The organism is Bradyrhizobium sp. CCBAU 45394, from assembly GCF_028128655.1.
Lineage (GTDB): Bacteria > Pseudomonadota > Alphaproteobacteria > Rhizobiales > Xanthobacteraceae > Bradyrhizobium > Bradyrhizobium diazoefficiens.
In genome coordinates, this window is the sequence record NZ_LBIX01000152.1 from 1 (window position 1) to 56429 (window position 56429).

Below are 56429 nucleotides of genomic sequence, written 5' to 3' on the forward strand. Positions count from 1 at the left end.
ATCCGAATGCCGGCAAACCACGCCGCCTGATCGCCTCGTCACCCAAAATCCCGCATAGCTCTCGAGGCGGTCGTGGCGGATGAGGCGACGAGATGTCGGATTAAGGCAAGACCACGTTTGGCTTCATCGACTTGATGAGTGCACGTAGAGCGTTGTCGTCTTAGGCGGCGACACACAAAAGGCCCGGTTGCGTTTCGGCTCCGCTTTGGTTCACATCTTTGTCGAAAACGAAGGCCCGGATCTCATCCGATAGGCCGGCTTTGCGGCTTCGCTCCCTACCGCAGAATGCCGACGGCAAGGCCCCTCATCCCTACTTTGATCAAAACCCATCCAAGTTGGGCCTTTGTCACGGAAGATTTCCTCGTATTTTTCACCCTCGATGGTTTCCTGCGCGGAGTGGTCATCTGGCGGCGAAATTCGTCTCAGGCTGGAGGTGGGCTATGCAGTACGACCGGATAGATGCCCGCATTCTTGAGATCGTGCAAAAGAATAACCGTCTGACTTCAGATGTGATTGGCGAGATGACCGGGCTTTCTCCTACCGCATGCCAACGACGGTTAAAGAGGCTCCGCTCGGAGGGCATCATCCAGGCCGACGTGTCGGTTGTATCGCCGAGGGCGGTCGGACGACCTATTCAAGTGCTTGCACTGGTGACCTTGGAGCGGGAAAGCGCCGATATCATCGATAGGTTTAAAAAAGCCATCAAATCATCAATCGACGTCGTCAACGGCTTTTACGTCACGGGCGATGCCGACTTCGTCCTGTACATTACCGCGCGGTCCATGGAGGAGTACGAGGAGTTCACGCGGCGCTTCTTCTACGAAACTCGCGACATCAAAGGCTTCAAGAGCATGGTCATATTGGATCGCGTAAAGGTTGGATTTGCTGTTCCGGTTGAGCTTCCCCCAGACGATTGATTGCACCGATGCGGGCGATCGTCTCGCGCCCGCAATCGAGGTGTTGACCTGACCGTTCCACTCTCCGGTGGCTTCTTGGGATCGCAATCAGCATAGCAAGAAAAGACGCACATAGAGCCCGGTCATACGGCAATGTCGTGGACGCCATCATCGTATCGCTAGCGACAAGGTGCAAAAGCAAGAATGGGGCGCGTTGAGTCAGCCGGCGCGAGCGCCTCCATTCGCTTGGTCGAAATTCGTCGAAGACAGGCCCATCAACGCGGGATTTGGGCTCCACTGAGTTACTCGTTGCATCAATCAAGATGAAGAGGCTGCTATAGTCGCAATCACGTTCTCGTTACGGTCAGGCGCAGGCTAGCAAAAGCCTCCTGCCAGGGGAGGGACCATGACCGACCGCGTGCCCGCCGTCCTCGAAGTGTTTGACTGCTCTCAAGATAGTGCTCTCAAGCAGCTGCCCGGCACACGACCGGAGCATCAGCGTTCTTTTCCGGTGCGTCCCGCGAAGCGGCCCTTTGTGAAGAACGTAATCTTGGCGCGTCTTCCTATCCAACAGCTTGTGGCAATAGGGGAGTGCCTCGAGCCGGTCGCCTTGAAAGAACGGATGGTTTTGCAAGAGCCAAAAAGGCCGGCCGAGCACGTCTATTTTGTAGAGAGCGGCCTCGTCTCGCTCAGAGTTGTTGCCGCGGGCAGTATGCTCGAAACGGCAGTCATAGGCTATCGGGGCGTGGTCGGCACTTCCTTCTTGTGGGGAGGACATCTTTCAATCCATCAATCTGTCGTCGTCTTCCCTGGAAGCGCCCACAGAATTCGCGTCGAAGATCTTCGTCGGATCATGAAGGTGCATCCCGAGATCAGAGACCATCTGTTTGAGTACGTGCAAGCGCTGACATTTCAGTGCGTCCAGACAGGATTGTGCGGGGTTCGGCACCATCGCGAACAGCGCCTCGCGAGCTGGATTTGCCTTGCTAGTGAAGCTGTTGACGCCCGCGTGCTGCCAGTCACCCACGATTACCTTTCCTCGGTGCTGGGACTGCGCCGCGCCGGGGTGACCGAAGCCTTGATCCGCTTCGAGGAGCAAGGGCTGATTCGCAAGATGCGGGGCGTCTTGCACATCGATGAACACAAATTGCTCGAAGAGAAAGCATGCTGTTGCTACAAGCTCGTCTCAGCTGCCTATGCCTCATCAGTCGGCACTCTCGGCGAAGAACAGGCGAGCTAGCGACTGGCGTTCCGCGTCCTCTCGGTTCCTGTGACGCGAAGTTGAGGCAACCCGGGGAAAGGCCACACCGTCACGAATCAATCGCTCCCCTTGCGCTTAGCTGGCGGTGGGTAACCGATCGTCGGCGATACCTGGGTTGGTCAGCTTGCGATTGTCGCAAAGCGGACGGGTCATCGGTCAGCCGCGCGATGCGGTCCGGCGATTAGGGAGCACGCTGGACAACCGATCCCGCCTTCTGCTCGAGCAGGATCGCTGGATGGGCGCAACGAAGCCGGAAAGCTACTGGGCGCGACATCCACACTTCGTCAACTCGGTATGCTGGAAAGCCGGGGAACCGCCGGCGGATTAACCAACGACTTGTACTCGTAGCGGGCCTAGAGGCTGTCGGCGAGCGCGGCCGGAGCATTTTCTCAGATTCTCATCGAGGTACCGAGTCATCGGGTCGAAGGTGCTGTCATCGTCGGGGGGATGATGAAGCAAATGGGGCACTTGGCGCCATGTTGACTCGAAGCGATATGCCGAGGACTTTGAGCAGCCTAAGTACCAATTTGGCTGGTCTTTTCAAGCTCTCAATATTTACTATGAAACGCACGCCCACGTTGGGGACCAATGCAAGATCCTGCTGCCTTAGCCCCAACGAGTTCGGCCGCTGGCGACCACCCGAGGGCTGTCGTATCTTGAACATTGATCATCACATTTTCCACGGCGCACCGCGCGGCGGCCATTCTCCATCTCGCGACCGCGTTGCGCGTCTGTATCAACTACGCGCCGTAAGGTGAACATCTTCCCTTCCGAAATCAATGAAGACCTGCAAACAGCCGGAATGGTGAGAAAGTAAAAGCCTTTGAGCATCGACCGCATCGTCTGCCCAAATCAAGAGTGATACCCCGCAAGCAAACACACGGTACTTTTCGCCGTCGGCGCGCTCGGACAGCGCATCCTCGCGGAACCCCTCTTCTCTTCCCAGAACTGATAGGAGAACTCTGTTCCTGTTTGAGCTATTCCTTCCAGGTTGATGAATACTTGCAACCCAGGAAGCCACAGCCGATTGGCGGCCAATAGCCGAGCTTTGAAGTCGCTGATGCTGGTTTCGAATGCTGCGATGTGAGTAGCACGACAAGTCGACAGTCGCTTTACGATCGAGCCGGAGCACCTCCGCTATGGATTGTTCCACTGAGTGTGAGCTGTCATCTCACCTAAAGGGCATAGTGATTCAGGTCCTCGGTTCCCATTCAGATGACTGCGCTCCGCCAATTGTCTTTGTTGGCAGAAATCGGGCCGGCAACTGGGTTGCCCGCGAAAAACGGGGCTCGTTTGGTGGGCTTTTTATCAACCGCGCTGAAGCTCTGAAATACGCTCTCCTCAAGAACGGACGCCATCCAGAGAGCGTCATCGAAGTGACGCGTGAGATCGAGCTCGATATTCCGATCCCGTGAACAGCAGAACATTACGGATGTGACCGTTCTTCTGCACCTGTGCTGCCCTGTCGAAGCCGAGGCACTCGTTAATCATCGCAGGACCAACCGCGGCCAGCCGATGTTCTTGAGCGTACGCATTTCAAGTATTCAATTAGGCAGCCCAGCGGCTTTCCGTCGCAGATTCTGTCGGACGACAATCATCGGCCAATCATTGCGTCCGCTCGACGAGCGTTACATGGTTATACACCTGAACATGAGCCGTCCTGACTCGTGCGGTGCGACGACATAAGATGAGAGCCAAGGACGCGCCATCGACTGCTCCATCTGGAACAGTTTCACCAGGTAAGGATAGCGCGCAGCTCAAAGGACTCGTTGGTCTCATCTGCATCTGGTTGTCTTGAGGTGGAATGCGTACGCGGGCTTAACGCCATCTCATCCGCTGCGATACGTTCCATTGATGTCACCTACCAGTTCTCGCAATTGATTGAGATGTCAGAAACCTGTCACGCTCCAAGCCGAATAACGTCGGCCTCGAGGCAACGGATCTGGCATGCAGGATCATTCACCATCTCTCCTCGCCCATCGCAATGATCAATCCCTCGATCTAACTCGAGCTGATATTCTGCGTGCTGAGGTCTGCTCCAGCAGCGCACTCTCCTTTCTCATGGAAGCGCATGACGGCCTGTCCGCCGCAATCGCCGAGCGAGCAGGTTTCAAGGGCCTATGGGCGTCCGGTCTGTCGATTGCCTGTTCTCTAGGTTACCGCGACGCGAACGAAGCATCGTGGAGCCAGCTTGTCGACGCCATTGAGCGGATCGTGGATTCAAGCCAACTTCCGGTCCTTGTCGACGGAGATGGCGGCTTCGGGAACTTCAACAATGCCCGCCTGCTGGCTCGCAAGCTCCGTGAGCGCGGCGCGGCGGGTGTTGCGCTGGAAGACAGCTGCTTTCCGAAGCTAAACTCGTTTGTTGGCAACCGTCATCCCCTCGCCGACGTTGACGAATTCTGTGGACGCTTGCGCGCCGTGAAGGACACGGTTGCGAACGATCTCGTCCTTGTGGCTCGAATCGAAGCGCTCATCGCCGGCCACGGTATGCACGAGGCACTTTCACGCGCTCACGTCTACAAGGAAGCCGGAGCCGACGCGATCCTGATTCACTCACGAAGCAGCTCGGCAGACGAAATCGTTTCGTTCGCAAATGCTTGGCAGAATAGGTTGCCGGTCGTGATCGTTCCAACCAAATACTATCGGACACCGACCAGCGAGTATCGTCGCGCCGACATCTCGACGGTCATTTGGGCCAATCACTCCATGCGAGCGGCAGTGGCCGCAATGCGTCGGGTCTGCGGCCGCATCTTCGCTGAAGAGAACGTTGCGACCATCGAGCCCGATATCGCCCCCCTCGAAGATATTTTTGAACTGCTCAGCTACGATGAACTCGCCGACGCCGAAGCGCGGTACCTCCATCCTAACAAGCTGTAGCATTAGGGTCATTCACCGTCCAGGTCAGGCGGCTTAGGCCAACAATGGCTACGCTTGCTGCTCCAACTGCTGCAAGATGTGCGTCGAAGATACTAACGCTTTGGACGAACCAGATATACCTCTGAGGCTGCCGCGATCAAATGACGATCAAAAGAGCAATCATTCTCGCCGCTGGCGTCGGCTCTCGCCTTCGACCGCTGACGGACCTCCGGCCGAAGCCCTTGGTCGAAGTCAACGGCACGCCGATTCTCTACAACGCCCTCCGAAATCTGGAAGCCATCGGCGTCGAAGAGGTGACGCTCGTGGTCGGTTATCGCAAGGACGCTATTCAATACGCGTGCGGGCATCGCTTTGGCGCGCTTGCGATCAACTATGTGGAATCATCGGCTTTTGACCGTACCGGAAGTGCCTATTCGCTGTGGCTCGCGCGTGACGCGCTGCTTTCCGGAGATTGCTTTCTCCTGGAGGGCGATGTGTTCTTCGAGGAGGACGCGCTGCGACATCTGCTGCACAGAGGGGTGACCGACGTGGCAGCAATCGTTCCCTTCGACGATTCGATGGAAGGCTCGGCAGTCCTGTTGACGGATAGCGGCCTCATCTCGGAGTTCCGTATGAGACAAACCGGAGCAAACCTAGCCGCGAATGGACCACGGCTTTTCAAAACGATGAACCTATTGCGACTTTCAGCGCAAACCCTCAAGGCGACGATTGTTCCAGCGCTAGACCAGATCATAGGGTCCGGAGTGACCCGGGCTTACATTGAGGAGCTTCTTTCGCACCTTGTTGAACTGCGCGGCCTGAAGCTCGCCACGACGCGGTGCGACCATGTCAGATGGTATGAAATCGACACCGCTGAAGATCTGCAAGTCGCAGAGCGACTTTTCAGGGGAGCGCAAGGTCAAGGCATGCCTCGCAAAAGGTGACACTTCGATGCTCAAATATCTCTGGGATCCGGCGAACGCCATAACAACTAGCGGCCTTCTTTTTTCGTCGGTCAGCCTGTTTCTTGCCCTGTCCAATCGTCTTGAACTGTCGATAGCGACAGCACTTTGGGCAGTCCTGAGCGATCACCTCGACGGAATAGTGGCAACTCACACGAAACGTCGCCACCCAGATGTTGCCAAGATGGGAAAGAGCCTCGACGGTTTTGCTGACATCATCTACGGAGCCGTCTTGCCCGGGGTAATCCTAATCCAACTCAGCGGAGCCTCGATTTTTGCCCTCGTCACCGCGACCACCCTGCTCGTAGCGGGAGCAATTAGGCTCAGCTACTTTGACAACTTCGGCCGCTCACGCGATGGCCGTTTTCTAGGGCTCCCACTATCATACGACATTCCTGTGATGGCGATCATTTTCCTTGCTCGCCCGTTGGTTTCAGATGAGTTTTTCGTACACTTCACGCTCAGCACTTTCACCCTACTCGCAGGACTACACGTCGCGCCGATTCGCGTCGCAGCGCCAAATACGACCATGTACGTCGCAATCTCAATATTCGTCGTCATCGCTTCATCGGCTCTGGGATTGCGAGGTCTAAGCTAGACCAGCCTGGCGCAGGTGGTATCGGTACGGGCCTCTCGATCTTCGCAGGCAGACTTAGCTGCCCCAGAGACGTCAGACGCCGGTTTGGGGCGCTTAAGCAGCCGAAAGGAGAGCTGGATGTTAGCAAGCAGCATTTTTGAAGGAGCAGCGTTTTACTATGCTCGCTATCAACCTGAGTATCCGGACGAACTCTTCAGGTCCCTTAGCGAACATCTTTTTCTAACACCTGAAAGTCGGGTACTTGATCTTGGATGTGGTACCGGACAGATCGGACTTGGACTTGCTCCCCGCGTTGGGTATGTGGACTGCGTCGATCCAAATCGGGCCATGCTGGGCGAAGCCGACCGACTTTCCTCCGAACGCGGCCAGCATAACATTTCGCTGATCGAAAGCACCGCCGAGGAGATGAATTCGGGCTTGACCGGCTACCAAGGGGCCACGATCGCGAGTGCCTTTCACTGGATGGACCGCTCGCTCGTTATGGAAACGCTTGATCGACGCCTGCTATCGTCCGGCAAGGTAGCGATTATCACAAGAGTTCGCGACGAAGCGGCACCGAGTGATTGGTGGAACAGGATCTGGGACTTCGTGCACACCTGGTGGGGAGGCCATTTTCCCGCCGGACGTGGCGATAAGCGCCGCGAATTGCGAGTGGACCACGAAGCTGTTCTGCGCCGATCGACGTTTTCGAACATAACAAGGAGCCACATCCCTTACATGGTATCGTGGACATCCGAGGAACTCGTCCAATATATGTATTCCACGTCAAAGGCCTGTCCAGGTGTACTAACGCAGAGAAGAGATGAATTCGACGAACAGTTGCGCTCTCTACTTCACCAATTGTCGCCGGCTGATTCGTTTATCGAACAATGTCACTTAGATATCTTGTACGCCGGCCGGTACTAAGAGCGGAATGCAGCGGAAATTGTTCTTCAGCAATCGGAAAAAATAATCCTGCGGAGCTTCGCATATGGAGATTGTGCTGAGTTTCAATCGCCCGAGGTGCACCCTTGATCGGAACTCTCGTTGTCTCGCGGCTCGCGATGATAGCCCATTCTGAGCGGCAGAAAGACCTCTATGCAGCGGCTCCTGGTGGCGAGCAGATTCCCCATGCTTTTGCTGATGACGTTGGTCGCTGCCCGCCGCTCTGGCCGGGGTCATCGAACCAATTCCAGTTACCTCGGCATGCTTTGATCAGTCTGACAGGCTTGCTGGCCCCAGAGCAACAGCAACTGACCAGGGAACGCTCCGTTTGGGGCAGAAGCGAAACCGTCGATTCTACCATCAGCCGCATAGTGAGAAGTCGCCTCCCCGACCTCGCTTCTATCCTTTGCCGGCGGAGATCCGGCCAACAGCCAAAGCTTTGATGTATGCGGTATCGGTCGGCCGAGGAGAGTTCACATGTCTGGTGGTGAAGCGACGGCACCGATTGATATGACGCGCACATGGGCTCCTCAAGTGCCAGCTTTCCGCGAACATGTCGAAAGAAGCCTCACTGCAGCGGCGCGCGCACCGGACCTTGCCAGCACAATACAACGCCATCGCTTCCACGGGAGTGCCCGTGACAAGCAGGCCGCAGCGGATTGGTTGAGGAACCGGCTCGGCGCGCCCCCGAATCCTAACCGCTTGCTGATGACAGGCGGCACTCAGAACGCGCTAATGGTCCTGTTCTCGCGCCTCGCTCCCAAAGGAGCTGCGATTGCCGCGGAAAAACTGACTTATGCAGCGATCGGCCAACTCGCAATGCTGGGACGGATTAGCGTTTTGCCCGTTGACATAGATGAAGACGGCATGCGTGACGATTCCCTTGAGTCCTTGTGCAAAGCTCACAATCTGGCGGCCGTTTACATTAACCCGACAGGTCACAATCCGACGACTTCAATGATGTCGCTTGAGCGCAGAAAGAGGGTCGCTCGAGTGGCCCGCAAGTATGCTCTTCCCATTATCGAAGATGACGTACATGGCCTTATAACCAAGAATGCGCCCCCTCCGCTCGCTTCGATCGCCCCCGATCTCACTTGGTACCTGATGAGCGTCTCAAAGTGCTTGGGTATCGGATTGCGGACTGCGTATCTTATTGCGCCATCGGACGACAGCCTTGCCGATCTTCTTCGACCAATACCAAGCGTCTCGAGTTGGTTTGTACCAGGGTTATCCGCGGCCATTATCACTCACCTGATCGAAAGTGGTGCCGCAAGTCACATTGTCGGACAGATATCAAACGAGATCGCGGCCCGGCAAGGCATTGCGCAGGAGATGCTTGGGCATTTAGGGGTCATGCACACGAACAAATCGTCCTTGCACGTCTGGATCGACTTGCCATCTCCCTGGACAGCAGAACCATTCATCCAAGCTGCTCGCGCGAAGGGCGTAAGCCTGAGACATCCGCAAGTGTTTGCGACACCTGGCATCAACGTCGAGCACAACATCAGAGCATCGCTGATCGCTCCGTCAACCCACGAGGACCTCCGACGTGGACTGAGTGTTCTAGCGGCCTTACTCCTCAGTCGGACTTAACTCACGGATCATGACAACTCAGAATAGGGTGTAAGCATAGATGTTGGCGCCAGAATTTGCCTATCTCAACGGCCGAATTGTCAGATGGGATGACGCCAGGGTGCATGTATTCTCGCCCCTGGCGAAGTACGGCATTGGTGTTTTCGAAGGAATACGCGGCTATTGGAACGAAAACGTCCAGCAATTGTATCTCTTTCGTCTTGCGGAGCACCTCGAGCGATATGCCTTCTCGCAAAAGGCAATGAGGTTCGATCAGCCGATCTCCAGCGATAAGCTGATCGAGGCACTCATTCATCTCTGCCGTGCAAATGCATTTCGCACGACGGTGCATATTCGGATGATGGCTTTCATTGATGGGCTTGGCGAGTTGGTAGCAAAAGGACCTGTAGGAACTGCGATTACGGCCTTGCCCCGCGGGGCCACTAGACAATCCGTCGAAGGCGCTTCTGCTCAGATCAGTTCCTGGATGCGCATGCCGGACAACGTCATGCCCGCACGCATCAAATGCAATGCAAACTATCACAACGCACGATTGGCCATGATGCAGGCCCAACTCGATGGATACGATATCGCTTTTCTCCTTAATTCGAGAGGAAAACTGGCGGAGGCGCCAGCAATGTGTATTTTCATGGTTCGCGATGGTCAGTTGATAACGCCAAGCGGAACCAGCGATATACTGGAATCGATCACCCGCCAGACTGTTATTCATTTAGCACGAGAGTATCTCGGGGTAGATACCGTCGAGCGCGATGTCGACCGGACGGAACTTATCCTTGCCCAAGAGGTGTTTTACTGCGGTACCGGCGCCGAAATCACTCCGGTGACGTCGATCGACCGCATGGCCGTAGGGAGTGGTCAACCAGGAGCGATCACACAGCAACTCATCGAAATCTACCTTGCAATCGCCACCGGAACGAATACCGCACACGGGGCATGGCGAACTCCTGTATTTTGAAGACATTGATGCGAACGGGAGGACCTCAACTTAGCCCCTAGCCGTAGTCATTGATGTCATCATCGGCGGATTATTGCGGTTGTCCAACCCAGAACTGCCGAAGTGCCGAATCTAATTGCTTAACGCGCGGCGGACGCTGCTGGCGGTCGCTAACCTCGGTAAAGGACCGCGCCATCAACCGCGGGCGGCGCTATTGGTACCACAGCGGCACCCGGAATGTGTGCGCCCCTCCCCTCTCGCTCTTATGCTGGTCACCTACTGGTATTTGTAGTCTGCGTCTTGAGCGCTACTTGATAGGATAGACGGCGTGATTGATCGCAGATTTGATGAATTCGTCCGCATTCGGGGTACCTTTACTGTCTTTGTCGCCCTGAACGTGCGGGAACGATCCCGCCATCAGTTGGATTCGAAGCTACTCGCTCGGCTTCTATCGGCGTGACGGATGCCGCTCTCGTTTGTTTAACTTCTCCGCTCGAGGACCGTTATGAATGAACGGGTGACTTGGCAACTCTATAACGGCGCCGCTCTGGACTACGACGAGTATAGGCCGAGATATCCTCACGCGGTCTTTGAAATCCTCACGGACTATCATTCGCCACTTGCGCCACTGCGGTCAGCCGCAGACATCGGCGCGGGAACGGGGATTTTCAGCAGACAGCTAATGGCGTCAGTTCCGAGCATTGAGCGCCTAACCTGCATTGAGCCAAACAGCGATATGGCCGCCGTTGCGAAGGAGCGGTCCGCGACGTTTCGTGGCCTCGACGTCCTCGCCGGATTTGCTGAGATGCTACCGCTCTCAGATCATTCATGTGAACTTGTGACGGCAGCAACCGCGGCTAACTGGTTCGATCGGCCCGTATTCTACCACGAGGCTGCACGGGCGCTGAAGCCTTCCGGAACATTGCTGCTGCTACAGAATAAGCATCGGCACGAGGAAAGCGCATTTCTCGATGATTTCGCCAGCCTGCAAGAGCGCCACATCCCCGGATTTCGCCGAGACCACTACTCTGATTTCTGGGGCGGTTATGGGAAGGCTGATTTCGAAGCGGAACTCCGTTCGAGGCACGACTGGGTCGCTGTGGAGCGCTACAAGCTCGAATGGCGCCAGACGATGACCGCACAGCAGTTTCGCGGCTACTGTCAATCAGGACATATAAAGACGGCGATCGCTAGGTCTGGCGCCGTAACGATCGCCAAGGAGCTCGATGGCCTTCTCGACCGGCACCAGGACGCGTCAGGTTATGTCACTGTTGACTGGCTGACTGATCTCGTTTTGAGCCGAGCCCCACCTGAGGAGCAACCGCTGGGGAAGCGCTAACTTGCTTATCCGAACTGCCAAAAGCCGCCGGGTGATCGACGTTTGGCTCCCATCCAGGCTCGATGCCGGTCGTGCCGGACTGTTGAGTGGGCCGCAGCAGCTGCGCGCGATCGGTGCAGATGCTCGTCGACCGATCCTTGCAAAGGCTGGGTCTGGCTCGCGCGACTGGCGCTGGAATGGGCCTGGGCTGTCTGCGACACCGTCTAGATCGCGCCCAGAGACGGAGGCGTCTCACGATTGTGTTCGTCGCCCTGTCAGGACCAGCTGGCAGCCGACCAAGCCGGCTATGAGCTTGCCTGGCATTGATCTCTTTTTCGCGGGATGCCAACATGCGGACAACGGTTGCTCCTAGAGCGTGGCCCCGATGATGACCGGCCGATTCAACGCAACCGAGTCTCCTTCTTCGCGCAGAAAATGGAAGGGTACGCTCTCGGCTCGAGGCAGACGTGGATCCGACACCGGACCAAGTCGGAACTTGTCCGATTGCTTGGGAGCCGTCTCGATTGTCGCCACAACCGGCTGGCACTGAGCAGAAGTCCGAATACGCGCCTGATCAAATCTGGATCATTCCGGCCGAGGTCATAACGCACCACGCTTCAACTGCACCGTCGGATAATCCAAAAGGCGATGACCGCCCCGGACAGCCTTCCAATCCGGGCGTCTTCCACTTGACCACACTCAGATCCCGATAACTTGGACGGTCCGCCTGCCCGTAGAGTGATCTTGCTGCGCAGTCGCCTCGCAATCGTATCCCAAACAGTTAGCGTCATCGCATCTTACAGGTGATCACATCGAATTATCCGATGCTTGTCATCCTCCAGTTGCGGTCACGATGCCAAACACAGCGCGCAACGGCTTTAACCGCGTCTGGGGGATTCTATGCGCGTTAAGATGAACAGTAACGATGTACAAAATGATCAGACAAGACCGTCATACTCGGCATCAGGACATGCGTTCCGCTTTCGATCCATTAGAAAAGCGGAGCTAGCGGTTGCATGTATCCTGGCAGCAAGTCTAATTCCCGGAAGGGCGCTGGCACAAACGACCAATATGTCCAATCAGAAAAGCGACACTCTGAGCGCGGCCGCTAAGAGAAAAGTTCAAAAGAAGATGGTCCAACTTGGGAGTGATACTGGTGAAAAACGAACAGCGCGTGCTGACGCTCGCCCAGCCAAAGCTATCAACCCCCAGCCCGGCCCATTCGCAAAGTTCGAAAACCTCCGCATAAAGGGATTGGAGGTCAACTTACCTGGCCCAGCCGATACCTTGGTTCAGGACAAAGGAGGCATAAGATCCGCGCTCGCAGAGATTGGGATCGGATACATTGCTTGGACGCAAAATACCTACGTTAACAACCTTCTGCCGAATGCAGCCAAGAGCACCATCGCCAACCAACTATATAGCGGACAGAATCCGACTTTCTATACCCTAAATTACATGATGGTGACTTATGATCTCAGCCGGTATGGAATCCCCGACGGTCAGATCATTGTAGGAACCGAGCAGCAAGCTTGGACATGGCAGCCCGGCGGCCCAGATAGATGGGGGATCAATACCATCGCCTACTACCAAACCTTTTTTGATCGGAAGCTCGAGCTCAAAGTCGGCTACCTCATGAACTCGTATGAGTTAGCCGGCACGGTGGTCGGAGGAAATCCAGGAGCAAACGTCTTCGGACCCTCATCGAATGTGCTGTATCAAGGAGGGATGAACTTCGCGCCCGCGCCGACACCGACTCTCAACCTGACCTACCATTTCGATGACCGACTGTACAACAAAGTGTCGTTCCAACGCTCTACCAGTCCAGACGGGGTGTTTGCGCATATAACTGCAAATTCAACGGGCTTAAACTGGAGTACAGCGAACGCGGGCCTGCTGTTGCTTGACGAGAGCGGTTATCGCAACAGCGCGGCTCCCGGTTTACCCGAGACGTGGTTGCGGGCGGGTGTTGGCTTCAACAACAGCCACTACACGAACTTGGCATCTCCAACCCAATCGAGAGCTGACGAGAATAGCCTTTATTACGTCGCTGCCGACAGGCAACTCTGGCAGAGCCATGTCCATGACGCCGCATCTCGTGGCATCTATGGTGGATTCTCGGTTATGGGAGCTCCGCCTGACCTCAACAAGGTTAGCCAGTATTATGAGGTCCGGCTTTACGCGAAGGGAATCTTTGATAGTCGGCCCAGTGATCAAATCTCGCTTGTTGCTACCGACACGGTGTGGAGCAGATTTGCAGTCGATGCTGCGGCGGCCAAAGGAAATCTCGTTCATCGGGACGCGAAAGCAATCTCCGGAACATATACTGCGCATCTTGGCCCGGGAATATACGCGAGCTTGGGGCTGACATATATCGATCACCCGACAAGCATCACATACACGCCCCAAATCGGCCATGCCCTAAATTTCTCAGCGTCTACATCGATATTCTTCTAGCGGAGTCGCTCGCGTCATACGTGAAGAAGCCGCTCAAGAGTGGATAAGCTGAAATCGTAGAGCCCCGGGAGAAACCGGGCGAGCCGACACGCAAATGATGCGTCCGAACTTATGCTCAGTGCACGCGTGGGCGACGCCAATGGCGTCCCCTCGCAGTTTGATTGGTTTGGTCCACACCCGATCCATGCTTACAGAGCCACAACGAGCGGCTCGCCGGTCAGTGGCTATTCGCGACTTATTGCTTCGGAGGAGCTGAACTCCTGTACTTCTAGCCGGACGCTCAACCTGCCTAGCCGCGGCTTGGGCCGGTCTCGCAATGCACACCTGATCTTGCTTAGCGCGGACGTATCCAGTGTTCGATTTTCCCGCCGCGTTCGGCCGCGGAGATCATTTGCCGTTGTTTCGGCCGACAATCGCAATTCGGTGATCATCAAGCCACCCAGAGCACGCGATGATTACATGTTGCGCGTTTCTCATATAATTTTTCGATGCTTGTCATTTGCATGTCGCTATCCACCTCTTGAAGTCCTTCGCGAGCGAGCGCGATCGAGATGTCGAGGAATTTATCGCTGTGACGAGATGTGGAGACAATGGCACAACGCGTCGTTGACGGCCGACCGATCGGAAAAGCTCCAGCCTGACGCCTGCTCCTTGGTTTCACTGGTGATCGGCGCAAATGCTGTAGAAACCATACCCGCGGCGAGCGGCCGATTGAGACGCTTGCTCGCTGTATTCTATTGATTGGAGACTAACAATGAGACGTCTGCTTGCGGTGGCTTTGTTCTTGGCGGTTCCGATTGTTATCGCCAGACCGAGCATGGTTTACGCGCTGGAACTGCGTGTGAGCTATTCGCCCGCCAATTTTTCTGCGATGTACAATGCAGTCGCGGCCGAATTCACGAAAGCGAACCCCGAGATCACAATCAAGTTCGAAACGGCGAAGAGCTACGACGAACTATTGCAAAGTACATTGCGCGCCCAATTGATTAACGACGCGCCTGACGTCTCGCACCAGGGCCTAAATTATATACGGCTGCTGGCCGATCGTGGCCTTGCCGTACCGCTCGACCGCTTTATCTCGGCCGAACCGGAGTGGACTCAGCAGGGTGTTGCTGACGCCATTCGAAACATCGGATCGACCGGTGACAAAGCTTATGCCGTCCCTTATTCGCTGACGACGCCAGTGCTGTTCTACAATAATGCCCTTCTCGCCCGCGCCGGCGCTGACCCTGCCAATCTCCCCACGACCTGGGACGACGTTTTCGATTTGGCAAAGAAGATCTCAAAGCTGGAGCCGAACATCAGCGGGTTCTACATGGAGTATAATGCCAATGGCGCGTGGGGCTTTGAAACACTGCTTTTTGCGCATGGCGGCAGGATGATGACCAAGGGCGAGGACGATATCGCCTTCGACCAGCGGCAAGGGCTTGCCGCTATGGCAACCGTAGCGCGCGCCGCAGATTCTGGTATGATCAACTTGTCGCGTGACAACGCCCGTCAGTCCTTTGTCGGCGGCAAGATTGGCATCTACTTGACGTCCAGCAGCCTTCTCACCGATTTCGAACAGAAGATCGGTCGGCATTTCATGCTTACGATGACGCCGATCCCTTTGGCTCACGACGGCAAGACGTTGGCCGCCGGCAACGGAATGATGATGCTAACCAAGGACACCGCTCGGCAGGAAGCAGCGTGGAAATACATCAAGTTCGCAGCAAGCCCGCGGGCACAGGCAATCATGGCGGCCATGACCGGCTATACACCAATCAACACGGCCGCCCTGTTGGATCCACAGCTACGGGAGCTTTATCGGGAAAGGCCGAACTACAACGTTCCGCTGCGGCAACTCAGCAATCTGGTGGCTTGGTATGCATTTCCGGGCGAGAACAGCACGAAGGCCGCGGCGATGATCGTGGACAAGATGCAACTGGTGTTAGGCAGTAAACTCTCGGCGCAGGCGGCGCTCGATGACGCCGCCAAGGAGGCGCGCAAGCTCATTCTAAAGAAGTGATGACGTGTTAAGGCGCCGCTCCTGTACCGCATCTCTGATCTTTTCTTCGTGGACGGCGTGTACCAGCAGCATCGTAGCGGTCGTTCGTTTGACGCCCAGCAACCTCGCCGACCGGCTGAGGGGCGAGCGCCTGCCGCCCCCAATACGATCGAGGGATCGTCAACCATGTTTGGATTGCGTCTGTATAACTAGCAGGCCGGAGTGTGATCGGACTGGTCGACCGACCAGCTTCGGAGGCCGACACGTGCTTTCGGACAAGCTTTAGCGACACCTTGTGAGGGGCGCGGGCATCATCAGAAATGCGTATGAATGCACTGAGTGCCTGCTTTGAAACGGCTGAAGGCTGTCATTATTTCCTTGCTGGTGCCGGTTGACTGCACAAGATGGCCGAGACTTCGGCCTGCAGGGATACGATTTCGCTGGCGAGATTTGTCAGATGATGTGCTGTTGCTTTGGCGCCGCGCTCACCTATGAAGAAGAAATGACCGCCTGATACAGTACGCGTGAGCCGGCGTGGCAAATCTAACATCAGCGACCGCAACTGCTCCCACAGCTGAGGACGGATAGTGGAAAGGTCGGGGCATCCGGTAACGTAGCGCTCGAAGACGTGCTGTGCGTTCAGGAAACCCCAGGTGAGTGAATCGGTCAGCGCGTGACGCGCATCAGAAGACCGCGTCGGCGCTATTACACCCGTCAGCGGATGGGAGCCAAAATCGAAAGTGCCGAGTTCGTCCGTCACTTCGGTAACCGAAACGACCGCGCTGCGCGATCGCAGAAATTGCGGCTCTCCGCGCAACAGAAGCGGCGTATTTACACGATAGTCCCGTTGATAGACCTCTTCGGGGATGATCACGCGCTCATTGTCGGCCGCTTGGGCAGCAAGTTCAGCACACCAATTTGAGTGACGCGTTGGTAGACCGGGCTCATTGGCCGAGAGAGCCCACAAGCCCGCCTCCGTCACGGGCTCGCCCCTCTCGAAGACGGGCACCAGGCCGGGAAACGGAGCGCTCGCAGCGAGCGAAATAAAGCCGATCGGCGGCAAACCGCCTCGGGCGAGGCCTCGACAGACTGAGCGCGCAACCCGGCCCGCCATGCTCCAGCCGGCCACGACGACTCGCCGTGGCGCAGGACAGGGGGCCAAAAGGCCGAGGGTGGTCGCGGTCACCGATGCCCCCCAGTCGCTCACGGTCATCTCGGGATAAAGCCGGGGAAAGATGGGATGATCACTGGGATAGGAGACGGCCAGAAGCCCCCATCCGACCTCACGCAGCCAGAAGTCGAGGAAGTCCCGTGGATCCGCGCCCGGGTGGCCATATGCGACCCGGGCCAGATGGCCACCGCCAGGCAAGAAAACGACGGTTGGGTTGGTGCCGGTCGGCGGTCGCCAAAACACAATAGCAGGAAACGTGCCGCCATTCATAAACAGCTCGTTCGAAAACAGCGCGGCCGCCGATCTCGGGGCGGGCTCTGAAATTGTCGACGAACAGGGAACCACCCCACTTCTCCAATGATGGTGCGACTTGTGGTCCGGGAAACGGCCCGCCAGTTTTCGGCACTCTCGGACCGAGGGTAGGCTCGTCTTCGCGGGCATGGATGAATCGCTACAGGTCAGATGGCACAGCCCACCTTCAATCTGTCGCAACTCTTTCTGCTGCCACTTGGCCCTAGCGACTTAGATTAGGACGCCAATGCATACGGAATGGGTGGTTCGCCCTCCGTCGTGATGTGCCATAGGACGCGCCGTTCTCGAGAGTCGAACGCCTCACGTCTATGAAGCGTGTAACTGTTATCGAAAACGAAGAGATCATCGACACCTATCACGTCGCCCCATGTATCGTTATAGGCTTCGACGTATGTCCATAGCAGGTCAGAGAGCTTCTCACTCTCTGCGCCCGTCAAGCCTTCGATAAGGCATTGTCGCTGTCGAGGGAGATACAAGGATGGTCTTCCGCTATGGGGATTCAGGCGCACGAGCGGAAAGCTGGGCCCAATATGCCGACGATCGGCCCCTTCGGGGAGTGCTGCAATTTGCTCGGCATATTCAGCAGCGAAATTATACTGTGAATAATGGATGCAACTCAGTCGGCTCAGATAGGATGTCAAGCAGTGAGGCAGGCGATCATGGACATCGGAGAGGTTCATGAAAAAGGTCTTCGGTGGATTTGTTTTTGGCGACTCGCGTCCGTACAAGAACGTCAACTTGACCGGCCGTGGCAGATAGGTGCCATCGGTGTGCCAGTAATTCTCAGAGGAACCACCGTCACCGATCGGGCGGCCATCATCATTCGCTACGTTCGAGACGACCTTGATTTCAGGATGGCCAGGCAAATGCGCGCTACTTGAGGCTGCGGCGCGCTTTAGCGTCTTTGTATGGCCGAAGGCAGACGCAAGCGCGACGAATTCGCTTGGTGACAGATGCTGGCTACGAAAGCGAAGCACAAGGTGCGTTTCGAGCGTTTCGCGAAGCGCAGCGACAACGGCGGCGTCTTTCGATTCCGCCAATCTGCGGAGATCAACATTGGCGACATCCGCGCCGATTGCGGAAGAAAGCTTTGTAATTGTGAACATCGGAGTTCCTTTTGAAACCATATCCATTTCAGCGCTTGCCGGGGCAATGCCTGTGCATTCGACAAGAGGAGAATTCTGATCCCCTCGGTTCGCCTATTATTTGACGGCCCCTCCGGTCAGTCCCTCGACGAACCAACGTTGGGCTGCAAGGAAGGCGATGGTGAGCGGGAGTACCACAAGAGTGGATGCCGCCATCAGAGGACCGTAGTCGCTGCCGGCCTCCTCGTTCTTGAAGACCAGAATACCCAGCGTCGGCGGCATCAGGGACTGATCACGTACGGCGATCAGTGGCCAGAATAGGTCATTCCAGTGCCCGACCACCGAGAAGATTGCGAAGGCGATGACAGCCGGTAGTGCCATTGGCACCATGACCTTCCAGACGATAGCGAGTTCAGAGAGACCGTCGAGACGGGCAGCGTGCACGACATCATCCGGAATCGTCTTGAAAAACTGCCGGAACAGGAAGATGCCGAAGGGTGAGACGACATAAGGAAGGATCAGCGCGGTGTAAGTGTTGAGGATGGCGAGCTTGTACCCGAGGATGAATAGCGGCAGCGAAAGCACTTGGTGCGGGAGGATCAGACCGGCAAGCACCATGCCGAAAACGAGTTCGCGACCGAAAAATCGCAGTTTTGCAAGCGCGTAGGCGCAAGGAGCGCAGAGGAGAATTTGTAGCGCCAGGATCAGACCGCATACCATCAGGCCGTTGCCCATGTAGCGGAGCAGCGGCGCTTCATTCAGCGCTTTTTCATAGTTTTCGATGCCGTAGAATTGCACGGGCCAAAAGGAGAAAGACGCGTGGAATATCTCGCCCGGCGCCTTGACCGAGAGCGAGATCATCCACAGGAAGGGAACGAGTATCAACGCTCCTGTGACGAGTAACACGACATGGCGAAACATGCCGGCAAGCGACGACAAGCCTTTGACCGAAGTGGCCACGCTCATTGGTAATGCACCTTCCTGTCCATGACGAGGGCGTTGATCAGAGTGAGAGTTCCGACCATGGCGAGAAAGACGACGGCGACGGCGGCGCCATATCCGGTGCGCAGATACTCAAAACTCTCTCGATAGAGCGTGTAGAGCAGTACTTCGGAGGCAGCTCCAGGGCCGCCCTGCGTCAGTACCTTCACCGCGTCGAAGCATTCCAAGGCCCGCAGTGCCACGACAATGACAACGAACATCGAGACCGGCCCGAGCAAGGGCAGAGTGACGATGCGGAGGCGGTCGATCCATAAGTCGGCACCGTCGACATCGGCTGCATCGTAGAGATCTCGCGGGATGCTTTTGAGGCCTGCGAGAAACAACACCATCGCATAGCCGAGATTTTGCCACATCCCGATAGTGGCCAACACCGGAAGGACGGTATTTTCATCACGCAGCCAGTTGGCGGTCGGAAGGCCCACGGCGGCGAACATCTGGTTCACGAGCCCTATCGTGGGATGCAGCAGCGCCTCCCAGACAATGGCCATAGTGGTGACCGTCGCCATAAAGGGCAGGAAATGGATGGCACGATAGAACGAGCGGCAGGATTTTCCGCTTTCGATCAGAAGTGCAACAGTAAGGCCGGCAAGTAGCGTACCCGGCACGACGATCAGAACATAGATAGTGGTGTTGGCGAGGGAGGCCCTAAAGGTGGCGTCCGCGAACGCCTCGCGGTAGTTGGCGAGGCCGACGAAGGAAAAAGAGCCAGCCCCGAGCTGCCAGTCGGTGAGCGCGATGAAAAACACCCCAACCGCCGGCAGCATGAACAGCACCAGCAGAAAGAAAACCGCCGGGCCAGCCAGCCCGAATCCTGCGAATGCCACCGCAAAGGCTTGCCGACGAGCTGGTGAGACCGCAAGAAATGACGCTCCACGCCGCGTTAAGGACAAATTATAAGCGTCGGAAAAAGTACGAGGCTCGCTCATCTCACGGCCTCCCGGAGCGGAGCGACGTATCTGCAAACAGGATCCGCTTCACGCCGTAAGCGCCGTCCATCCCGTGTAAACAGAAGAATGCGATCCGGTCTCGCGCCGACATGCAAGGTCTGGCCGGGCGCGATATGCGGCGCCCGCTCGGCCAGCAGCCTTGCGATAAACGGCTGATCGATGCCGGCAAGATCGAGATGTACAAAGAGATCTGATCCCATGTGCTCGACCATTCGCACCGAACCTGTCAGCACCCCCTGGCCGGCGTGGTCTGCGAGATAAAGAGCCTCCGGACGAATGCCGAGCGAGAGCGGCGTGCCTGCCAGGGCATGGGCTTCGACCGGGATCGCCGAACCAGCCACGTCGATTAGGCCGCGTTCACGCATCACGCCATCAAGTAAATTGATCTTGGGTGAGCCGATGAATTCTGCGACGCGGCGATTGTCTGGATCGGAGTAGATGCTTTGCGGTGGAGCAACCTGCAACAACTCACCATCGAGCATCACGGCCACGCGGTCCGAAAGGGTCATCGCCTCGGCCTGATCATGCGTAACATAGACGAAGGTGACGCCGAGCCGTTGGTGCAGTTCCTTGATCTCGGCGCGCATGTGCACGCGCAGCTTGGCATCCAGATTGGATAGAGGCTCGTCCATTAAGAAAACAGCTGGATGGCGCACCATCGCCCGACCAACCGCGACACGCTGGCGCTGGCCGCCCGAGAGTTGCCCCGGTTTGCGCGACAACAGGTGGCCGATCCCGAGGGACTTAGCCGTGCGGGAGACTTCCACCCCAATGTCCGCGGCGATCTGCGCCGTTCTTGGCAGAAGACGACCGAGAAGGGGGAGCCTCCGTAAGGCAGAGAGCCGACGCATCCGCAACGGCAGGGCGATATTCGACGCGACGCTCAAATGGGGATAGAGGGCATAGGACTGGAACACCATTGCAATATCCCGCCGCTTTGGCGGAACTCCGTCCACAAGGCGCTCGCCGATCGAGACGGAGCCTTCGTCCTGCACCTCAAGTCCGGCCAGGATACGGAGCAGCGTCGACTTACCACAGCCCGACGGTCCCAACAGCGTCAGGAATTCACCATCGGCTATCGACAGTGAGACGCTGCGCAGGATGGCCGTCTTACCGTAGTTCTTACTGATGTTTTCGATCAAAACCGATGCCATCGCATCACTTCCTCGCTGCCATGACGCTCTTTGCGCAAGCTGCGGACCTTCAAGACCCGTCGTGCTACAGCTGGATGACAGGCATCGAATAAGTAGATGGAATACCCTGCAATATGCGATAACTCGGTACTGCGGAGCTAAACAGTGCGGCCGTAAGAAGCGACGCCGAGGTCGCTTGACAGCGGACCGGTCGCAGCGAGCGAGCCTTGGCGCTGCTTTCTTAAGGGCGCCGCGCAATTTCCTCGTCGTGAGCCGGAAAGCGCTTCGAGTCCTGTTTAACGTTTCGAATTGGACAAGAAAATTCACACGTCTGCGCGGCACCCAACACACAAAGCGCCAAGCATATTTGCTCTGCTGGTGATGCGCGGTCGCGAAACGCGCCGTCGTCTTCAGCGATGCGACGCAAGGCATCGCAACTTGCGATCATTTCATTCAACAAACACGAATGTCCGTTTTGTTTGCAACTTTGCCAACGAGTAAACGAGTAGAAGCCGTCAACAATCCTGCGTCAAACTTCAGGTGCCCCCATTGTCTCTCGTTGCAGAACGGCTCAAGGCTTGTTCGCCCCTCAGAAGCCGAGGCCATGACGGCGCGAGCCGCCGAGCTACGCGAACAAGGCGCGGACGTGATCACACTCGGTCAGAGCGAACCCGATTCGAAACCTCACTTGCTTCCTGCGAGGCCGGCATCTACGCAATGCGCGACGGGCTGACGAAATGCGCCGCGCTCGTCGGTAGCAGGCAGCTGCGCGGCGCAGTCCGCGGGACTTCAGTCGCGATTACGGGCTCAATGCCAGCATGGGTCACACAACGGTCTTTTGCGGCGCGAAGCAGGTCGTGTTCAACGGGAACTTTGCAAGTCTCGACACCGGGGCAACGGCGGTTCGGAGGCGGACGCAATGACTGGCGGGTGTGTCTTGTATGGCGCAGGACCTTTGACTCTGGTCAAGGCCATCAAATCTTGTCCAGAGTCGAACTTTTCCCAACAGGAGCTCGATCGCGCAATATGCAGCTGTCGAGGCGCTGTCTGGCGTCCGGGATCATCTGAGGCAATTCGCGCGCCTTTCCGCAACGACGCGAACTCGTGGTCGAAGCTGAGCCAGGCGCAATGACCATCGTGCCCTTACCCGGCGCATTCTAGGCGTTTTCCCCCTGCGCCGGATTGATCGGCAAACGCACCTGTGTTGCTAGGTGACAGAGACTGACAGCCATGTTCGCCATGCATCTTCTCGATGCGTTTGGGTCCCCTCCGCCCGGCGGGCTCCAGGCTTCGCCCGATATTCGCATGGTTCCTCGCTTAAGGATCTCACCCGCGCCTGCGATCCGATCATCACCGCTTGCGGCGCCCTAGCCTGAAAGACTTTAGATGTCCCCTGCCAAATGCCTGCGTGCCCGGATGGCTGAAAGTGGCCTTGTCCACATTATGGCAGCTCATAGCCCGCTTTCAGCGATCATCGCGGAGGAAGCCGGCTTCGATGGGCTGTGGGCCTCCGGTTTCGAACTTTCCGCACTTTATGGCTTGGCTGACATGAGCCTGATCTCGATGGCACAGCATCTGGATATGCTGCGAGCAATCGCCGGCCGCACAACGATACCGATCGTGGCCGACATCGACACGGGCTATGGCAATGCGATCAATGTCATCCATGCGATTGGCGAGTATGAAAGGGCCGGCGCCAGCGCCGTTGTCATCGAGGACAAGACATTTCCCAAGGTTACGAGCCTTGCTGCAGGCGGCCGCCAGCAACTGCTGCGCGTCGAGGAATTCCAGGGCAAGATCGAGGCTGCTCTTGCCACAAGGCGAGATCCAGACTTTCTTGTGATCGCGAGAACCGAAGCGCTCATCGCTGGCCTTGGCGAAGCTGAAGCCCTAGACCGCGCGCAAGCCTATGTGAAGGCTGGTGCCGATATGATCCTAATCCATTCAAAGAAAAAGGATCCTGGCGAGATCGAAAGCTTTTGCCGCGCCTGGACCGGTTTAGTGCCGCTGGCCATTGTGCCAAATGCTTATCCGGACCTGGATGCCCGTCGGGTCAAGGAGTTGGGCAACGTCCAGATGATGATCTATGGCAATTACGGTATCCGGGCCTCAAGCGCGGCCTTGAGGGACACCTTCCGGCGCATCATCGCGGATGGCGGCGTCCAGAACGTCCACAAGGATATTGTAGCGGTAGAGGAAATCTTCAGACTCCAGAGAATGGACGAGATTAAGGCAGCTGAAACGCGCTTTCTGCGCTGATGCAGGACTGAAGGTCAACTCTAACCTCGCCTGAACGGCTGTCGCTGCAATCTCGATGGTTTGGGACGGCTCATTCATCGGGGCTGCAACTCCATTTCGTTGAATGGAGGACCATCGGCCCCTCTCAGTCAGCGTCTTTGCTTTTGGTTCGAGGCTGTTCGCGCAAATTGGGACAGCGGAATCGAACGGCTGCCGAGCCACCGGAACGACCGAGATCCGGTCAGCGCCCGCAAAACCTGCGCCGGCCGCAATGGCGACGGTCGACATACCAACACTCGTGCGGCCTGCCCCAGTAGCGTCGGGGAACAACGCGCATCGATTAATTCGACGAAAACCTCCAATTTGGTGATCTTTTTATGTAGGTTATAGCCAGTGGTATGATGACCATCGAAATGGCTGCCTGCGCGCATGAGAGCTCGTGCGCTTGTGGCTTACAATGTGCGCCGGATCCGCGTCGCGCGCGGTATTCCGCAAGAGCAATTGGCCTACGATGCAGGTGTTGATCGCTCCTATATGAGCGGACTTGAGCGCCAACAGGCGAACCCGACAATCGATCTTCTCGATCGCCTGGCCGAAACGCTCGGGGTTGCTGTCTCCGAGCTGTTTGTTCGGCCATCAAAGGGTGCGCCGCCACCCGCTACTTTACCTAAAGGTCGCAAGCCGAATCCGGCACGCCGCAAAAGGACCTAGCCCCCTGACAGTACCGAGCCGTTGAGCCGGTCTTATGCAGTACTGGACCAAGTATCAATGCGCTCCCACGCGCGGATTTTGTGCGCACCCGCCCCTTGATTCGCGGCAATTCCGCTATGGACATCGAATAATGTGATGGATGTTCAATCTGGCGCCGGAGCAGACAATGGCGGCTCAAGACGATGAAGTTCCGCTGAATGCCATCCGTGCTTTTGTCACCGTCGCACGCGAAGGCAGCGTCACGCGCGCGGCCACCGCTTTGGGAACAACGCAGAGTTCGGTCAGCCGCTATCTGTCCGTACTGCGGGACTATCTGGGTGCGGACCTCATCGAGCGGCGCGGCCGGCGCAGTGATTTGACTGAGTTTGGAAGACTATTTGCAAACGCAGTCTCTGAACCGCTCGAGACAGTCGGCTTCACCGCCAAAAGAATGCGGCGGCGGGCGGCCGCGGGCACCAATCGGATTGTCGTCCGCACGTCACTATCGACTTTTGCATCCTCGCTTCTGATTCCAAATCTGCAAGCGTTCTCTGCCGAAGCGGGCGGCGTTATCGTGGACGTCATCAGCTCGCTCTCGCCGCCGACATCTTCGGATGACTTCGACATATTGATTACGCGCGACCTTTCCGTCATCGAACCCGCCGACAGTTGGGAGATCTACAATGAGGAGCTGGTATGCGTGGGGCCGCCAAATCTGGTCGCGGGCAGAGAGCTCTCGATCGTTCGCTCAACGCCGATACTGAACATCACATCACGACCCGACATCCTGCCGACATGGCTGAGGGCAATGAACCTGTCCTCAAACGACATACGAGCGGGCGCGCGGTACGATCACAACTATCTTGCTCTGCCGGCAGTCATGACAGGAAAATGCCTTCTTGTCGCACCAGAAATCATCGTCAGTGATCTGGTGCGAGGGGGCGCTTTGCAAATCATCCCCGGCTCACGCGCTCCAAGTGGCATGCAATATCGCGCCTATGCCGTGGATCGCAGCGAGCATCCCGAGATCGCACGTTCTTTTTGCCGATGGGTGGCTCGTCTTTGCAAGAAGGCAGCGCTTGCGCAGGCTGCCTGACGCCCAGCAAGCCCCTCAATCTGGTACAACTCGGGATCGATGCATTGCCCCTATTTAAGTCGAGAGCACTCAACCTGAGAGCCATCCGAGCTTAATCGCCAAACTCTTACCGAAGATACCGCCTCTCTGGTGTAGCGATCCTGGCGAAAGGACGGGGGTGATAGATCGAACGGAAAGATCTCATCCTCTCCGCGATCGCGTCGTGCCAGTAGAAGAATTGGCTGCACAGAATGGATGAATGCCATTTATCGCCCGAGAGCTCATGAACTGTCATCCTTGCCTCTGCCTTTATCGAGCAATGCGCGGCAACGAAGGCGTATGAGGCGCCGCCCCAGCTTAACAAGTCGAATGGTTCGGCTGCGCAAATCGTTTGTTTTCCAGCCCCGCTCGGCGATACGGTGGCCTCCAAACAGCCCTTTCGCGATTTGGCGATAGCTATTTCCTTCCTGCCATCCATCGAGTGCGCGCAGCGCGAGGATCAGCCGACGCCGCTTCAAAGCCGGCAAAGCAAGAGGGGGCGTTCCGAGCGGCCGGTGCTCAAGCGCGAGCCAAAGTCGACGTGCGGCCTGCAAGCGAAGCTCGAAGTTCATGTCGAGCGGCAGATCGAGGACGACAGCAGACCCGCTCGCCGGAAGCTTGCTCAGCCAAAGGCGATGCTTCGCGCCTCCGAGCGGCACGATCGCATGCCATCCATCTGACGCGCGACGAAGGTCGCCCGGCAGATTGGCGAAATCGAGTTGGAAGCTTTTGGGCGCCATGCAGTTGGCCGCCCGCACAGCCAGTACGGTCGACAGCACCTCGGGTGCCCAGAAGACTGCTTGCTTGTCGAACGTCTTTTGCGGATCAGCTGGAAAACGAGAGCCCCCACTTTCGTCGGAACTGGCCCGCCGCTGCGCTTGAACGTTCGCGGCGAGATAACCGCCTATAATCCTCTTGGTAGTCGCGATCCCGGCGCAGCCACTCCCAGGCCAGGTCGTCAGCTTCTGCGTTCTTGAGGCCGCTGTATGCTTCCTCAGATCTCCAGTCAGTATCCGCCATCGCACCATTTCCCCGCATGATCTTCACGCGCGGGTGAACTGCAGCCGATGATTGTGGCGCTTTACCGTTGCGTGCGCGCCGTGTACGCACTGAATCGATGCAATGATCATGTTTTACGATTGCTAGGAATTCCGCCGGTCCTGAGATCGGCCGGGTTCATTCCTTTGGCCAACCGCGGCGCAGCAGATCACGATAGCCGTGGCCCGCTAGCCACCTGGCCCGAGCCAGATGACTTTCGAAGGTGCGTCGCGCACGGTCCGGTTCAAGGGTCGTGTCAAGCCCGAGCACAATGCGCGCGATTTCGCGCCAATCAGCCTTGTCAGCGTCGGCATCGAGAAGTCGCATGTAGGTGACAGCGTGCTCCTTGTCATATGACGTGAGCTCGTGCGCGCTGGGCGCCAAATCTGCGATCTTCGGATCCGCCGTCAATGCTTGAAACTCCTACCAAGCTGAAAAATCTATCGAAATCCGAGCAACGATAACTAACGTGGGGCCATTTTGGTACCGCTCGAATCGTCGCAGTCCCAACCTCTTTTTGGCCGGACGCGTAGCAGCGAGCGCATATCGGCCCACGATGACCTGGTGATTCCATTCTGGGCATTTGCTCTTCCATCAGCCCTGGATCTACTCGCAGTCCGTACCGGTGACTGATCGCAGATTTGCCACGCAGCTAGGCTGTTCTGGCGCTTCACCCTCCCGGAACGGAATGGAGGTCCGTCGTTTGCCCGCGCGCCGTGTTGAAAGGCCGCGGCTTGGAGGCAGCCAAGTAGAGGAGAATTCGTTTCACTTTTCGAGCTCCAGCTGAACGGTTGTCCTATTTAGTCGCGCCGCCCGGAAAAAGCCGCAGTTCTTCTGGGGCCATTTTGCTCTGCTGCCAGTAACGAACTGTCGCGCCGTGAGCTCGCTTGTGATGGGCCAACGGCATTCAAAGGCGACAAACTCCACGACATCTGCGACTCGCGGTGACCTGCTTCGCTGAAGCAATGGTGCGCGGACAGCCAACTGCCCGAGTGCCAGCTTATCGTAATAGTGTGGCTATAACCAGTGGTTTCATAAACGTCGGAATGGCTGCCTTTGCGCATGAACGCTCGTGCGCTTGTGGCCTGGAATGTGCGCCGGATCCGCGTAGAGCGCGGCATTCCGCAAGAGCAATTGGCCTATGATGCCGGGATCGACCGCTCGTACATGGGCCGCATTGAGCAGAAGAAAGAGAACCCGACCATTGATCTCCTGGACCGTATCGCCGCGACCTTGGGTATTCACTTGTCCGAATTGTTCGCGGCGCCGGCCAAGGGTGCGGCGCCTCCCAAACCGATGTCTAGAGGACGCAAGCCGGCACGCCCGTGCCGGAATAGGAAGTAACTATTCCAGAGAGCCATGTTAGTAGCTAACGAGAGGCGGAGCGGCCTCACGTGCCCGCTTTGAATCTGCGGCGGCGACTCCGACCTCCGGCTCCAGCCGATGCCGCATCAGCACGGCTCCCCTTAAACAGCGCCCAGCGCGATCTGTTTCCAAGCAGCCAGAGCATCTTCGAGATGAGCGCTTAGGTTCCGTCGCGGGTTGGCTGGAAATGAGGGTGACGTAGTCTCCGGGGCGATCAACCTCGAATCATCCGGCGTTAGCGGGTCGGACTGGAGACCACGCCATGCCGAGCACTACCACGAAACCCAATTCTGCGCAGCCTGCAGCCGAGATGGCTGTTGATCTTTTCGACAACTGTTTTGATCCGCTCGAGACCGAGCTGCGGGCTCGTGCGTCGGTTCATCGAAGAGCTGATCCGCGGCGAGTTCGACGCCGTACTATGCCAAAGGCGCTTTCGTACTCATTCTCGGTGCGGGTCTCGCTGGCATGACGACCGCGCTGGAGCTACGCAACGCTGGCTATAAGGTTCTGGTGCGTGCTGGAGTTCAACGACCGCCCCGGCGGGCGGAACTGGACGCTCCGTGGAGGCGATGCTTATGTTGAACTCGGCGGCTTCAGGCAGACCTGCGCCTTTGAGGACGGACTTCATCTTGATCCGGGAGTGGCGGATTCCCTATCATCATCGAGCACTGTTGGATTATTGCAAGCGGCTTGGCCGTTGCGCTCGAGCCCTTCATCCAGGTCAATCACAATGCGTATCTCCACGCCTCGCGCCCTTCCGGGGGGCGCCGCAGCGAATCCGCGCAGTGAAGGCCGATTTCCAGGGCCAGATTTCTGAACTGCTTGCGAAAGTCGCAAAACAAGGCGAATTGGATCAGGGCGTCTCCGTGGAGGACAAGCAAATCCTGCTGCTTGCACTGAAATCCTGGGGCGCGTTTGATCATAACTACAAATACAACGAGGGCCTGATTGCCTCCGGATATCGCGGCTATGCCCCCCCGGCGGGTGGGCTATCCGCGGTTCCCCTTCCGAGCGGGCCGTTAGCGCTCTCGGACATTCTGAAGTCGCAACTGTGGCGCCATTTTTGGAATGTCGCCAAGTGCGAATTGCAAACGACAATGTTCCAGCCGGTCGGCGGCATGGATATGATCGGCAAGGCCTTCGCGCGCGAACTCGGCGAGCTCATCCGCTATAGTGCAAAGGTCACGGAAATTTGGCAGAACGTTGGCGGCGTCACCGTGACCTATGTGGACGCCAAAAACCCCGCGCAGTCGCAAAAGGTCACTGCCGATTGGTGCCTGTGCACGATCCCGTTGTCGATTCTGAGCCAGTTGCCCATCAATGTAGGCGCCGCGATGAAGGCGGCTATAGATGCCGTGCCTTATACAGCATCGGTGAAAGTCGGGCTGCAGTTCAAGCGCCCATTCTGGGAGGAGGACGACGCGATCTATGGCGGCATCAGCTATACGGATTTGCCGATCCGAGAGATCGGCTATCCCAACACCGACTACAACAAGATCGGACGCGGCATCCCGCTCGGCGCTTATCTGTTCGAGGGCGCCAATTCCTTCGAGTCACCGCCATGCCGCCGGATGAGCGCGTGGCGCGCGCGGTCGAGTTTGGCGCGGCTATCCATCCTCAATACAGGACGGAGTTCGAAAACGGCATCTCGCCTGGCACCGGGTGCCATTCACGCTTGGCTGTAGCGGCTACTGGTCCGAGGCGTCCCGCAAGCAGCACTATCGCAATCTGTGTGGGATCGACGGGCGCATTTTGCTTGCCGGCGAGCATGCGTCCGCACTGCCGGCCTGGCGGAGGGCGCAATCCTCTCCTCACTTGATGCCATCCCGCGGCTCCATGAGCGGGTGATCAAGACATGAGGCGAGGGTAACATTCGGGGCACCAAGCATATCACTGTCGCAGCCATCGCGACGCTGCTCCTGCAGTCGTATGCTGTGCTCGGGCAGTCGGCCGGCGCTGAAGAGCCGCCACTTTTCCTCCAGCTATCGCTTTGTCGAGACGAGTGGCGAGCAGCTCTATATCAATGTGCGCCGCGGTTGCCACATGGTCGATGTGTAGACGTTTCGACTTAATCTGACGGCAAGGTTTGAACTGGCAGGGAATGGAGCTGCGAGCGAGCAGGAGCGCTAACCCAAAGGGCGCTCCCGCGCAGCCCGCAGCGTCTCACAGGAGACGTTACCATGACCCAGGAACTTCGCGCGAAGGTCGGAATGCTCGAATTGGCCAAGCAGCTCGGCCACGTCAGCCAGGCTTGCCGGATGATGGGCTATAGCCGCGACAGCTTCTACCGGTTCAAGGAACTGTACGACAAGGGCGGCGAGCTCGCGCTGATTGAGATCAGCCGCAAGAAACCGCTCCTGAAGAACCGTGTCGCGCCGGAGGTCGAGGCAGCCGTCGTTGAGCTGGCGATCGACCAGCCGGCCTGGGGTCAGGTGCGGGTCAGCAATGAGCTCAGGAGCCGCGGCCTGTCGATCTCCCCGTTCGGCGTGCGGGCAAGAAGCGGCTGACGGCGCTGGAGGCAAAGATGGCCCAGGACGGCCTGGTGCTGACCGAGTCCCAGCTCGGTGCGTTGGAAAAGGCCAAGTCCGAGAAGGAGGCGCACGGCGAGTTCGAGAGCGAATGCCCCGGCTATTGCGGTGCGCAGGACACCCTCTATGTCGGCAACATGAAGGGGGTCGGGCGGATCTATCAGCAGACCTTCATTGACACCTACAGCAAGGTGGGGTTCGCCAAGCTGTATGATCGCAAGACGCCGATCACGGCGGTCGAACTGTTGAATGATCGCGTGGTGCCGTTCTTCGATGCGCGGGGCATCCCGCTGAACCGGATCCTGACCGACCGCGGGGAGACAGGGCTGCCCCGCTATCTTCAGTCTTGGCCCAAGCTGGTTGACGGTGACCGCCCCGTGAGTCGCGCCCCCATGCGATCGCTGCGCCGGATCGGTGATCGTGACCAATGCTGCCAACGCAACTCCAGGAATCATTTTAGACGCGGCAAGCTTACTTCCAAGGGTAGGCCTTGTGCTTACTGGCACAATGAGTTCAGGCGATCCCAAACCGACTGCTGCATCGAATTGTCGATTCCGTCGCAAAATTTGACTCTAACCGGTGCAACTCAGCCGCGGTGTCGCGGTACAGCAGCAGTAAACTCTGTTATTCTCAACAAATTCCTTTCCGTGCCACCAGAAACGCCTTTCGTTCACAGCGGTCCGAACCGGCGATAATGTCTTATTCCTTCCATGCTGATGAACTTGCGTTGCGACGAAAGGAGCCAGTAGATCTTTGACGCTTAAAACCTCGCCATTCTTGACCACATAGTCGACATTTGCGGCATCCTCGATACGCAGCAACGGGTTTCCCTCGACTAGGACGACATCGGCAAGTGCTCCTTCTGCAATCGTTCCCAACGGTTCGCCAAGAAATTCGCCGGAATACCGGGTAGCCGTCAACATAGCTTGATATGGAGTCACACCATAGCGAACCATCGCCCGCAGATTAAGATGTAAGCTGATGGCCGGGAAATCGATCGGTGCGTCTGTGCCAGTGATTACGCGGCCACCCTTGCGCATCAACTCTCTGACTTGCACGACATTGCGTTCGAGTTCGGCGAGCGTGACCAGCCGATTCGGGCCAGACATCAGTCTAGTGCGTTCTTTTAGCCGTGCATACTCCCATGTGGGATAGAGGGTTTTGATCCGGATGTCGTCCAGCCACGAACGATCCTCGCCCAGCAACGCGTTAGCAGTGAAGATGGTGGGCGTACACGTCATGCCGCTTTGGACGAATACCTCCAGGAAATCTTGATATGCCGCGCCTGATCGGCTCATGGTTCGTGAGTAACCGAGCCGGCTGGTGGCACCGAGATGCTCCATCCCATCCGCGCCGAAGGCCGCGGCCGGGTACTGGTAGTGCGACGTGACGTGCAGACCTCGGGCATGCGCCCAGGCAGTCACGTCGCGCTGTACCTCGGGCGCCAATCGGACATAAGTTTTGACGAGATCATACGACAGGGCTTCCGCACGTTGCAACTCGCGCGCCAACTGTCCCTGCTCTGTGACCGGACGCATGAAGTTATAGAATATCCTAGAGCCGTCGATGGCTTCACCGGTTGCAAAATGACGCGGCCCCAACCGCGCCCCGGAGTCAATGGATTCCCTGTCCTCCACCATGTGGTATGCGGGCGAACCGACCGATCGCGTTGTCGTGATCCCCAGCGAAAGCCACATTCGGCCTTGTCGATCGCCATATGAATACCCCTGCATTTGTCGATGGGTATGCATGTCCATCAATCCGGGCATGGCTGTCGACTGCGGAGCCTCGACGATCTTTGCATCGCCATAAGCACAGCCGTTCTGGGGCACGATGGCCGCGATCCTGTTCGAATCGATGACAATATCGACGTTCTCGCGAAGATCCGGACTGCGGGCATCCCATAAGCGCCCGACGCGGAGCACGGTTCGCCCCGAAGGCTTCGCCATCGCCCAATCCAACGAAAGCGGCACGGTTTGCGGCTCTCCCCCCTCGGCCGTAAGCAGCCGCAGAAGTCCATTGCATAGATAAAGCAGCGTTTTGGAGTCGCCGCTCCAACTCGGAGCGTCCGTAACCTCCGCGTTGATCGCGCGTGGCGCGCTGGTCAGCCTGCATCGGCCATCGACCGGAGCGACGTATAGCAAACTAGCTAGCACGAAAGCGACTTTCGTCCCATCAGGTGACCACACGGGTCCATCATCGCCGCGCGTGCTGAGCGATCGATTTGGAAGGGGAGATTGATATTCGACCTCGCCGGAAATTCGATCGACGGTGAGGATGTCACTCAGGCCCTCGCGATAGCTAGCGGAGCAGGGTTTGAACGCTGCTAGGGCAATCGTCCGCCCATCAGGTCCCCAACTCGGTCTGCCCGGCTCCCATAAAGGACCATAGACCTTCTGAATAGACCCACTCTCGATTTCAATCGTATAAAGAGTGCCGGTCTGATCCAAAAAGGCGATCAATCTGCCGTCCCGCGACCATGATCCGGATAGCGCAGCATCGGGCAAGTACGTGAGTTGCCGATTCTCGCCGGTGCGCAGGTCATTCAACCATATATCCAGCTTGCCACCACGGTCACTCGAGTAAGACAGCCAGCGGCCGTCAGGCGACCACGCCGGGTCGGATTTATAGAATCCGTCACGGCAAATGCGGCACGGCCGCTCCCCAATCGTCATCGTCCAAATGTCGTTCAGAGCGCGGAAAGCGATTTTGCGGCCATCGGGCGACAAGACCGGGCTGCCGATACCGAGCACAGGACGTCGTCCGATCGAATCGAAATCCCGGCGCACTTTCTTGTACCGTGGCCTGGCGATTGGAAGCTGTGCCGAGAATTCAATAACGGAAGACTCCGCCTTTTCCAGGCGTCGCCGCCGTATCTTGCCGCCCGACGTGTATACGAACTCGCCGGTTGGCAACCATGATGCGCGAAATGGAAAAACGTCTTCGCCTTGAACTACAATGCCTCGAGACCGATGCAACTGAACCGTACCGTTGTCCACTATCATGTAAGTGAGATCGCCGTCGGGAGACCAGGATGGGCCGTGAATCTCCTTGGGCTCGAAACGATCTGTCGGGTTGTGAACAGATGCAACGGTGGTCCGGTTACCCAGTTCGTCCAAAACATCGAGCGATAATCTGTTCGTAACGAATGCGATCTTTCGTCCGTCCGGCGACCAGGCCGGTTCGGTTTCCTCGGCCACGGTATCTACCAGCGATTCCACGGCGCCAGTATTCCTGTCAAAAGCGTAGATGCCGTAGCCCAAACCGCGGTCCGACGAGAACGCGATCCGCTGCCCATCTGGGGAGTAGACTGGCTCGCGATCATCGTTGGGACCGCGCGTAAGTTGCTTCAACCGGGTGCCATCGGCGCAGATTGTCCAGAGATGGAAATTTCCATCCCGATAGCATTGGAAAACGATCTCTTTCCCGTCTGGGGACCAGTGGGGTTGCGCGACGTCGCCGAGTTCGTCAGTCATCCGTCGCGCAAGTCCGCCGCCGACGTCCACAAGCCAAAGGCTCCCGGCGAGATCAAATGCCACCGTCTGCCCAGTAGGCGACACGGCGGCAGAGATGTTGGTTCCCTCAGCAACAACGGCGTAGTGTTCGTCCCTGGAAGGGGACATAGCAGACAAGGAAAGGTCATAAGGGGCCAGTATCGCGCCGCCACCCAGCGACAGCACTTTACGGCGACTGATACCGCGTCGTGAGGTTGTCGTCATTTTCCAACAATTCCTTTTCGATAGGGTGCCGTTCTATTCCGGCCATGAACGGCCCTGGCCCCCGAGCCTATTCGTTCGACATCCGGAGTGATTACGAGCGGGAGCGACCTCTCTCGCGGCTTCGACGCCGAGGACATTCTGTGACTCAAAAAACAACTACGACGGATCCAAGAAGCGCCTATATCGTTCGTGCTCTTGGGGAACATCGCGATGCTTATGATTAGGTGAGCGGAAAACTAAAGCGCGCCTCTCCCTTATGAACATGGCGAGACTCGGGTGCTCCAGTGGCATGGCCTCCTCCACCGTTTGTCGCGGCGAAGGCCAAGCAGATATCGGGCCAGTCCGCTTCCCAACGACGCTGCAGTGCTTAGGAGCGGCTCAATCCCGTCAAGAGATAGTAAAAATTCAAGGCGCTTCCCGAGAGGCATGACAATAACAATCCTGGCGGGCGTCGCCCGATAAGCATTTCATTTGTTGGCGGTGAGCCCAGGTATTGGAACCCACCGTCGAGTAGAACATGGCCACCGTAATTTTCTAAGAAGCGACGGATGAATGGCAGACTTTTTCAAAGCCCCTCAGCAGCCGGTCTCGCTAGGCCGATAACCCTCGTGAGCGCTCGCAGTTCGCACTCCTCCAGAACCCTAATTCACGCAGTAAAAATGGCACAGCAGTTCGCTGTCCTCGCTCGCCTTTGTGACTGTCATGATTGACTGACTGTAGAATATCCATATGCGGCGCCCACAATTGTCCGTTAGTCAACTACTGACCGCAACAGCTGATGCCAGACGCAAGAATATGCGATGCGCTGCGGATTCCGATCGATGTCGCCCAGGATTCCGAGATGATCTCGCCCACTATTCCGATTTGAAGTCGCCCACCCATTCCGAGATGATGTCGCCCACCGTTCCGGGATGATGTCGCCCGGGTGACGAGGCCTCTTCTGGCTCCCATAGGGTCACCCCTTTCGGCTTTGCGAAGGGGGACCCTGGATGCCGACGGAGAGGCTTGCGATGCGCCGTGTGCGCGATGTGATCAGAATGAAGGCGGCCGGGTTGCCGAGCCGCGAGATTGCGCGACGGGTGGGCGCGGCACCCTCGACGGTGCGGCTGGCGCTCCGGCGGTTCGAGGCCGCGGGCTTGAGCTGGCCGTTGCCCGACGAGCTCACGGACGCGGCCCTGGAACTTCGCCTGTTCGCGAAGACCGGCAATGGTAACCGGCAGGGTCACCGCCGCATCGCCGAACCCGACTGGGCGACCGTGCACCGCGAGCTCAAACGCAAGCACGTGACGCTGTCGATCCTGTGGGAGGAGTATATCGCCGCCGAGCCCAGCGGATACCGGTACTCGCGCTTCTGTGAGCTCTACCGCACCTGGGAGGGCCGCCTGTCGGTGACGATGCGCCAGGCCCATGCAGCCGGCGACAAGCTGTTCGTCGACTATGCCGGCGACGGCGTGCCGGTGGTGGTCGATCGCCTCACCGGTGAGCGCAGGAAGGCGCAGATCTTCGTCGCCGTGCTCGGCGCATCGAGCTTCACCTACGCGCAGGCGACGTGGACGCAGGGGCTCGCCGACTGGATCAGCGCCCATGTTGGCGCCTTCGCGGCGATCGGCGGCGTCCCGGCGCTGCTGGTGCCTGACAACACCAAGGTCGCGGTCATCAAGGCGAGCCTGTACGACCCGCAGATCAATCGTACCTATGCGGAGATGGCGGCACATTACGGCACTGCCATCTTGCCGGCGCGGCCGCGCAAGCCGCGCGACAAGGCCAAGGTTGAGCAGGCCGTCCTCATCGTCGAGCGCTGGCTGCTCGGCCGCCTGCGTCATCGCACCTTCTACAGCCTTGCCGAGGTCAATGCGGCGATCGGCGAGTTGCTCACAAGGCTCAACGAGGAACGGCCGATCCGGCGGCTCGGCGTGACACGCCGTCGGCTGCTCGAGGAGGTCGACCGGCCGGCGCTCAAGCCGTTGCCGGCGAGTTCCTACGTGCTCGCCGAGTGGCGTATCCGCCGTGTCAGCCTCGATTACCACGTCGAGGTGGAGAAGCATTACTACAGCGTCCCCCATCGCTTCGCCCGCGCCGAGGTCGAGGTGCGGTTCACGGCCCGCACCGTAGAGATCTTCCACAAGGGCGAGCGGATCGCCGCGCATCAGCGCATGAGCGGCAATCACAAGCACACCACCGTTCCGGAGCACGTGGCCTCCAGCCATCGGCGCTACGCCGGCTGGACCATCGCGCGTATCCGCCAGGACGCCGCCGCCATTGGGCCGGCGACCAGTGCGCTGTGCGACCTCATTCTCGACGAACGCTCGCACCCCGAGCAAGGCTTCCGAGCCTGCCTCGGCATCCTCAGGCTCGCCGGCTCCTATGGGCGCGATCGGCTGGACGCCGCGGCTTCGCGGGCGATCGGCATCGGCGCACGCACCTATGGCTCGGTCAAGTCGATCCTCGCCAACAATCTCGATCGGCGTCCTGCTCACCAGCGCTCCGCGGACGATGCGCCGATCCTGCATGCCAACATCCGCGGCCCGCGCTATTACAATTAGGAGACCATCCCTTGCTTACCCATCCGACCCTCGACCGCCTCAACGCCCTCGGCCTCCACGGCATGGCCAAGGCCTTCGCCGACATCGACGCCGCCGGCGAGGCCAACGGCCTTGGTCATGCCGAATGGCTCGCGCTGCTGCTCGAACGTGAAGCCTCGCTGCGCCACGACAAGCGGCTCGCCACCCGCCTGCGCTACGCAAAGCTGCGCCAGCAGGCGTGCGTCGAGGACGTCGACTACCGCACCCCGCGCGGTCTGGACCGCCCGCTGTTCGCCAGCCTCGTCGAGGGCCGCTGGATCGACGACCACGTCAATCTCCTGATCTGCGGCCCGGCCGGCGTCGGCAAGAGCTGGCTCGCCTCGGCGCTCGGCCACAAGGCCTGTCGCGACAATCGCTCCGTGCTCTACCAGCGCGTCCCGCGCCTGTTCGACGACCTGGCGCTCGCTCGCGGCGACGGCCGCCATCCACGCCTGTTGCGCGCCCTTGGCCGCGTCGATCTGCTGATCCTCGATGACTGGGGCCTCGCCCCGCTTGATGCCGGCGCCCGCCACGATCTCCTGGAGATCCTGGAGGATCGCTACGGCCGGCGTTCCACCCTCGTCACAAGCCAACTCCCCGTGGACACATGGCACGTGCTGATTGGGGACCCAACTTACGCCGACGCCGTGCTTGATCGCCTCGTCCACAACGCCCACCGTCTCGACCTCACTGGCGAGAGCCTGCGCCGAACCCCGTCATCCGCCCGAAAGACCTGAGCCCGTGGCGCTGTGGACATGCCGCTGCGCTTGGACAACGCAATCGCGTTGCCCACATGACCACAGCAACAGCAGAAGAAAAGCAGGTTCAAGTTGCGATTCCAGATTGACCACGCGGCTTGACCGATGCCAGAAAACCAAGCGGCCAGAACGCCTCGCCACTGGGCGAGATCAAATCGGAAAGGTGGGCGACATCGTCTCGGAATCCGTGGGCGACTTCATATCGGTACGCCTGGGCGACTTCGTCGGAATCCGCAATGCGCTTGTTACGACTACCGGTTGGCAGGTAATACCTTCCGGTAAGGAGGCCCTTTATTGGTCAGCGTAGACGCGGCGACTTCGGCTGATCTGCGCGAAAGTGGTCGCACTCACGAAAGAGGTTGTGAAACTTTGGAATGGAGCCAACGCCGCATGCCGATCGTCGATCAAGAAAATCACTTGTAAGCAGGCCACACCGAGCGCGGCTAGCATGCCGCAGGATCACGCGCAAACGACAACGAGCGCCGATTTACACGTGAAGAGCGGCGCTTACACTTTCACATTCCTGGGATAAACAATGAAGTTGGGTGTCCCCTTCGCGCATCCCTGCGACTTCCAGGGCCTTTATTGGTAGAGGGATCGCCAGGGAAACTGGATCGCTCGCGAACAGAATGGCCTATTTGGCGGCCTATTTGCGAACAGCAGCCAGGCATGGAAATTTACCCTCAACGTTGGCCATGAGTCAGAACGCATTGTCGAACTGGCGGAAGGGATTGAGCTCGATATTTTTTGATCTTTCACCCCGCGATCGGCGGATCATGCGGCGCAGATCGATGCGACACAGGTCGTACGGTGACCGCGCCCGCACTCCCCGTACCGACCGTCCGCCCTCTCGGGAGCGAAAAATGAGGCAACAATCGCGCCTTCGGGAACATACCTCCATGAGGCAATAGGTGGGGGCAGCCGCAGCCAGGCTGATATTTGCTCGAAAGTCCGCCCGCGCCCGATTGGGGCGAGGAGCACGTTAGCGACGCTAATTGCCGCGAAAATTGGGACGAGCTCGCGACCATCAATTCGCCGCATCATCGACCAGCGCAGCCTCAGCGACGTCTCATCTCGCCTACGCGCATTTTTCACACCTGACGACGACAACACCTACAGACATTGCTGTCTGTGCACGACGTTTTGCCCCAAGTCTCGTTCGCCACAATTTACGCGCTATCTCCCCGTACTGGGACATGCTGACGCGTAGTTCGTCAGCACTGACGGCCCAAGGCTTCAGTGTTCTGCAGGAGGCGGCTCTCCCGCAAGTCTGAAATACCTAACAATCTGTATCATAAGCACATCGCTGTCGCGCGCCTGTGCGCGAAACGCTAAAAAAAGACCGTCCAAAGCATATCTCACAAAGTGATGTCGAGCGCGCTAGATGTCTAGCGGCGCAGGCACAGTTGGTCAGCCTGACGACGCCCTGTTGAGTAGCAGCATCGATCTGTCGAGGTCACAAGGAATTAGATATCGGGGACTCCATGCCAACCAGCATAGCCTTTTGAGGCCACACCGGCGCCAGGCTTGCTTCTTCCGCAAATTAGCTTACCACGTTTGTGGCCGCGTCATAGCGAACGGAGGCGACACCAGTTAGGCCACCATCGGCGTTGCCAACGCAGGCTCCGAAAATTCAATGAGCCCAAGACGAATCGCTTTTACAAGACCATGAGTCCGTCTCGCCGTGCCGAGCTTTCGTATTGCGTTCTTTACATGGAAATTCACCGTATTCTCGCTCACGTTCAGTATCCTTCCGATTTCCCAAGACGATTTGCCCTCCGCGACCCATCGCAGGCACTCCTTTTCGCGCCAGAAAGGCTCACTTTTCTGTTCGAGCCACTCTCCGAGGGCCTTGCGATCTCCGCAAACGCAATATGGAAGTGCCAAGCTAGCACTTTGAGATGCTTCAGATTCCTCTGAGGATCCGCATCATCAAAACGGGATGCGAACGATATCACAGATATTCGCCCTGATGGCCCCAAACAATGGCACGCTGACATCATTCTTCAGGCCTGCCTCTCTGGCCTCCCGTAGTACGCGTTGTTCAGATGCCAGCAGTTGATGTTCTTTGGCGAGCTCGTCCCACAGAAATGGCCCCGCAAACATCGGTGTCCGCCGGACCACCGGGTCGACGGTGTAGTACTTGCGTTCGAAATAGCGCTGGCACCAGTCAGGCGGAGCCTTCATTGCTACCAGAGGCGGTGGACACCCCGGTAGACGAAGCGGCTCCGCGAAGGTGAGTGCTCCGTAAGCGACCTCAGTAAACCCCTCTTCGCTCGCACAGCTCACAAGCAGATCAAACAGCGTTTTGAGCGATTGCGTTTGATTCGCACATTCGACGAAGCTAAAGAGATTCATATGGCGCCTCATGCGATCGAGCCGAAAGGCCGTTGGGCGCCGTTCGATTGAGTCTGTTTCAGACGGAGGTTCGTTGCATTTCTGACATGCTCCAGCTCGCAACGCAGTCGCACAAGTGCGGCGATAGCTAAAGACCGAAAGAGACCGTCAGCGCGGGGGCGACGTGCACTCCTTGCTTGGGAGCGATGAGTTCGTCCGGACCCGATTGCCAATTGATTCTTGCGTATCACGACTGCCAACGCATACGTGACCGGGGGCCAGCCGATCTCGGCGCAGACGTGATCTTTGAAGCACATGGCGGTCGCGGATCCAAAGGACCAGACTTTGGGTAAGGAATGCGGCCGGTTTGCTGTGCCTATTGTGAGAACGCTGCGGTCGCCGTCCAGCTATTCGCCCAGGCCCACCGTTCCCTTCAGCGGGAGCCGATCGAACCGGTTGATACAGCTCACCGCCCTGGAACCTGCTGGCATCGGCGAGAAGCTGCACGGCGGTTAGGACAAGCTCCGGAACCCGATTGATGTAGATGACACTGAGCATCCGCTTCTCCAAGTACCTTGCAAGGAACCGAAACGTGCGCTGCAAGTGTCATATCAGGCGCGCCCTCGAGAAACTCAGTTGTCAAGACAAGCACTTGAAGAGATTAACGGGACTTAACCGGTTGGAGCACGGCGACAAACGTCGGATTTACGACAGCGCTGTTGTACTAGCCACGACGTTCCTCGATGTAGATCGAGGACTCTCCTGATTATGGGACGGCATAAGATTTCCTGCTCACACAAAAAAGCGGAAAGCGCGAAGCTAGGGACTGCACGCTCACACGAGCGACCGACGCTCTTTACCGATGCGCCGAACGAAGCATGCATTGCCGACCGGGTTGGTATTTCGCAACACAGTCGTCGCCGACCAGCACGAATCCGGAAATTCTATGCCCCTCGGGGGCCGCCAGGCGGAGCTTTGCGCTCCAGTCAACTACTAACGCTAGCAATCGATCGAGACGACAGAGATGTGCCAATCAATGCTTGATCAAGGGGCGCAGGTCCCGCCCTCAGGATATTCTGCATGCAACATAGATCTGTTCGCGAAGTCGGGCCCGATCGAGGCGTGAAAACGCTGCCTGCCGATATACTTCGACCTCAGATTTGCTCCAATGACGAGCTCTCCTTTCTCATGGAAGCCCATGATGGGCTTTCGGAGCAATCGCTCAGCGGGCAGGTTTCAAAGGCCTGTGGGCTTCAGGCCTATCAATTGCCTCATCTATCGGCTACCGCGATGCCAATGAGGCATCATGGAGCCAACTCGTCGACGTAGTCGAACGCATCGGGGACTCGGCCGAGCTGCCGGTGCTCGTTGACGGCGATAGCGGTTTCGGCAATTTCAACAATGCGCGTCTGCTCGCGCGCAAACTCTGCCAACGTGGGGGCCGCCGGCCTCGCGCTGGAGGACAGCTGTTTTCCAAAAATGAACTCGTTCGTTGGCGAGCAACATGCCATAGCTGACATCGACGAGTTCTCGGGCCGTCTGCGGGCCGTCAGGGATACAGTTGGGCAAGACTTGGTTCTCGTGGCGCGGATCGAAGCCCTGATTGCCGGTCGTCCAATGGACGAAGCGGTTTCGCGTGCTCACGCTTACGCCGATGCGGGAGCCGACGCGATTCTCATTCACTCGCGAAAGAGTACAGCGGAGGAGATCCTTGAGTTTGCGAGTGCTTGCAGAACCGACTGCCCATCGTGATCACCCCAACAAAATTATCAAACGCCGGTCTCCGCATATCGCGATGCCGCATCTCCACGGTAATCTGGGCCAACCACTCCATGCGATCTGCAATAGTTGCCATGCGCAGGGTCTGCGGTCGCATCATGGCTAGGGAGGGCATCGCGAGTATCGAGCCCCATATTGCGACGCTCGACGAGGTTTTCAACCTATTGGGGTATGATGAACTCGCCCTATGCACCGGTCCTCATCATCGTCACCCACCACTGAAATTTCCAACGCAGCCCCTGTTCGCCCTCGTGGAGATATCATTGATTGGTACAAGCAGCCTCGATACCGCGACGCCCTGCGCTTCCAGCTCATCACGTTGCTCAACGGCTAGGCACCGAAGAAACGCACCGAAATCATTTGGCGTCCAGAAAACGACTAGGCAGGACCTGCTGTGTGTTTTTGCTCAGTACCGGGGAGTTTCTTTGGCTCAAAATCCTACAGACTCCAGCCACCCAGAAACGATCCCATAAGTTCTAAGGGAGAGCGCTCGTGTTGGCACACCGGACAGCTTTGGTCAAATTGTGGGGCCGCGCTCCGACCAGGGCCGCAACAAAGGGGGGGACTGCAGGCGGCGAGGACATTATCGATTTGACGGCAGGAGAGATCTGGAGCGAACTCGCCCCATCGGTTCGTGAGGGCGCGATCGCGGCGATCAATGGCAACCTCAACCGCTATACCGACCCGATCGGGCTGCTGGAGCTGCGACGCGCGCTTGCTTGCAAGGTTTCCGCCGAGACGGCTCAGCCATGGTCAGCAGACGAAATCGCTGTGACGAGCGGCGCCAAGCAGGCGCTCTTCAATGCGGCCCTGGCCCTTCTAAATCCTGGCGACGAAGTACTGATCCCCGCCCCATACTGGACGACTTTCCCGGCACAGATCATTATTGCCGGCGGCAGGCCGATCTTTGTTGAGAGTCGGCACAACAATTACGTGCCGAGGCCTATAGAATCTCGCCGCCGCCATTACTTCAAGGACCAATGCGATTGTGGTCAACACGCCAAACAATCCGACCGGCACGGTCTACGACCGCGACACCCTTGCTGGCATTGCCGAACTCGCGACGGAACGGAAACTCTGGATCATCTTCGACGAATGCTACGGGGCTTTCGCTCATCCCCCACATACGCATCATTCGATCCTATCGATGGCGCCCCAGGCACGCGATCGCACATTGATCGTCAATTCATTTTCGAAGTCGTTAGCCCTGACCGGCTGGCGAATCGGTTATATCGCTGGGCCCAAAACCTTTATCAGTGCGGTTAAGGCGCTACAAACCCGTACAACATCGAATCCCAATGTCATTGCGCAGCATGCGCTGGTGTTTCATCTCAAATCTGACGATTCTGCCTTCGAATTGGGATTGCAGCGCCACATTTCGGACGCGCGAACACTCGGACTCTCGATCCTTTCAAAGCTGAAATTGGTGCCACCGCCCGCTGCCCAAGGTGGATTCTCCTTCTACCTCGATCTCAGCGGGTTCCAGCGGCGTCCCGCTGCCAATGGCTGCGAATTCCACCCCGATGACATCACTGATGCGCCGCTGTTGAACGCTGGTGTGGCAACGGTTTCGGGCACAGCCTTTGGTGACTCCTCCGGTCTCCGGCTCTCCTACGGCATCGATCTTGAATCGCTCGTCAAAGGCTTGCGGCGCGTGACCACAAATCTGAACGAGTGGACCTGACTTTTGGTTTCGCGAATGCCGATATGAACAGAGCTGCCTTTGAGGCAAGATTCCGAGCCCCGCACTCGTGCTTGCGGCGGGATGCGGCTCGCGCGAGCGTCGTTCCCCCTCCGGGACACGCCCCCTCCGGGTGCGGGACCTTCGGTTACGAGGACACATCAATCACGGCATTCGGAGCTCGCGGACGTTGTCCTTTCCCAAAAAGCACCAGTCCGCAAGAGAAACGGCGGCCCGAAATCATTCGACGACGACAGGGAACAAAATGCTCCCCAACGTCCGAAACAGCGTCATCATCCTCGCCGCTGGCTTGGGCTCGTGGCTCCGGCCACTTACCGATCTCTGCCCAAAACCGCTGGTCGAGTTCAACGGCACGCCGATCCATTCATAATGCCTTACGAAACCTTGATGCGGTTGGTGTTGGAGAGGTGACCATCGTGGTCGGTTACCGCAAGGACGCCATTCAATGTGCCCGCGGAAGGCGCTTTGGCGAGCTCGAAATCAACTATCTCGAGTCATTGGTATTCGACTGCACCGGGAGCGCCTTTTCGCGGTGGCTGGCACGCGACGTGCTGCTCGCTGGGGACTGCCTTGTTTTAGAGGGGGACGTCTTCTTCGAACAGGATGCATTGCGCCATTTGATGGCCAGCGATGTACCCGATGCGGTCGCTGTAGCTCCCTTTGGCGAGCTGACGCAAGGGGCGGCCGTTTTGTTGTCGGATAGCGGCTTCATATCGGGTTTTTGCATGAGCAAAGCTGCGGCCGGCTTTGTTGCGAAAGGCCCAAGGCTATTCAAGACGATGAGCCTGCTTCGATTTTCAGCACTGACTCTCAAAACAACAATTGTCCCAACACTGGACGATATTGTCACGTCGCGAGCAATACGGGCCTACACGGACGAGCTCATCGCCTATCTCATCGAAAAGCGAGCTCTGCAGCTTGGTGCAGCCCGGTGTGAAGATCTCAGGTGGTACGGACTCGACAGTATCGAAGATCTGCGCATTGCGGAGCTCATCTTTCAAGAGGAGCCTGCTCCTATCATCCAGGCAGGAAGGCAAGTGAGGGACCAAGGCTGAAATTTTCTTTGGAATCCAGGGGATGATACCACCACAGGTCTCCGCCGCTCTTCTGCGCGCTTATTCCCAGCAACTCTAGCTGCCCGTGACGGGCAAGAGCGCTTCTGGCTGAGCTGTCAAGTTACGTCGACGCTCCGCGCCAATGATGACACGACGAACTGCACGGAGATGTTGCGTGGATAGGCAACGGGCGGGTTCGGCGACATTATCTGCAGAGCGTCATGCCCGCAGTGCTGATGGTTCAGCTCGATCTCACCGGATCCTGTGAATCTCTCCGATAAGGAGGCTGAGACTGTCGGACGGGCTTTGGCTAGCGCATTCCGTGAGCCCCACTCTATCGCTCGACCTACCTCCAATCAGCCTCCAGAAGTCGATATCTCGGACAGTTGGTGGTCGAGGTGCACTTCCTTCATGGCTCAGCCACCCATCGTGTATCCACAACACGGGATCATCCTCGGGTGGCACATCAGGGAAGGTTCATGGCAGTCATATCCAATTCGAGGCTGCGCACGAGCAGGTACCGATTTCTCTGTTCTATGGGTTCGCCGACGAGTTCGCAGAAGACGGCTCTGTCAACGGAGAAGTTGGATTGGGCGGCACCGCCGAAGAACATTGCGGTCCCGCATTCAAAGGCCAACACGGCACTGCGGAATGACATGCAACACTTGTTTGCGGCACCGGATAAATCGGTTGAAGTCCCGCAGGCAGTCACAGCGACTCTAGGCCAACCCGAAATGATAGTTCGAAGTTTGATACGCCGCTCATTAACCGCGTCCGAGCGCCGTCAAGTTGATGCAGCAGCGGAAAGCCAATGCCGCCATCGATTTATGTCCTGCGCGAGTTCGAAACCGCGTGGTGCAGGATTGGTTGTAAAAACACGACAATTCTCCCCCGCTTTTCGGCCGTCCTGCTGGTCCCAAGACGGATCGCAGCTATTTGGACTGTCACGAGACTGCGAGACTGGAGACTTTCTCCTTTGCGGCACAGGTATCGCCGCAACCGAAGCAGGCGGCAATACGGGCGCTATGATTGCCTTTTCGGTTTCAATTGCTAGTAGTTTTCTCCCGCAGAACATCTGACAGACCTAATTGGTTCCTTCTATCCATCGCTATATGAATGCTGGTCGGCAACTCCGGCCACCTCGCAAACTTTGTGCAAATCTGGGATCGACCCGGAGTCTTGCATTTGCTTTTCATCTGTTTGCCGTGAGGCAGAATAGGGTGGGCCAGATGCCAACTAGGTTGCGTCGCGGCACTATTGGCCGCAACATTGCGATGGAGATCCAGGGTGCAAATGCGTTTTATCGAATCTGGTACGATGCGTTGTGTCTTCACGATTGGCTGGCCTTCGCCTGTGTCCGAATGACCGGTTCGAACGCCTCCCCGGCGTCACGCCGGTCGTGACGTTGCGGCGCGGTCGGCTTGCGTCGAGAGCCAGGACATATCATCAATTCGTGGCACAAGCCGATAGAGTTCGTCAGCCTCGTCCACGCGACCAGCTCTTCCCGCGCGCGCTTGCAAACATCAGTTCGAGACCTTACGGGAACACCGCGATGATTGACGCGCCTGCAAGGTGACTGTCGAGCTTCTGGCGCTTGCCCACGAGCACGGCTGCGAAGCCGAACTCGCCAAATCGATCGCGATCGACCTCGATGCCCGACAGTTACCCGATCTTGCCGTACTGCGCGATCGCTTCCGACCCGAGACGGCCTTGTGTCGCCGTCAACTCGCGCTGCTCACCGAACGCCCTGAACCACTAGCAGAACACTTGCAGGGGCATTCAAAGACGCCTGAAAAGCAAGCGAAACCACTCTATGAACTTTGCGACGCGCGATAGCGCTACCGAGCGCTGCTCCAGAATTGTTTTCTCGACAAAGGTCCAGGAGAGATACGCGGCTGCACCTGAAGAGAGAACACCATAGGCGATGTTCAAAAGCCAGAAGGTCCCGCCTGGAAGCAATTGAAAGGCTGCCTGTTGGAAAGGGAAGCCGTAGATATAGATGCCGTATGAATAATCGGCGCCGCGCACCAGAAGCATTCGCCTTGGATTCCGTAGCCCCATGTACACTGTTGAGTAGGCGACAAACGGTGTCGCGAGGTAAGACGTGGCTTTGAAGTAGAAGAACACAAAGGACAGTGTGAAGCTCAGAACGAACAGCGGAAGCGAGAACGGCAGCGAGTTCCGGACGAGATAGATTGCAACTCCGAACGTAAAAGGGAGGATTAGCTCTCCGCGGCTCAGGCCGTAAGTGGGGGAAGTCGCTCCCTTCACGGAAAAAGCGAGCATCGAAAAGATGATCACGCTTGTGAAAAGTATCGGTCTCTTGGCGAGCCCAGCTACCCCCAAAGCTGCAATCGCAGCATAGCATTCCAGTTCGAAGGGAATAGTCCAAATTGCTCCGTTCACAAGGTGCGGAGGAGGTCGGTTCTCGAAAACGCCGGGAAGATAGAAGTGCACCCAGCCTACTATATTGCCCATGTAGCGCCAGAATTCTGGATGGGAAAAGTAGTTGCTTAGAGACAGCGACGTTAAAAGCGTGCCCAACAATAGGGCGGAAATTAGCGTCTCAACGCAAAGGGCTGGGAAAATTCGCAAAAACCTTAGGGTCAGAAATGCAGGGACGGTGTTACGTTCCAGACTTCCTGCAACCAGGAATCCACTCAGGGCAAAGAAGCTTGGAACGATAAATTTCAACACTGGGTGCAGCGGACCACCCCACATCTTCAAATGAACCTGCCACCCGTAGCATATTAGGATGCTATGGACCGAGATAACGCTTATCGACAGAAAGAGCCGAAGATAATCAAAACCGGATGGCCGATTCTCCGCTCGGATCAATTGATCCGACATTGTCTCGTCGCCCAAGGAAAACGGCAACCATCTGTTCATAACTCACCGCTCCCGTCGTACTTTTAACCCTGTCGTCTTTGTACATCGGACGCACATGCCATGGAGAATGGATATGGGAACGCCGGTGCAACGTGTGAATCCCGGATCGCGGCGAAACGGCTTTCGAGCATCCGATAGAAAATAGACCAGTGCCTGGTTGGGCCGGATCGGCATATCGATTGACCTACCCGGCGCTTGTGGTGGGTACTTCGTGCGGTCAGGCGCTCCCTCCAATGGTCGCCATGGACCCCTTCGCCTACGCGTAAAGGGCGGAGAACGAATGCTGACAATCTTATCAGGCTCGCCATTCACTGACGGTGAGTTCGTTTTGAATGATGGCGCCTTTTTCTTTGCCCTTGTCGTACACACCGCGCACGCGCGCGTGATTAACGCTAGTCGCGAGAGGCATCGGCTTGTAAAATGTGATCTCGCATTTGCCATCAATAGCCAGAACGCCCGTTGGTTCGATGACTGCGGGTCCCCCAAAAACGAAGACCGATGCAAAAGACGGAGCTACCTTCAGCGGTTTAAGCGTTGCAAATGCTTCGTCGAACAAACGCCCCACATTTGAAAAGCACTCGTCTTCAGTCAGCGTTGACACCCCTCAAAAGCAACGGCCGTGCCAGCGACGTTTAAGCGAATTTGTTACGCTTAAACAAACTTTCGACAGTCGCAAACGGCGGCGGGTGTTTTGAATCCGACGGGCCCGTCGTACCGCTGTCAGAACACGGACGAGCATCGTGAACCTTCTCTGAATTGATGAACGCCTCCTGGCTCAGGTGCCATCAATTCGCAGGAATTCGTTCAATTGTCACACCTTACCAGCGGCGGCGAATGCAGCGTGGAGGGGGAATACCCTACCGAACTGGCGCGCACGGAGTTGAAGCTGGTCGGCTTCGTCCCGCTGATCCCTTGTGCAGATCGCGAAAGCTGTTTCATGAAAGCCGGATACGGGAAAGCTGTACGCCCGGTTTGTGTGGCGCACGGAGGCAGGCCCTTCAACCGGCCCTCCTCTGGCCTGACAGTGATGAAACCGTGTAATTCAGACGGAAGAGCGGACCTAGACTTCAAACGCTCTTGAACAATGGCGGGGAATTGGATCGGTAGTGATGAGCCCACAAACCACTCGATAACATCAGACGCCTTCAAAGGACGCTTCATAAGGCGAAGGCGGAGCCGGCCCCACCCTTTTTTATGTGCTGCACGACACGATCTGCCGCGAGGATATTTTGAGCCTGACAGGAAGTAACTCGCGGCAACGCGGGTACCCAAGAGTGGACGGAACAACTTTCGCGAAAATCGACGCGTCGGGACTGGAACCATGGTTGAACGCGGAGTGTGGTGATGCTTGTCACGCCGACGCTCGCCAAGTCCCTATTAGGCTATGCTGAGCGCTGGCTCCGCTGCCTTATCAGGATCTCTCGCGTTCGCACAGTAATGCCAGCTGCTTGTTGTTCGGTAGTCACAAATGCGAACTGCATTGTCGGGGCGGCTAACAAGCTCCCAAATTCCTGCTGCATCTCTGCACCTATAGCAGCCGATATTTCGCACGCGCCTCATGTCGTTGATGGGCAGACGCCTCTGACGTCTGGAACACGTCAAACTGTTTGAACCGCGACATTGCGCTCATAAAGAGCCGTCCGCCTGCTGCGCCTGACGCTGGCCCAAATTCTGCTTGTCTTCGGTGAGACAACCAGGAGGACGCTATGCCGCGCGACAACCTGCTTCTCATCGTCTTCGACTACGTAAAAATCCGCATGTCCCTTGACTGCAACCCTCATTGCGCGCACTGCAATGTGCCCGACGAATATCGAGATCAATACAAGAGGCTTATGAAGCCGTCGCAGTTTTCTCTAGAGGAGGTGACGACTCTTACCTGCAGATGTTACCTGAGAAAAGTCTCAGTGGTCGGTGATGAACCGACTTTTGACATAGTAGCGACAGCACATGCGAACAAGCAAGGCCTTCCGGTCCAGTTGAACCCAGGAGGGCTCGCTAAGATTCTAATTGTGTTTGCCTCGCGTCACACTCAACAACCCGAATGCGCATTTGCCGCACTATCATTGTGGCAACCAACGATGCCGCGCCCCGCATCTTGCAACAGCCGCCTGCCAGACCAACGATCCGCTGGGCAAGGTAAGAGCTGCGATTCAAGCGGCCTTGGGCAAGAACCTCCCATCAATATCACCGGATATGCAGAGCAGCCTCACGTTTCCTTGGCAGATGGGACCTGAGTCGTTTAAGCGGCGATCGTGGGCCAGATGCAGAACGATCCTCTCACATTGCGGCGACGCGATCTGCTCTCACTGATTGGTACCGTGGCCGGCAGCGCCGCGATGTACCACACGATGACGGCGCTCGGTTTCGCCTCTGATTCTCGTTACACAGGCCCGATCAGGCTTGACGGCGACGCCAAAGGCGCCTCCGTGCTCATCCTTGGTGCGGGTCTCGCCGGCATGACGGCGGCGCTGGAGCTACGCAAGGCTGGCTACAAGATCCTGATGCTGGAGTTCAACGACCGCCCCGGCGGGCGAAACTGGACGCTCCGTGGAGGCGATGTTTATGTGGAACTCGGCGGGTTCAAGCAGACCTGCGCTTTCGAGGACGGCCTTTATCTCGATCCAGGGCCGTGGCGGATTCCCTATCATCACCGCGCGCTGTTGGATTATTGCAAGCGACTTGACGTTGCGCTCGAACCCTTCATCCAGGTCAATCACAACGCATATCTCCACGCCTCGCGCGCCTTCGGAGGAGCGCCGCAGCGGATCCGCGTAGTAAAGGCCGATTTCCAGGGCCAGATTTCGGAACTGCTTGCGAAAGTCGCAAGCCAAGGCAGATTGGATGAGGACGTCTCCAAGGAGGAGAAGGAAATCCTGCTGATTGCGCTCAAATCCTGGGGCGCGCTTGATCACGACTTCAAATACAAAGCGAGTCTGATTGCCTCCGAGTATCGCGGCTATTCGGTGCCGCCCGGCGGTGGACTATCCGCGTCTCCCCTGCCGAGCGAGCCGCTAGCGCTCTCGGATGTCCTGAAGTCGCACCTGTGGCGCTATTTTTGGAATTTCGCCAGGTACGAATTGCAAACCACGATGTTCCAGCCGGTCGGCGGCATGGACATGATCGGCAAGGCCTTCGCGCGCGAACTCGGCGAACTCATCCGCTATAATGCGAAGGTCACGGAAATTTGGCAGAACGATAGCGGCGTCACCGTGACCTATGTGGACGCCAAAAACCCCGCGCAGTCGCAAAAGGTCACTGCCGATTGGTGCCTGTGCACGATCCCGTTGTCGATTCTGAGCCAGTTGCCCATCAATGTGGGCGCCGCGATGAAGGCGGCTATAGATGCCGTGCCTTATACAGCGTCGGTGAAAGTCGGGTTGCAGTTCAAGCGCCGATTCTGGGAGGAGGACGACGCGATCTATGGCGGCATCAGCTATACGGATTTGCCGATCCGAGAGATCGGCTATCCCAACACCGACTACAACAAGATCGGACGCGGCATCCTGCTCGGCGCTTATCTGTTCGAGGGCGCCAATTCCTTCGAGTTCACGGCCATGCCGCCTGATGAGCGCGTGGCGCGTGCGGTTGAGTTTGGCGCGGCCATCCATCCTCAATACAGGACGGAGTTCGAGAACGGCATCGCTGTCGCCTGGCACCGGGTGCCATTCACGCTTGGCTGTAGCGGCTACTGGTCCGAGGCGTCCCGCAAGCAGCACTATCGCAATCTGTGTGGAATCGACGGGCGCATTTTGCTTGCCGGCGAGCATGCGTCCGCACTGCCGGCCTGGCAGGAGGGCGCAATCCTCTCCTCACTTGATGCCATCGCGCGGCTCCATGAGCGGGTGATCAAGACATGAAGCGAGGGTAACATTCGCGGCACCAAGCATATCACTTTCGCAACCATCGCGACGCTGTTCCTGCAGTCGTATGCTGTGCTCGGGCAGAACGATCGGCCGGCGCTGAAGAGCCGCCACTTTTCCTCCAGCTATCGCTTTGTCGAGACGAGTGGCGAGCAGCTGTATATCAACGTGTGCCGCGGTTGCCACATGGTCGACGCGATGGGGGCGAGCGGTGCAGCCAGCTATCCGTCGCTAGTCGCCAACCGCAATCTCGAATCGAGCTTTTATGCGATCGATGTCGTCCTCAACGGCCGCCGCGGCATGCCCTCCTTTGGCGAAATGATGAGCGACTACCAGGTCGCCGCAGTCGTGAACTACCTGCGTACGCATTTCGGAAACAGCCACCCTGATGCAGTCACGGCGAGTGACGTGCAAGCGGCGCGAAGGTGAAGGCGCAAGATAACGATACCGGAAAACGACGTTCTTCTCGCTCCACGTGTGGGCACTTGTAAGATAAGCTGGTCGACCACTTCCTGGAGTACGCCGGCTAGCCTCCCCGGCGGCCTGCCATGGAGCGGATTGTGGATGGCATGCTTGTTGCGTACTGTCATTCGGCTCATACACGCCTCTTCCGGACACTTAGATACAATCCAGGGTGTCACTTTCGCGCAGGACCTAACTTCGGGCAAGCCGTTCAGGAGCATCGGCGACCGCGGCATTCACTATGCGGGCTTCAATTCGAACATCTTTACCGCCGGGCGGCGGGCCAATTTCGCCGGAGGTGGACCTGGTCTCCTCCCGAAATCTTGCACCAGATCTGAGTGAAAGCTCTCCGGCTATGATCGCCCTGGGAGAGGCTGTAGGCGATGAAAAGTCGAAAGTCACTAATCTGGAGATCGCCCAGTTGCGGAGATCTGCCGCAAGGTCGGGATCAGCCAGGCGACCTATTCCAGCTGGAAGAAGAGGTGGTATGATGGATTGCTGCCGACGAAGATGCTACGGTTGAAGTAGCTCGATGAGAAGAACAGCAGGCTAGTGGAGGAGCTACCGCTCGACAATGAGTGCCGCAGGACGGGATCCGACGTATGTATTCGCTGTCAGCCCTCTCATCCCCACCGGTGTTCGGGACGCTCTTTCAAAGAACTGCAGCACGTCTCCTCGCCGAAAGTTGACACGCTGAACAATATGACCAGGGCCATAAAACCAACAATACGATCTGGAAAAGGTTCTTTCCATATCTATTTCCGAACAATGCGCACGTAACTCGTTCCGATCCATGAACAAGCCCTTCTTTTGCCTATCCCCAGCCTCAGGGGAGCCAGGACGGACCATTAGTTGTGAGCCCTGGCCGAAGCGCAAGTGGTCGACGGCGGCCACCACGAGTCGCGCCGTCGAGAGGCCAACTTCTTCCGGCGCGGTCGCTGCCGGAACCTTGATCGCGACGAATACTGCGGACACGCTAGCTATCGTTGCAGTCGCGGGAATCTTCGTTGCGAGGAGCGCAACGCCGTGAGCCTATGGCAGGATTATGATTACAGGCGACGTAAATCCGACTGTCACATCCATCAGTTCCCCCCGCGAAATTTGACATCCTAAGCCGTGCAGCGTAGCCGCGGCGTCGCCGTACAGCAGCAGCAGCAGCAGCAGGCTCTGCTGTTTTCAACGAATTCCCTTCCGTGCCACCAGAAACGCCCTTCGTTCACGGCGGTCCGAACTGGCGGCTACGTCTTGTTCCTTCCGTGCTGACGAACTTGCGTTGCAACGAAGGGAGCCGGCAGATCCTGGACGCTCAAAACCTCGCCATTCTTGACCACACAATCGACATTTGCGGCATCCTCGATACGCAGCAGCGGGTTTTCCTCGACGGGGACGACATCGGCAAGCGCTCCTTCGGCAATCGTCCCCAAGGGTTCGCCGAGAAATTCGCCGGTATAACGGGTTGCCGTCAACAGAGCTTCATATGGAGTCAAACCATAGCGAACCATCGCTCAGATTGAGATGTAAGCTGATTGCCAGGAATCGATCGGTGCGTCTGCGCCAGTGATGATGCGGCCCCCGTCGCGCAACAACTTTTTGACCAGCGCGACATTGCGTTCGAGTTCGGCCAGCGTGACCAGCCCGTTCGGCCAGCCATCAGTCTAGCGCGCTCTTGTAATCGTGCATACTCCCACGCGGATAGATCGTTTTTATCCGGATGTCGTCCATCCACGAACGATCCTCGCCCAGCAATGCGTTAGCGGTGAAGATGGTGGGCGTACACGTGATGCCGCTTTGGACGAATACCTCGAGGACATTCTGATAGGCGGCGCCTGGTCGGCTCATGGTTCGCGTGGAGCCGAGATGCTCCATCGCGTCCGCGCCGAACGCTGCGGCCGGATATTGGTAGTGTGACGTGACGTGGAGACCGCGGGCATGCGCCCAAGTAATGACATCGCGTTGCGCCTCGGGTGCCAGTCGGACATAGGTCTTGACGAGGTCGTACGACAAGGCTTCCGCTCGCTGCAACTCGAACGCCAACTGTCCCTACTCGGTGACGGGACGCCTGAAATTATAAAATATCCTAGAACCGTCGATGGCTTCCCCAGTCGCAAAATGGCGTGGGCCTACCCGTGCCCCGGAGTCGATGGATTCCCTGTCCTCCACCATGTGATAAGCGGGTGAGCCGACTGAGCGGGTCGTCGTGATCCCCAGCGAAAGCCACAACCGGCCTTGCCGGTCGCCATATGAATATCCCTGCATTTGGCGATGGGTGTGCATGTCCATCAATCCGGGCATGGCTATCGACCGAGGAGCATCGACGATTTTAGCATCGCCATAGGCATTGCCGTCCTGGGACACAATACCGGCGATCTTGTTGGAGTCGATGAGGACATCGACATTCTCGCGAAGGTCCGGACTGCGGCCATCCCAAAAGCGTCCGACGCGGAGCACGGTTCGGCCCGCGGGTTTGGCCATTGCCCAATGCAACGAAAGCGGCACGATTTGCGGCTTTCCCCCCTCGGCAGCAAGCAACCGCAAACTTCCATTACATCGATAAAGAAGCGTTTTGGAGTCACCGCTGCAACTCGGCGCGTCCGTAACCTCGGCATTGATCATACGTGGCGCGCCGGTCAGCCTGCCCCGAGCATCGACCGAAGCGATCCATAGCAGACTGGCCAGCGCGAAAGCGATCTTCGTCCCATCAGGTGACCACACAGGGCCGTCGTCGCCGCGCGTGCTGAGCGATCGATGTGGAAGAGGGGATTGATATTCGACGTTGCCGGTCATCCGATCAACGGTAAGGATTTCGCTCAGCCCCTCGCGATAGCTAGCGGAGTAAGGTTTGAATGCCGCCAAGGCAATCGTCCGCCCATTAGGCCCCCAACTCGGCCGGCCTGGTTCCCATAAAGGACCATAGACTTTCTGAACAGTGCCGCTCTCGATCTCAATCGTATAAAGACTGCCGGCCTGATCCAAAAAGGCAATCGATCTGCCGTCCTGGGACCAGGAACCGGATAGCCCAGCATCGGATAAGTGCGTGAGTTGGGGATCCTCGCCGGTGCGCAGGTCGCGCAACCAGATATCTAGCTTGCCGCCGCGGTCACTAGAGTAGGGCAGCCAGCGCCCGTCAGGCGACCATGCCGGGTCGGATTTGTGAAATCCGTCGCGGCAAACCCTGCGAGGCTGGTCTCCGATGGTCATCGTCCAGATATCGCTGAGAGCGCGGAAAGCGATATTGCGGCCGTCGGGCGACAACGCCGGACTGCCGATACCGAGGACCGGACGTGATGCGACCGAATCGAAATCCCGGCGCACTCTCTGGTACTTCGGTTTGACGATTGAAAGCTGCGCGGAAAATTCACTAACTGAGGACTCTGCTGTTTCCAGGCCGCGTCGCCGGATCTTGCCGCTCGACGTGTATATGAACTCTCCGGTTGGCAACCAAGATGTCCTAAACGGAAAAATGTCTTCGCCTTGCACGATAATACCGCGAGGGCCGTGCAACTGCACCGTGCCGTTGTTCAAGATGAAGTAAGTGAGATCCCCGTCGGGAGACCAGGACGGACCCCGGATCTCCTTGTCATTAAGAATGTTTCTTGCATCGTTGTGAACGGATGCAACAATGGCCCGGTTACTCGTCCACCACATTGAGGAATGACGTGTTGGTGACGAACGCAATCTTTCGTCCGTCCGGGGACCAGGCCGGTTCGGTCTCCTCGGCCGCGGTGTTTACCAGCAATTCCACGGCGCTATTCCTGTCAAAAGCGTAGATGCCGTAGCCCGCGCCGCGGTCCGACGAGAACGCGATGCGCTGCTCATCCGGAGAGTCGCATGGCTCGCGATCATCGTTAGGACCGCGCGTAAGTTGTTTAAGCCGTTGCCATCGGCGGAGATTGTCCAGAGATGGACATTTCCATCGCGATAGGATTGGAACACGATCTCCGCTCCGCCGGAGACCAGTGCGGCTGCCCGACGTCACCGAATTCGTCAGTCAGTCGTCGCGCAACCCCCGCCGATGTCCACAAGCCAGAGGCTCCCGGCCAGATCGAATGCCACCGTTCGCCCGTCCGGCGAAACGGTAGCAGAGATGTTGGTTCCCTCAGCAACGCTCGCGTAGCCCTGTTCGTCCATGGACGGAGACGTGGGGGGACAAAGAAGCGCCGTAAGCGGCCAGTATCGCGCCGCCCCCCCATCGACAGCAGCTTACGGCGACTGATACCGGCTCGTGAAGTTGTCGTCATTGTACAACAGCTTTTTCGATCGTGCGCCGTTTTACCGTGGCATCGAATGAACTATGGACAAAGAACTGGGCAAACCAGCCTAGTTGTTTGACACGCGGAATCGACAACGAGAGGCAACCACATCTCTCTGCTGGCTTCCGACTCAGACGACATTCGGTAGCTTCTCGAATATCAATTGCGACGGATCCAAGAAGCTCCATTTTTTCTCGGTACCCTTCGGGAAGACAGCCGTGGTTACCCCGCGAAACGAAAACACAACTCTTGCTTGGTTGAACGTACTGGGACGCTGTACTCGAGTGGCATAGACCTCCTCCTCCGTTTGTTGCAGCGAGGGGCCAAGCAGATATCGGGCCAGTTTGCTTCCAATGACGCTGCCCTACTTAGAAGAGGCTCAATCTTCCGGAGAGACAGCCACGTCAAGATATGTGCTGTATTTCCGGACGCAGCTATCCCCGCACCAATGATCGATTCATGAGTCCCGACACCTCCCCGAGAGACTTGGCATGAGTCATTGCGGTATCGGACGATAATCATTTCATTTGTCGTGGTCAGTCAGGCATTGGCTGCGCGCTGGAGAGCAGAGCGTGGCCGCCAATCTCAAGCTCGCGAGGCACCGCTTTCAAGCTTATGAATAGTGCGACTCTGACAGCAGGTGTC

The 56429-nt window shown here is 57.6% G+C and carries 40 protein-coding genes and 4 pseudogenes; 28 read left to right on the top strand and 16 right to left on the bottom strand.

Annotated features, from left to right (window positions below):
• Positions 1-440 precede the first annotated feature (440 nt).
• The 12 genes from WN73_RS16140 to WN73_RS16195 all read left to right on the top strand — a co-directional run bounded on the left by WN73_RS16140 (position 441) and on the right by WN73_RS16195 (position 15810).
• Positions 441-917, top strand: coding sequence for an Lrp/AsnC family transcriptional regulator (locus tag WN73_RS16140; RefSeq protein WP_271553721.1), 477 nt, complete (start codon positions 441-443; stop codon positions 915-917).
• Between the two features lie 385 nt (positions 918-1302).
• Complete coding sequence (locus WN73_RS16145; RefSeq protein WP_271553723.1) at positions 1303-2136, top strand: Crp/Fnr family transcriptional regulator; 834 nt, start codon at positions 1303-1305, stop codon at positions 2134-2136.
• Between the two features lie 1205 nt (positions 2137-3341).
• The gene (locus WN73_RS16150; protein ID WP_271553770.1) at positions 3342-3572 is read left to right on the top strand and encodes a hypothetical protein; all 231 of its coding nucleotides are present in this window, start codon (positions 3342-3344) and stop codon (positions 3570-3572) included.
• A gap of 601 nt (positions 3573-4173) precedes the next feature.
• A complete protein-coding gene (gene aepX / locus WN73_RS16155) occupies positions 4174-5037 on the top strand; it encodes a phosphoenolpyruvate mutase (protein ID WP_271553772.1) in 864 nt (287 codons plus the stop codon).
• Positions 5038-5177: 140 nt separating this feature from the next.
• A complete protein-coding gene (locus WN73_RS16160) occupies positions 5178-5960 on the top strand; it encodes a phosphocholine cytidylyltransferase family protein (protein WP_271553725.1) in 783 nt (260 codons plus the stop codon).
• Positions 5961-5967: 7 nt separating this feature from the next.
• The gene (locus WN73_RS16165) at positions 5968-6576 is read left to right on the top strand and encodes a CDP-alcohol phosphatidyltransferase family protein (RefSeq protein ID WP_271553727.1); all 609 of its coding nucleotides are present in this window, start codon (positions 5968-5970) and stop codon (positions 6574-6576) included.
• A gap of 117 nt (positions 6577-6693) precedes the next feature.
• On the top strand, positions 6694-7482 hold the full coding sequence (locus WN73_RS16170) for a class I SAM-dependent methyltransferase (RefSeq protein WP_271553728.1): 789 nt from the start codon (positions 6694-6696) through the stop codon (positions 7480-7482).
• Between the two features lie 495 nt (positions 7483-7977).
• Positions 7978-9093, top strand: coding sequence for an aminotransferase class I/II-fold pyridoxal phosphate-dependent enzyme (locus tag WN73_RS16175; protein WP_271553730.1), 1116 nt, complete (start codon positions 7978-7980; stop codon positions 9091-9093).
• 40 nt (positions 9094-9133) lie between these two features.
• Positions 9134-10048, top strand: a complete 915-nt coding sequence (locus WN73_RS16180; protein WP_271553732.1) for a branched-chain amino acid transaminase — start codon at positions 9134-9136, stop codon at positions 10046-10048.
• 484 nt (positions 10049-10532) lie between these two features.
• Positions 10533-11366, top strand: coding sequence for a class I SAM-dependent methyltransferase (locus WN73_RS16185; RefSeq protein ID WP_271553734.1), 834 nt, complete (start codon positions 10533-10535; stop codon positions 11364-11366).
• 891 nt (positions 11367-12257) lie between these two features.
• Positions 12258-13802 carry a carbohydrate porin gene (locus WN73_RS16190; RefSeq protein ID WP_271553736.1) on the top strand — a complete coding sequence of 515 codons (1545 nt, stop codon included), beginning with the start codon at positions 12258-12260 and terminating at the stop codon, positions 13800-13802.
• Between the two features lie 754 nt (positions 13803-14556).
• A complete protein-coding gene (locus tag WN73_RS16195; RefSeq protein WP_271553737.1) occupies positions 14557-15810 on the top strand; it encodes an extracellular solute-binding protein in 1254 nt (417 codons plus the stop codon).
• 349 nt (positions 15811-16159) lie between these two features.
• Here WN73_RS16195 and WN73_RS16200 read toward each other — a convergent pair whose 3' ends face one another.
• From WN73_RS16200 to WN73_RS16220, 5 genes are all read right to left on the bottom strand, one after another.
• Positions 16160-17230, bottom strand: a complete 1071-nt coding sequence (locus WN73_RS16200) for a hypothetical protein (protein WP_271553739.1) — start codon at positions 17228-17230, stop codon at positions 16160-16162.
• A gap of 257 nt (positions 17231-17487) precedes the next feature.
• Entirely contained in the window at positions 17488-18405 is a 918-nt protein-coding gene (locus WN73_RS16205; protein ID WP_161533382.1) for a TauD/TfdA dioxygenase family protein, read from the bottom strand.
• A gap of 69 nt (positions 18406-18474) precedes the next feature.
• On the bottom strand, positions 18475-19323 hold the full coding sequence (locus WN73_RS16210; protein WP_271553740.1) for a carbohydrate ABC transporter permease: 849 nt from the start codon (positions 19321-19323) through the stop codon (positions 18475-18477).
• Complete coding sequence (locus WN73_RS16215) at positions 19320-20285, bottom strand: carbohydrate ABC transporter permease (RefSeq protein WP_161533380.1); 966 nt, start codon at positions 20283-20285, stop codon at positions 19320-19322. The genes WN73_RS16210 and WN73_RS16215 overlap by 4 nt, the downstream gene beginning before the upstream one ends.
• On the bottom strand, positions 20282-21460 hold the full coding sequence (locus tag WN73_RS16220) for an ABC transporter ATP-binding protein (protein ID WP_271553741.1): 1179 nt from the start codon (positions 21458-21460) through the stop codon (positions 20282-20284). The genes WN73_RS16215 and WN73_RS16220 overlap by 4 nt, the downstream gene beginning before the upstream one ends.
• Positions 21461-22825: 1365 nt before the next feature.
• Here WN73_RS16220 and WN73_RS16225 point away from each other — a divergent pair.
• The 3 genes from WN73_RS16225 to WN73_RS16235 all read left to right on the top strand — a co-directional run bounded on the left by WN73_RS16225 (position 22826) and on the right by WN73_RS16235 (position 25463).
• On the top strand, positions 22826-23698 hold the full coding sequence (locus tag WN73_RS16225) for an isocitrate lyase/phosphoenolpyruvate mutase family protein (protein ID WP_271553742.1): 873 nt from the start codon (positions 22826-22828) through the stop codon (positions 23696-23698).
• A 408-nt stretch (positions 23699-24106) separates the two neighbouring features.
• Positions 24107-24388: a helix-turn-helix domain-containing protein gene (locus tag WN73_RS16230; RefSeq protein ID WP_271553743.1), complete on the top strand. Its 282-nt coding sequence runs from the start codon at positions 24107-24109 to the stop codon at positions 24386-24388.
• A gap of 139 nt (positions 24389-24527) precedes the next feature.
• On the top strand, positions 24528-25463 hold the full coding sequence (locus tag WN73_RS16235; RefSeq protein ID WP_271553744.1) for a LysR family transcriptional regulator: 936 nt from the start codon (positions 24528-24530) through the stop codon (positions 25461-25463).
• A gap of 260 nt (positions 25464-25723) precedes the next feature.
• On the opposite strand, the gene WN73_RS16240 is transcribed toward WN73_RS16235, so the two are convergent.
• The 3 genes from WN73_RS16240 to WN73_RS16245 form a co-directional block, all read right to left on the bottom strand.
• The gene (locus tag WN73_RS16240) at positions 25724-26260 is read right to left on the bottom strand and encodes a DUF2285 domain-containing protein (protein WP_271553745.1); all 537 of its coding nucleotides are present in this window, start codon (positions 26258-26260) and stop codon (positions 25724-25726) included.
• Positions 26261-26306: 46 nt separating this feature from the next.
• Entirely contained in the window at positions 26307-26519 is a 213-nt protein-coding gene (locus WN73_RS44670) for a transcriptional regulator domain-containing protein (protein ID WP_442870108.1), read from the bottom strand.
• 138 nt (positions 26520-26657) lie between these two features.
• Complete coding sequence (locus WN73_RS16245) at positions 26658-26930, bottom strand: DNA -binding domain-containing protein (RefSeq protein ID WP_271553746.1); 273 nt, start codon at positions 26928-26930, stop codon at positions 26658-26660.
• Positions 26931-27581: 651 nt separating this feature from the next.
• On the opposite strand from WN73_RS16245, the gene WN73_RS16250 reads away from it, so the two are divergent.
• From WN73_RS16250 to WN73_RS16270, 4 genes and pseudogenes are all read left to right on the top strand, one after another.
• The gene (locus WN73_RS16250) at positions 27582-27863 is read left to right on the top strand and encodes a helix-turn-helix domain-containing protein (protein WP_271553748.1); all 282 of its coding nucleotides are present in this window, start codon (positions 27582-27584) and stop codon (positions 27861-27863) included.
• 486 nt (positions 27864-28349) lie between these two features.
• Positions 28350-28466, top strand: a complete 117-nt coding sequence (locus WN73_RS16260) for a hypothetical protein (protein WP_271553749.1) — start codon at positions 28350-28352, stop codon at positions 28464-28466.
• Between the two features lie 203 nt (positions 28467-28669).
• On the top strand, positions 28670-29569 hold the full coding sequence (locus tag WN73_RS16265; protein ID WP_271553750.1) for a flavin monoamine oxidase family protein: 900 nt from the start codon (positions 28670-28672) through the stop codon (positions 29567-29569).
• 495 nt (positions 29570-30064) lie between these two features.
• Positions 30065-30729 (top strand): annotated as a pseudogene (locus tag WN73_RS16270) (helix-turn-helix domain-containing protein); the annotation flags it as partial.
• A 255-nt stretch (positions 30730-30984) separates the two neighbouring features.
• On the opposite strand, the gene WN73_RS16275 reads toward WN73_RS16270, so the two are convergent.
• Entirely contained in the window at positions 30985-34131 is a 3147-nt protein-coding gene (locus WN73_RS16275; RefSeq protein WP_271553753.1) for an amidohydrolase family protein, read from the bottom strand.
• A 1010-nt stretch (positions 34132-35141) separates the two neighbouring features.
• Here WN73_RS16275 and istA point away from each other — a divergent pair.
• The gene (gene istA / locus WN73_RS16280; protein ID WP_271553774.1) at positions 35142-36674 is read left to right on the top strand and encodes an IS21 family transposase; all 1533 of its coding nucleotides are present in this window, start codon (positions 35142-35144) and stop codon (positions 36672-36674) included.
• An 11-nt stretch (positions 36675-36685) separates the two neighbouring features.
• Entirely contained in the window at positions 36686-37429 is a 744-nt protein-coding gene (gene istB / locus WN73_RS16285; protein ID WP_271553755.1) for an IS21-like element helper ATPase IstB, read from the top strand.
• Positions 37430-39043: 1614 nt separating this feature from the next.
• On the opposite strand, the gene WN73_RS16290 is transcribed toward istB, so the two are convergent.
• Both WN73_RS16290 and WN73_RS16295 read right to left on the bottom strand, forming a co-directional pair.
• Complete coding sequence (locus WN73_RS16290) at positions 39044-39337, bottom strand: helix-turn-helix domain-containing protein (protein WP_271553757.1); 294 nt, start codon at positions 39335-39337, stop codon at positions 39044-39046.
• Positions 39338-39382: 45 nt separating this feature from the next.
• Positions 39383-39808, bottom strand: coding sequence for an autoinducer binding domain-containing protein (locus WN73_RS16295; protein WP_271553758.1), 426 nt, complete (start codon positions 39806-39808; stop codon positions 39383-39385).
• 1167 nt (positions 39809-40975) lie between these two features.
• Here WN73_RS16295 and WN73_RS44675 point away from each other — a divergent pair.
• The 4 genes and pseudogenes from WN73_RS44675 to WN73_RS16320 all read left to right on the top strand — a co-directional run.
• Positions 40976-41751, top strand: a pseudogene (locus WN73_RS44675) (isocitrate lyase/phosphoenolpyruvate mutase family protein); the annotation flags it as partial.
• Between the two features lie 307 nt (positions 41752-42058).
• Positions 42059-42427 (top strand): annotated as a pseudogene (locus WN73_RS16310) (aminotransferase class I/II-fold pyridoxal phosphate-dependent enzyme); the annotation flags it as partial.
• Between the two features lie 127 nt (positions 42428-42554).
• Positions 42555-43250, top strand: coding sequence for an aminotransferase class I/II-fold pyridoxal phosphate-dependent enzyme (locus WN73_RS16315; RefSeq protein WP_271553760.1), 696 nt, complete (start codon positions 42555-42557; stop codon positions 43248-43250).
• 425 nt (positions 43251-43675) lie between these two features.
• Positions 43676-44323, top strand: a complete 648-nt coding sequence (locus WN73_RS16320) for a phosphocholine cytidylyltransferase family protein (protein WP_333937972.1) — start codon at positions 43676-43678, stop codon at positions 44321-44323.
• 1779 nt (positions 44324-46102) lie between these two features.
• On the opposite strand, the gene WN73_RS16325 is transcribed toward WN73_RS16320, so the two are convergent.
• Together WN73_RS16325 and WN73_RS16330 are read right to left on the bottom strand one after the other, a co-directional pair.
• Complete coding sequence (locus WN73_RS16325) at positions 46103-47212, bottom strand: acyltransferase family protein (protein WP_271553762.1); 1110 nt, start codon at positions 47210-47212, stop codon at positions 46103-46105.
• Positions 47213-47507: 295 nt separating this feature from the next.
• Positions 47508-47768, bottom strand: a complete 261-nt coding sequence (locus tag WN73_RS16330) for a hypothetical protein (RefSeq protein ID WP_271553763.1) — start codon at positions 47766-47768, stop codon at positions 47508-47510.
• A 1705-nt stretch (positions 47769-49473) separates the two neighbouring features.
• On the opposite strand from WN73_RS16330, the gene WN73_RS16335 reads away from it, so the two are divergent.
• From WN73_RS16335 to WN73_RS16345, 3 genes and pseudogenes are all read left to right on the top strand, one after another.
• Positions 49474-51069: an NAD(P)/FAD-dependent oxidoreductase gene (locus WN73_RS16335; RefSeq protein ID WP_271553777.1), complete on the top strand. Its 1596-nt coding sequence runs from the start codon at positions 49474-49476 to the stop codon at positions 51067-51069.
• A gap of 75 nt (positions 51070-51144) precedes the next feature.
• A complete protein-coding gene (locus WN73_RS16340; protein WP_271553765.1) occupies positions 51145-51501 on the top strand; it encodes a c-type cytochrome in 357 nt (118 codons plus the stop codon).
• A 450-nt stretch (positions 51502-51951) separates the two neighbouring features.
• Positions 51952-52059, top strand: a pseudogene (locus WN73_RS16345) (helix-turn-helix domain-containing protein); the annotation flags it as partial.
• Between the two features lie 713 nt (positions 52060-52772).
• Here the strand turns inward: WN73_RS16345 and WN73_RS16350 are convergent.
• The 3 genes from WN73_RS16350 to WN73_RS16360 all read right to left on the bottom strand — a co-directional run bounded on the left by WN73_RS16350 (position 52773) and on the right by WN73_RS16360 (position 55179).
• Positions 52773-53036, bottom strand: a complete 264-nt coding sequence (locus WN73_RS16350; RefSeq protein ID WP_271553766.1) for an amidohydrolase family protein — start codon at positions 53034-53036, stop codon at positions 52773-52775.
• 148 nt (positions 53037-53184) lie between these two features.
• The gene (locus WN73_RS16355; protein WP_271553767.1) at positions 53185-53568 is read right to left on the bottom strand and encodes a hypothetical protein; all 384 of its coding nucleotides are present in this window, start codon (positions 53566-53568) and stop codon (positions 53185-53187) included.
• A 6-nt stretch (positions 53569-53574) separates the two neighbouring features.
• Positions 53575-55179 carry an amidohydrolase family protein gene (locus WN73_RS16360; protein WP_271553768.1) on the bottom strand — a complete coding sequence of 535 codons (1605 nt, stop codon included), beginning with the start codon at positions 55177-55179 and terminating at the stop codon, positions 53575-53577.
• Positions 55180-56429: the final 1250 nt, after the last annotated feature.

Excerpts from the sequence above, each read along its gene's own strand:
- WN73_RS16140 (WP_271553721.1), top strand. The coding sequence starts at position 441 with ATGCAGTACGACCGGATAGATGCCCGCATTCTTGAGATCGTGCAAAAG.
- WN73_RS16145 (WP_271553723.1), top strand. The coding sequence starts at position 1,303 with ATGACCGACCGCGTGCCCGCCGTCCTCGAAGTGTTTGACTGCTCTCAA.
- WN73_RS16160 (WP_271553725.1), top strand. The coding sequence starts at position 5,178 with ATGACGATCAAAAGAGCAATCATTCTCGCCGCTGGCGTCGGCTCTCGC.
- WN73_RS16165 (WP_271553727.1), top strand. The coding sequence starts at position 5,968 with ATGCTCAAATATCTCTGGGATCCGGCGAACGCCATAACAACTAGCGGC.
- WN73_RS16170 (WP_271553728.1), top strand. The coding sequence starts at position 6,694 with ATGTTAGCAAGCAGCATTTTTGAAGGAGCAGCGTTTTACTATGCTCGC.
- WN73_RS16175 (WP_271553730.1), top strand. The coding sequence starts at position 7,978 with ATGTCTGGTGGTGAAGCGACGGCACCGATTGATATGACGCGCACATGG.
- WN73_RS16180 (WP_271553732.1), top strand. The coding sequence starts at position 9,134 with ATGTTGGCGCCAGAATTTGCCTATCTCAACGGCCGAATTGTCAGATGG.
- WN73_RS16185 (WP_271553734.1), top strand. The coding sequence starts at position 10,533 with ATGAATGAACGGGTGACTTGGCAACTCTATAACGGCGCCGCTCTGGAC.
- WN73_RS16190 (WP_271553736.1), top strand. The coding sequence starts at position 12,258 with ATGAACAGTAACGATGTACAAAATGATCAGACAAGACCGTCATACTCG.
- WN73_RS16195 (WP_271553737.1), top strand. The coding sequence starts at position 14,557 with ATGAGACGTCTGCTTGCGGTGGCTTTGTTCTTGGCGGTTCCGATTGTT.
- WN73_RS16200 (WP_271553739.1), bottom strand. The coding sequence starts at position 17,230 with ATGAATGGCGGCACGTTTCCTGCTATTGTGTTTTGGCGACCGCCGACC.
- WN73_RS16205 (WP_161533382.1), bottom strand. The coding sequence starts at position 18,405 with ATGGATATGGTTTCAAAAGGAACTCCGATGTTCACAATTACAAAGCTT.
- WN73_RS16210 (WP_271553740.1), bottom strand. The coding sequence starts at position 19,323 with ATGAGCGTGGCCACTTCGGTCAAAGGCTTGTCGTCGCTTGCCGGCATG.
- WN73_RS16215 (WP_161533380.1), bottom strand. The coding sequence starts at position 20,285 with ATGAGCGAGCCTCGTACTTTTTCCGACGCTTATAATTTGTCCTTAACG.
- WN73_RS16220 (WP_271553741.1), bottom strand. The coding sequence starts at position 21,460 with ATGGCATCGGTTTTGATCGAAAACATCAGTAAGAACTACGGTAAGACG.
- WN73_RS16225 (WP_271553742.1), top strand. The coding sequence starts at position 22,826 with ATGTCCCCTGCCAAATGCCTGCGTGCCCGGATGGCTGAAAGTGGCCTT.
- WN73_RS16230 (WP_271553743.1), top strand. The coding sequence starts at position 24,107 with ATGAGAGCTCGTGCGCTTGTGGCTTACAATGTGCGCCGGATCCGCGTC.
- WN73_RS16235 (WP_271553744.1), top strand. The coding sequence starts at position 24,528 with ATGTTCAATCTGGCGCCGGAGCAGACAATGGCGGCTCAAGACGATGAA.
- WN73_RS44670 (WP_442870108.1), bottom strand. The coding sequence starts at position 26,519 with ATGCGGGGAAATGGTGCGATGGCGGATACTGACTGGAGATCTGAGGAA.
- WN73_RS16250 (WP_271553748.1), top strand. The coding sequence starts at position 27,582 with ATGAACGCTCGTGCGCTTGTGGCCTGGAATGTGCGCCGGATCCGCGTA.
- WN73_RS16260 (WP_271553749.1), top strand. The coding sequence starts at position 28,350 with ATGACGACCGCGCTGGAGCTACGCAACGCTGGCTATAAGGTTCTGGTG.
- WN73_RS16275 (WP_271553753.1), bottom strand. The coding sequence starts at position 34,131 with ATGACGACAACCTCACGACGCGGTATCAGTCGCCGTAAAGTGCTGTCG.
- istA (WP_271553774.1), top strand. The coding sequence starts at position 35,142 with ATGCGCCGTGTGCGCGATGTGATCAGAATGAAGGCGGCCGGGTTGCCG.
- WN73_RS16295 (WP_271553758.1), bottom strand. The coding sequence starts at position 39,808 with ATGAATCTCTTTAGCTTCGTCGAATGTGCGAATCAAACGCAATCGCTC.
- WN73_RS16325 (WP_271553762.1), bottom strand. The coding sequence starts at position 47,212 with ATGAACAGATGGTTGCCGTTTTCCTTGGGCGACGAGACAATGTCGGAT.
- WN73_RS16335 (WP_271553777.1), top strand. The coding sequence starts at position 49,474 with ATGCAGAACGATCCTCTCACATTGCGGCGACGCGATCTGCTCTCACTG.
- WN73_RS16350 (WP_271553766.1), bottom strand. The coding sequence starts at position 53,036 with ATGGTTCGCTATGGTTTGACTCCATATGAAGCTCTGTTGACGGCAACC.
- WN73_RS16360 (WP_271553768.1), bottom strand. The coding sequence starts at position 55,179 with ATGTGGTGGACGAGTAACCGGGCCATTGTTGCATCCGTTCACAACGAT.